Genomic DNA, 47,706 nt, shown 5'->3' with positions numbered 1-47,706 from the left:
ACCCTAGAAGAAGGCGGGGATTGTCATATTAGGCAGGCTCGAACGCCTGATATAAGGAAGAATCTTACTCCGCCTTCTTCCTTCTCAGCAACCCAAGGTAAAGGGCAATGCGAACATAGGATATAAGGAGTAACAAAGGTAGGTACCCAATGGCTTATCTGCTTGTACAGGTTTTGGCAATTCAGCAAAGCAAGTCTACCACGTACATGTGTACCACTTTGTGCGCTATATACTTTTTTGTGCTACGAGGCGAATCGTTCCACCTGCAGAACGCCGTTTACCTTCGATAGGCGCTGAATTAGTTTGTTCAGGTGGTCGGTGTCGTTGACGAACACCATGATCTGACCTTCGAACATACCGTCGTTTGAATCAATGGTGATAGAGCGCATGTTCACCTTGAGAGCGTTGGAAATGATGCGGGTCACGTCATTTACCAGCCCTACTCTATCCGAACCTTTAATGCGCAGGCCGGCCAGGAAAGCTAGCTCCAACTGATCCGTCCACTTGGCCCGCACAATGCGGTTGCCGTAGTTCGACATCAGATCTACGCCTTTCGGGCAGGAAGTGCGGTGAATGACAATGCCGTTTTCGGTTTCGAAACCGAATACATCGTCGCCGGGAATGGGGTTACAACACGGCGCAATGGTGTAGTCGAACTTCTCGGTCTGCTCCCCTATCACCAGCATGTTGGCATTCACCCCCCGGATTTTTTGCACTTCATGGTCGAAAGCTTTGGGCTCGAGCATGGAGGGCATTTTCGGCGGCTCGTTGGCCGGGTCGAAGATACTTTCCTTGATTTCGCGGCCGTCAATCTGCCCAATAGCTAGCCGGTAATAGAAATCCTGGGGGTTGTACACATTAAAGTGCGCCAGCAGCCGGTTTACATTGTCGGGCGAAAACTCTACTCCCAGGAGCTCAAGCCTTTTCTCCACCAGGTAGCGGCCATCTTCGGCTTTTGTGCGCTTGTCGTCGCGCAGATACTCGCGGATGCGGCCTCGGGCTTTGGACGTGATGACGTAGTTGAGCCATTCCTCGGTAGGCCGCTGCTTCTGCGAGGTCAGGATTTCCACCTGGTCGCCATTGCGGAGCTGGTAGCTGAGCGGCTCCAGCTTCTGGTTTACCTTGGCGCCGAGGCACTGTAGGCCAATCTGGGAGTGAATTTCGAAGGCGAAATCCAGGGCCGTCGACTTATCCGGTAGTATGACCAGCTTGCCTTTGGGGGTGAAGGCATATACTTCCTTCACGAATAAGTTCTGGCGGAACTCATCCATAAACTCCAGGGCACTGGAGTTATTGGTTTCGAGCATCTCGCGCACTTTATTGATCCAGGCTTCGAGGCTGGACTCCGCGGGGCTGGTTCCCGAGTCCTTGTATTTCCAGTGCGCCGCGTAGCCTTTCTCGGCAATGTCGTCCATGCGGCGGGACCGGATCTGCACTTCCACCCATTGTCCGGCCCGCGACATCACGGTGGTGTGCAAACTTTCGTAGCCATTGGCTTTAGGCGTGCTTACCCAGTCGCGCAGGCGGTCGGGATTGGGCTGGTAGAAGTCTGTAACGATAGAGTACACCTGCCAGCAGGCTGCCTTCTCCTGTTCGTAGGGCACATCCAGAATGATACGAATTGCAAACAGGTCGTACACCTCCTCAAAGGTGATATTCTGCTTGCGCATCTTCTTCAGGATTGAATAGATGCTTTTGGGGCGGCCCTTGATTTCGTAGTCAAAGCCCTGCACCTGCAGCTCTTCGTCGATAGGCGTGACGAACTCCTTGATAAAGCGGTTGCGGGCGCTACGGCTCTGGCGAACCTTGTTCACCAACTCCTTATATATCTCGGTGTCGGTATACTTCAGATAAAGATCTTCCAGCTCGCTCTTAATGGCGTAGAGGCCCAAGCGGTGCGCCAGCGGAGCGTAGAGGTAAATGGTTTCCGAGGCAATCTTGAGCTGCTTGTGGCGCGGCATCGAGTCGAGCGTGCGCATGTTGTGCAGGCGGTCGGCCAGCTTGATGAGAATCACGCGCACATCCTCGGAGAGCGTGAACAGCATTTTGCGGAAGTTCTCGGCCTGCTCGGAGGTGCCGTACTCAAAAACGCCCGAAATCTTGGTAAGCCCATCCACGATGCGGGCCACCTTCTGGCCGAACTCGCGCTCTACGTCGGCCACCTCCCAGGGCGTGTCCTCCACCACATCGTGCAGCAGTGCGGCCACAATGCCCGTGGTACCCAAGCCGATTTCCTCCACCACAATCTGAGCCACCGCTAGCGGGTGCAGAATGTACGGCTCGCCCGACTTACGGCGCATCTCCTTGTGGGCCTCCAACGACGTGTTGAAGGCTTTTTTGATGAGCTTGGCATCGTTGCCCTGCAGGAAGGGCTTAGCGGTGCGGAGCAGACGGCGGTAGTGGCGCAGGATTTCGTTGCGTTCTACCTCGGGGTCGATGTGAGTTGCCATGGGTGCGCCAGCCTACCAGAGGCTGGAAAAGTACGGATACTACGAAAGTACGAAGCCGGCGCTGGGTTTGCGGTGCCGCCCGACAGAAAGCCCCCGATTCGCCGCTAACCGCCGAATACGCCCGTTCAATGGCCCGAAACCTTCCTTACTCCACGCCGTCGACGACCAGCTAACATCTTTCAGGCGGTTTTTGCTCAGCAATTTGAAAATCTCATTGCCTTTTGTAGCTTTGCGCCCCCGAGGCAAACGGCCTTCAGGCGGATGTGGCGAAATTGGTAGACGTGCCAGACTTAGGATCTGGTGCCGCAAGGCGTGTGGGTTCGAGTCCCTCCATCCGCACATATTGGTTTAAGCTGTAGTACCCGAACCGTTCCCTTTCGCCCTCAACCCAACGGTTGGGGGTTTATTTTTCCCGGGCGTCCGCCACGTAAGTGTTCGGGCGCCTTTTGGCTGGCAGCCCCAACGCTACCTTTTCTTTACTTCCTAACCGACGACCCGTTTTGGATATTACCCTCGACAAAAACGACGACCAGCTGAGTGCCATCCTGACAGTAAAGCTGGCCGAAGCCGACTACAGCCCGGCCGTAGAAAGCAAGCTGAAGGAATATAGCAAGAAAGCGCAGATCAAAGGGTTCCGCCCGGGCAAAGTGCCCACCACCCTGGTGCGCAAGATGTACGGCAAAGGCATTCTGGTTGATGAAATCAACGCCCTGCTCAGCAAAGCCGTGGATGGCTACATCAAGGAAAACAACGTGAAGATCCTGGGCGAGCCGCTGCCCGTGCCTTCCGATGTAAACTTTGATACCCAGAAAGACTACGAATTCCAGTTTGAGCTGGGCCTGCTGCCCGACTTCGAACTGCCCGCCGACCAGGCTATTTCCGTGGACCGCCACCAGGTAGAGCTCGACGAAAACACGCTGAACGAAACCTACGAGCAGATTGGCCGCCAGTTTGGCGAAACCACCAACCCCGAAACCTCCGAAGCGGGCGACTACCTGTTTGGCAAGCTGAAGAAGGCCGACGAGGAAGGCGAAGGCCGCACCGTGCTGCTACCCACCAACAAAGTAAAGAATGGCGCCGAGCAGTTTGTGGGCGTGAAAGCCAACGACACGCTGACCTTCGACCTGAGCAAGGCGTTTGATGGCGACGCTTCGGCCATTGCCAACTTCTCGGGCCTGAGCAAGGACGAAGCCGCCAAAGTAAGCGGCGACTACACGCTGGCCGTGGAGAAAATTACCCGCACCGCCCACGCCGAGCACAACCAAGAACTGTTCGACAAGGTGTTTGGCAAAGATGCCGTATCGTCGAAGGAAGAGTTTGACGCTAAAATCCGCTCGACGGTACAGGACAACTACGACCGCGAGGCTGACAACCTGATTAATCGGCAGATCATTGACAAAGTGGTAGACGCCACCGAAATCAAAGTGCCGACGGAGTTCTTCAAGAAGTGGCTGGTGCGCGCCAACGAAGGCAAGCTGACCGCTGAGCAGGTAGAAGAGCACTACGACGACTATGTAAAGGAGCTGAAGTGGTCGATGATCCGCAATAAAGTAGTTGAGGAGCAAGGCTTAAAGGTGTCGAACGATGAAATCGTGGACCGCACCATTGAGAAGATCATGGGCCAGTTTAACCTGCCTGAGGTAAGCGAAGAGATGCGCGAATCGGTGCGCGGCTTTGCCGACAACTACCTCAAGCAGGAGAACGGCAAGAACTACATCCAGGAGTATGAAGCCATTCTGGCAGAGAAAGTACTCGAAAACCTGCGCGGCAAAATTGTTGTTAACGATACTCCGATTTCGGCCGAGGACTTCCGCAATCAGGCAGCCAGTTAACCGCTAGCTTGCCCGGTTTCCAAACCAACAAAAAAGCCCTTACTTGCCGTTGGGGCTTTTTTGTGTTTAGAACTGAGAAGATAGAGGTGAGAACCTAGCTTGTTCGGCATTTTGATTCTCAGTTCTGTATTCTTCTTTCTAAGTTCTCAGATCTAACTTCTAACATTTTTCTCCCTCCATGCTGAATAAACAAGAGTTCCGCAAGTTTGCCGTGAAAGGCCAGGGCCTGAGCGGCCTGGGCGTTGATCAATACCTGCAGCACGTGGAAGGCCAGGTGCGCTCCGGGATGATGCTGCCCACGGGCATGACGCGTTCCGTGATTGAGGAGCGCCCCACGCGCTTTGCCGAAATTGACGTGTTTTCGCGCCTGATTATGGACCGCATCGTGTTCCTGGGTACGGCCGTCGACGACTATATTGCCAACATCATTACGGCCCAGCTGCTGTTCCTGGAGTCGGCTGATGCCAAGAAGGACATTCTGCTCTACATCAACTCGCCCGGTGGTTCGGTATATGCCGGTCTCGGTATTTACGACACCATGCAGTACGTGAACCCCGATGTGGCGACTATCTGCACCGGCCTAGCTGCCTCCATGGGCGCAGTACTGCTGGCTGGCGGCGCCAAAGACAAGCGCTCTGCTCTGCCCCACGCCCGCGTCATGATTCACCAGCCTTCGGGCGGGGCTCAAGGCCAGTCGACAGACATTGAAATCACGGCCCGTGAGATTCTGAAGCTGAAAAAGGAGCTATATGACATTCTGGCCAAGCACAGCGGCAAGTCGTACCAGGAAATCCACGACAACTCGGAGCGTGACTACTGGATGCGCGCCGATGAGGCCAAAGAGTATGGCCTGATTGACGAAGTGCTCGAAAAGAAAACCGCCTAAGCTACTTTTCTTTTCCAGTAGAACGTCATTCCGAGCACAGTCGAGGAATCTTGCGTGCTGATGTTGTGTGGTAATTTAAGTTACCACTTCAGCGAGATTCCCCGCCTTCGCTCGGAATGACAAGAATATCATCTGGCACCTGCGAAAAAGCCCGCTATTGATCTGAAAATCAGTAGTGGGCTTTCCCGTGTTAAAGTAGGAACCTCCGCCATTGGCACTTTTTCCCGTGCGCGGGGCGTTGGCCTTTTCGTACCTTTGCGAGCTGCCGGGCTATTGCCTGGCAACCCCTCCCCTTTTTCGAGAGTCTTCTATCCATGGCAGATATTACGTGCTCCTTCTGCGGCAAGAGCAAAAAAGACGTTACCGTGATGATTTCGGGCATCAATGCCCACATCTGCGAGCGGTGCGTGGGCCAGGCCCAGCAAATCCTCAACGAGGAAAACAAGATTCGCTCGAGTTCGAAGACCCCCAAGTTCAACCTCGTGAAGCCTCGCGAGATGAAGGAGTACCTCGATCAGTACGTGGTGGGCCAGGACGAAGCCAAGAAGGTGATGTCGGTGGCCGTGTACAACCACTACAAGCGCCTGATGCAGAAACCGCAGAAGGACGATGTGGTGATTGAGAAGTCGAACATCATCATGGTGGGCGAAACCGGCACGGGCAAAACCTTCCTCACGCGCATGCTGGCCAACATCCTGCAAGTGCCTTTCTGCATTGCTGATGCCACCGTACTCACGGAGGCCGGCTACGTGGGCGAAGACGTGGAAAGCATCCTCACGCGCCTGCTACAAGCCGCCGACTATAACGTGGAAGCGGCTGAGCGTGGCATCGTCTACATCGACGAAATCGACAAGATTGCCCGCAAAAGCGACAACCCCAGCATCACGCGCGATGTGAGCGGCGAAGGCGTGCAGCAGGCCATGCTGAAGCTGCTGGAAGGCACTACTGTGAACGTGCCCCCGCACGGTGGCCGCAAGCACCCCGAGCAGAAGATGATTACGGTAAACACCGAAAACATCCTCTTTATCTGCGGTGGCGCGTTCGTAGGCATTGAGCGCATCATCAAGAGCCGGCTCAACACCAAGCCCATGGGTTTTGCCAAGACCCAGCTGGAAGAAAAGATTGACACGCAGAACTTCCTGCGCTACGTGACGGCCATGGACCTGAAGCAGTTCGGCCTTATCCCCGAGCTCATCGGCCGTCTGCCGGTACTCACCCACCTCAACCCGCTCGACCACGCTACCCTGCGCAAGATTCTCACCGAGCCCAAGAACTCGATTGTAAAGCAGTATCAGCGCCTGTTTGAGATGGAAGACATTCGGCTGTCCTTCTCGGAGGGTGCCTTGGAGTACATTGTGGTGAAAGCCGACGAGTACCGCCTGGGTGCCCGCGGCTTGCGCAGCATCTGCGAAAGCATCATGACGGACGCCATGTTTGACATGCCCTCCGAAGAAGGCGCACAGGAGCTCATCATCGACGAGGAATATGCCCGCAGCAAGTTCGAAAGCTCTCCGCTGAAGCAATTGCGGGCAGCGTAAGTCTTCTCCTACAACCTCTACAAGCAGGCCCTGGAATAGCTATTTCAGGGCCTGCTTGTTTGATAAGCCTAAGCATAGTACGTAGGCTTTCTTTTGCTTTCCCCTTTGTCAGTAGCAATAACCTTATGCTTCTTCTGGCAGTTTAGGACAGATTACGCAACCTATCTGCTGTAGAAACCATGCAACACCGCGAACTGGGCCGCTCGGGCCTGCATATTACCCCGCTCATGCTGGGCGGCAACGTCTTCGGCTGGACGGCCGATGAAGCCACCTCCTTCCGTATTCTTGACACTTTTGTAGCGGGGGGCGGCAACGCCATCGATACCGCCGATGGCTACTCGGTGTGGGTACCCGGCCACGTGGGCGGGGAATCCGAAACCATCATTGGCAAGTGGCTGAAACAGCGCGGCCGCCGCGACGACGTGGTCATTGCGACCAAAGTAGGCTGGGAAGTAAACCCCGAAAACAAGGGCCTAAAGAAGGACTACATCCTGCGTGCCGTGGAAGGCTCCCTCAAGCGCCTACAAACCGACTACATCGACCTGTACCAGTCGCACCGCGACGACCCGACCACGCCAGTGGAAGAAACCCTGGAAGCGTACGCCCAGTTGGTGAAAGAAGGTAAGGTGCGCGCTATTGGCGCTTCTAACTTCTCGGCCGCCCGTCTGCGCGAATCCCTCGAAGCCAGCAAGCAGCACGGTTTCCCGCACTACGAGAGCCTGCAGCCGCTTTACAACCTCTACGACCGCGCCGAGTTTGAGCGGGACCTGCTGCCTTTGCTGCAGGAGCAGCACATCGGCATCATTCCCTACTACGGGCTGGCGGCCGGCTTCCTTACCGGCAAGTACCGCTCCGAAGCCGATTTGCAGAAAAGTCCGCGCGGGGGCGGCGTTGGCCAGAAGTACCTGAACGAAAAAGGCCTGCGTATCCTCAAGGCTCTGGATGAGGTAGCAGACCGCCTGCAGGCCACTCCCGCCCAGGTAGCTTTGGCTTGGATTATGGCCCAGCCTGGCCTTACGGCTCCCATTGCCAGCGCCACCAGCCCTGAGCAGGTTACGGAGCTGCTCCGCGCCACCGATTTGACATTGACTGCCGAAGACGTACGGACCCTTAATCAAGCCGGCGAGTAAATAACGAAGGCGAAAAAAGCCCGTCATGCTTTGCTTTTTGCTTGGCATGACGGGCTTTTTCTGCTGCTAGCTAGGCTCATTATAGCTCATCGGCCAGCACATCCTGATAGCGGAAGGAATGCTGCACGCCCTCTAGCGGCTTGCCATCGGCTTCGGCGTAGGGATAGATGAAATAGTTAAGCGGCAGAGCCTGCTGAGCGGGTTCGAGGGTAAGGTCGCGGCCGCGGGTGAATTCCACGCGGTTTTCATCGTGCGCCCCGAAGTAGTACTCCCGGCGGTCCGGGTTCTTGGCGGCTTCGGAGGCATCGATAGGCACCCAGCCGGTTTGGGGAGTGTAGAACTCCGCCCAGCAGTGGTAGCCTTTTACCTCACCCGTGCCGCGCTCTGGCGGAAGCGGAAAGCCGATGCTGAAGCGGGCTGGAATACCCAGGGCACGGCAGTAGCCGATAAACAGGGCATGAAAATCGGTGCAGTTGCCGTGACGGGCGTCGCAGGCGTAGTAAATGTCGCCGCGGCCCCAGCCCTGGCCGGTTTTGTCGTACTTGACGGTGGCCACCACATGGTTGTAGACAGCCCGGGCCTGCTCGAGGGGCGTTTCGGCGCGGGCCTCGCTTACCACTTCCCGGGCCCAGCGGCGGATCTGGTCGTCGAGGGGCACGAGGCGGTCGGGGGCCAGCCAGCGGGCCGAGTCAGGGTCTTGCATGGGTATCCGGCCTTTGGCTGGCTGAGGTGCCCGGTGTTCCCGGCGTGTCACCTGGTAGCGCACCAGCACCGTGGTGGGCGCTTTGGGCTGGCGCAGACGCAAGTGTAAGAGCTGATTACCATGCTGACCTGCCGTCGCTTTATGCTTGCCGGGTGCGTCAATCTGCAGGATCTGCACATCTTGGGCGGCATCGGAGTGCGCTACGGGCAGCCATAGATCTACCTGCCGGGTTTTGGCTGGCGCAATGGGAACGGTAGCTTGGTACTCGAAAATAAAGGTGCGCGCACGCGCCGTCGACTGAGCGGTAGTAAGCTGCGGGAGGGTCATCAACCAAAGCAGCGCCGCGAGCAGGCCGCGCCACTGAAAGCAAAGTGAATGCATAAGAAAATGGAAACGGGGCCGGCCGCTGAAGTACAGTGGCATCGACCGCGCAAAGGTACGGCCATCCAAGCTTCACAGCCGCGGCAGCCTTCTGTAACTCAACAGTAACCCTACCTGCTACGTTAGCATAGTTTTACGCTATTCCCGCTTTCCGCCTTATTGCTGCTTATGGCCTCTCCTTCCGTTCACCCATTCGATTGGCAGCGCATCTTATTTTCCGAGGAAGCGCCTCCCCTGTTTCTGCTGGAAGTAGGGCTGCGCTGCCTGATTGTCTACCTACTCATACTGGCGGCCCTGCGTGTAACGGGGCGCCGGGGCGTGCGGCAGCTTTCCATTTTTGAGCTAAGCATTATCCTGGCGCTGGGCTCGGCCGCGGGGGACGCCATGCTTTACCACGACACGCCGCTGCTGCATACGGTCGTGGTCTTCGGCGTGGTTTCAGCCCTATACTTGCTGTTTAACCGGCTTACCGAGAAGTTCCCCGCTTTTTCTGACTGGCTGGAGGGCGCCCCGGTGCTGCTGGTAGAAAACGGCGAAATCAACCTTCCAAACTTCCAGAAGCAGAACCTGACGCAGAAAGAGCTTTTCGGGGAGCTACGCCAGCTCCAGGTAGAGCACCTGGGGCAAGTGCGCCGGGCTTATATTGAAGCCACCGGCAACGTCAGCGTTTTTTACTTTGCCGACGATGATGTGCGCCCCGGCTTGTCTATCTGGCCGGAGCGGCTGCAGCAGGTACGTCGCCGCGCCGAGGAAGCCGGCAAGCATGCCTGCTGCCAGTGCGGACACGTGCAGGAACTAGCCAAAGGCAGCCTTGCCCAGTGCGCCGTATGCCAGCACGAAACCTGGATTCCTGCCTGTGACGACCCGCGGATAGCGTAATTTCCCGCTTTCCTAGCCTGCACTTATTTGCTTATGGTGCCATTGCTCCACGTTCACCACATTGCCATTATCGGCTCTGATTATGGTCGGTCCAAACACTTCTACACCGAGGTGCTTGGCTTGCGCGTCTTGCGGGAAGTATACCGGGCTGAGCGGGAATCCTGGAAGCTGGATCTGGCTTTGGGCAGCCAGTACATCATCGAGCTGTTTTCCTTTCCTGAAACGCCGGCGCGCCTTTCCCACCCCGAAGCGGCCGGCTTACGGCATCTGGCCTTTGCCGTAGCGGATATAGAAGCTACCGTGCAGCACTTGGCGTCCCACGGCGTAGTAGCCGAGCCCGTGCGCATAGATGAGTTTACCGGCCGGCGCTTCACCTTTATTCAGGACCCCGACGGTCTGCCGCTGGAGTTTTATGAGACGTAACCGGGCGGCTCGCTTCTGTTGGCACGAAGGTTTCAGGAGCGGCCCCGGCAACGACGCAGGCTCGCCGCTTACTATCCACGCTGCAGCTGGCTACGTTACTGGTGAGGCGGCAAGCCTGAGGCTATTTTTCCGTTTGAAATCGTAGAACGCGCCGTGGCAGGCTTGCCCGCATTTGCTGGTTGCGTTCTACCTTGCCGGCATTATGCCCAGACCTGATTCGACGCTGCCCTACCTGATCATCGACTTTGATAGCACGTTTACCCAAGTAGAAGGCCTGGACGAGCTAGCCGACATAGCCCTTGCGGGCCAGCCTAACCGCCAGGAAGTAGTTGGTGCCATTCGTGCTCTTACCGACCGGGGCATGAGCGGGGAGCTGAACTTCTCGGAGTCCCTGAAGCAGCGGCTGGCTTTGCTGCCGGCCCGGCGCGAGCATATTGACCTGCTGGTCGAGCGGCTGAAAGGCAAAGTTTCGGAGAGCATCCGGCGCAACCGCGGCTTCTTCGAGCAGTTTCCGGGGCGGGTGTACATCGTAAGCAGTGGCTTCCGCGAGTTCATCGAGCCGGTTGTGGCCGAGTTTGGCATCGACGCCGACCACGTGCTGGCCAACACCTTCACCTTCGATGCCGACGGCCGCATCACGGGCTTCGACACGGAAAACGTGCTCAGCCGCGACGGAGGTAAAATCCTGCAGCTGCGTCAGCTCGACCTCGACGGTGACGTGTACGCCCTCGGCGACGGATACACCGACTACCAGATTCGGGAGGCCGGTCTGGCCAACCGCTTCTACGCCTTCACCGAAAACGTGCACCGCGAGGCCGTAGTAGCCCGCGCTGATGAGGTGCTTCCTTCCTTCGACGAATTTCTTTACCAGAACAAGCTTCCGATGACCCTCTCGTACCCCAAAAACCGCATCAGAGTCCTGCTCCTCGAAAACCCCGATCCGCGCGCTGCCGAGCTGTTCCGCCAGGAAGGCTACCAGGTAGACACCGTGCCCGGCGGCCTCGACGAGGAAGAGCTGATTCAGCAGATTGAGGGCGTAAGCATTCTGGGCATCCGCTCGAAAACTCAGGTAACCCAACGCGTGCTCGACGCCGCCAACCGCCTTATCAGCATTGGCGCGTTCTGCATCGGCACCAACCAGATTGACCTGGCGGGCTGCATGAAAAAAGGCGTGGCTGTGTTCAACGCCCCCTTCTCAAACACTCGCTCGGTGGTGGAACTGGCCCTGGGCGAAATCATTATGCTGGCCCGCCGCATTCCGGAGAAGAACCCCAAGATGCACCAGGGAACGTGGGACAAGTCGGCCGGGGGCTCATTTGAAATCCGGGGCAAGAAGCTGGGCATCATCGGCTACGGCAACATTGGCTCCCAGCTTTCGGTGGTAGCCGAGGCGGTGGGCATGCAGGTGCTCTACTACGACGTGGCCGAAAAGCTACAGCTCGGCAACGCCGTGAAGGTGCGCACCCTGCAGGAGCTGCTTCAGCAGGCCGATATTGTGACCCTGCACGTGGACGGCCGCCCCGCCAACACCAACCTCATCGGGGCCGCCGAACTGGCGTTGATGAAGCCCGGCGCCCTGCTGCTCAACAACAGCCGCGGCCACGTGGTAGATGTGCCGGCTTTGGCGGCCGTGCTGCGCTCGGGTCACCTGGGCGGGGCTGCCGTGGACGTATTCCCCTACGAGCCCAAAACCAACCAGGAAAGTTTCGAGAGCGAGCTGCGCGGCCTGCCCAACGTGCTGCTCACGCCCCACATCGGGGGCAGTACGGCCGAGGCTCAGCGCAACATTGCCGAGTTTGTGCCGGAGCGCATCATGCAGTACGTGAATACTGGCAACACCCAGCAGAGCGTCAACTTCCCCAACATCCAGCTGCCCGAGCAGCAGGCCCACCGCCTCATCCACATTCACCACAACGTGCCCGGCGTGCTGGCCCGCATCAACAATGTGCTGGCCCAGCACCACGTGAACATCCTCGGCCAGTACCTGAAAACCAACGAGCACATCGGCTACGTTATCACCGACATCGACAAAGAATACGAGCAGGAAGTAATCGGCGAGCTGCGCAAAGTGGAGCACACCATCAAGTTCCGGGTACTGTACTAATGGCGGTCTTGGGGTCTTGGGGTCTTGGGGTCTTGGGGTCTTAGAAAGAAGAACGTCATTCCGAGCGCAGCCGAGGAATCTTGCGTGCTGATGGTGTAATGCCATTAAGACAACATCAAGCAAGATTCCTCGGCTGCGCTCGGAATGACGCTTCTGATTTGATATACTACCTTCTATCTCGCCATTCCTTCCTGTGGCACCCGCCATCCTGCTTCTCAGCCTGCCTCTACTGATTGCTAAGCCGCCACACACGGCCTTACCCGCATGGGCGCAAGCTCAGTGGCAGCAGCAAAAGCTTGAGCAAACGTCCAGCCGCCGCAACTACCTGCACGGTGCGTTCCTACAGGCTGACTTCAACGGCGACGGAAAGGTGGATATAGCCATACCCGCGGCTCGGCGCACTACCGGCAGCCAAGGCGTTATTATCTTTCACCAGGGCCTGCCGACGCCGTTTATCATTGGCACCACCAGTAACCCGGCTGATGAACTTCCGAAAGGAAACTTAGCCTGGGCTAATCAGTGGCGGCTTTTCACCAAGCAGGAGACGTACGAGGTATACCTGGACAAGCAGGAAACGCTGCGGGAGCGTCCTATTACCTTACGCTACCCGGCCATTGAGTTTTCAGACGGAGAAAAAGGCGGCGTCCTCTATTGGACGGGCACCCGCTACCGCTGGCTGTACCAGAGTTGCTAGAGCCGGTCCCGCACCTGGGTCAGGATTCGCTCCATTTCGTTGCGCACGGCGGTATCGTCGCCGGGGATGTTGTTGTTCAGGAAGCTGAAGGCCAGCACGCGGCCCTTGCGGGTGCGCAGGTAGCCCGTCAGGTTATGGATGTTGGTGAGGGTGCCGGTTTTGCCCCAAAGCCAGAGGCCGCGCGGGTCGCGGTAGCGGCGGCGCAGGGTGCCTTGGCGCCCGCCCGCGGCTAGTAGGTCGAACAAGCGCTTTTCAGGTACTTCGCGGTGCAGCTTTAGGAGCAGGGCCGTGAGGGTGCGGGGCGTAGTCAGGTTCAGGCGCGACAACCCGGAGCCATCCACCCAGCGTAGCGTGTCGGGTAGATCCGTGAGGAGTTGGCGCTGCACTTGGCGGATAACCCGCTCCGTGCTCAGAGAATCAGCGCCCAGGCGCGTAGAGCACATCAGCAGCAGCTGCTCGGCCAGAAAGTTGTCGGATACCCGCAGCATGCGTCGGTACAGGGAGTCCACGCGCAGGCCATTTACGGTTTGCAGGTCAGCTCCAACCACGCTTGGCTGCCAGGGCAACTGACCCACGGCTTTGCGCAGGGTATCCTGCAGGAGCGAGGTCAGCAGGCCAGTGCTGGTACGGAAGGGCGTTTCGTCAATCCAGTTCTTCTGGCTGGGCAGCACAAAAAAGCGGTTTTCCAGCACGGCCCGCCGCACGTGGTCGGTGCTGTTGAGGTATTGGGCCGGGGCTGGCTCCACACTGGCCGTAAACACGGCCGGCAGCACGCGGGGGCGGCTCTGGCCGGCTCGGGCGTAGAAGCGCACGGTGTTGCCGTAGATGGGAAAAGGCCCACGCTCCGGCTGGTAGTAGTAGTTGTAGTCGTCCCAGCTCCAGCCCGGCCCAAAAGTATCCACGCAGGGAATGGGCATGTAGAACAGCTTTTCGGGGCGGCTTTTCAGGAACCGAAAAGCCCGGCTAGAGGGCACGTCGCCGTGGAGCAGGGTAGGGTCGCCGGTGCCCCAGAAGATAAGGGAGTCGTGGCGCACCACGTAGCGCAGGCTAGGCAAGGAATCGGGTAGTAGGTGCAAGCCCGCGTAGAAGCTGAACAGCTTCATGGTACTGGCCGGCACGAAGTAATCTTCCTCGTTGAATTGGTATACCCGCTCCCCTGTGGCTACATCCACCAGGCTCACGCCTACGTGGTGCTGCTGCAGTACCGGCGAGCGGCTGATGAGCTTGTGCAGCCAGTGCGGACCGCGCCGCAAGGCCACCTCGGCCTCGGCGTTTTCGTCACCAGAAGCCCTGGCTAGACTACAGGTAATGCCCAATAAGAACAGGATCAGTAGGGTCAGGCGGCTCATGGCAGAGTGCGCACGTTTATAAGCTTAGGCGCTGGCTGTTTGTGCATTCAGCACGCCTAATTAAAGCGTTACTTTAATATAATGTTAAGTATTCATTTGGCAATACTAGTTATTATAACTGTATATCAGCTAGTTAAGAAGCAAAATAATTTCAAAAGCACAGCATCACTTGCTGTAAAGACTATAACAGCATTGTCTGAAGCCTAGCGGTTGCTGCTGCAGTAGCTACTTCCCCTACTCCCCTACCCTGCTGCTACAGTAGCTATAGGGTACCCTGTTTGGGGATGCCAGTCCAACCTTTTCCAGACGGGCCGGGTAAACCGATGCGTAATGTTCAGCGGATAATCACCTGGCTAATCGGGTAAAAGATGTCGTACTCTGGACGACAAGCCTTCTTCCTGCTGCCTGCTTACCCTAGCCATATACAATACTTCACCCCAACGCCCTTCTGCCCCATGGCCCTCACCAACGAACTATTGAATACCGTCCTGCGCCACGCCAGCCAGGAAGTGTCGCGTAAGGAGTTTCTGAGTCTGGCCGGGCGGGGGCTAGCCGTGGGGGTAGCGGCCACCACGCTGGCCAGCTGCCAGTCGGGCACTCCGGATGCCAAGGCAGCCGACGCCACGCCCACCACGGGCACGCCAGCCTCAGAGGTGGACGTTGCCACCACCTACACCGCGCAGGGTGGGCAGAAAGTACCGTCATCAGAAGCCGTGTCGCCGCCGGCCAAGGTGCCTGCGGACGAGAGCAAGCCCATTGAGCTGGAAGCGTGGAAATCGGACGTGGACCCCAAATCGGGGGCGGTACCAACGCCGATGCCGCCGGATAAGCGAGTGGGCTACGCGCTGGTGGGCCTGGGGCACCTTACCCTGGAAGAGTTGCTGCCGGCCTTTGGGGAGTGCAAGAAGTCGAAGCCGGTGGCACTGGTGAGCGGCTCGCCCGAGAAGCTCAAGAAAGTGGCCGCGCAGTACGGCATCAAGCCCGAAAGCTGCTACAGCTACCAGGATTACGAAAAGCTGAAGGACAACCCCGAGGTGCAGGCCATCTACATCGTGCTGCCCAACTCCCTGCACGCCGAGTACGTGATTCGGGGCGCCAAAACCGGCAAGCACATTCTCTGCGAAAAGCCCATGGCCAACTCGGCCCGGGAGTGTGAGCTGATGATAGACGCCTGCAAAAAGGCCGGCGTGAAGCTGATGGTGGCCTACCGCATCCAGTACGAGCCCTACAACCGGCAGGTGCGCGACATGGTGCGCGACGAGAAGTTCGGCAAGCCCAAGTACATCGAGGCCCAGAACAGCCAAAGCTCGGCCAACCCCGACCACTGGCGCCACAAGAAAGCCCTAGCCGGCGGCGGCGCCCTACCTGATATTGGCCTCTACTGCCTGAACACTTCCCGCTTCCTGCTGGGCACCGAGCCCACCGAGGTATTTGCCTACATGCACAGCACGCCCGGCAACCCGCTGTTCAAGGAAGTGGAGGAAATGATGAGCTGGCAGATGCGCTTCCCCGACGGCGTCATCGTCAACTGCGTCACCCACTACAACACCCACGACTCGCGCTTCTACCGCGTGAGTGCCGAGCGCGGCTGGCTCCACCTCGACAACGCGTACGCCTACCAGGGCCAACGCCTGCAAACCTCCCACGCCGAGGGCAAGGCCAAACTGCAGAACCAGATTACCATCCCCACCAAAAACCAGTTTGCCGCCGAAATGGACCACTTTTCGGAGTGTATTCTGGAAAACAAGGAGCCCCACACGCCCGGCGAAGAGGGCCTGCAGGACCACCGCATCATGGAAGCCATTTACCAGTCGGCGCGGGAAGGGCGGCCGGTGAAGCTCACCGCCGTGAAAGGTATGGATGCTTTCCGCGGCCCCGAGCCTAAAGAGGCGTAGTAGGTGGGGAGTTTGGTAACATCAAACCCTCTACAACGTCATGCTGAGCGGAGCCGAAGCATCTCTACCGCTTCATTGAATTACTACCCAACGAAGCGGTAGAGATGCTTCGGCTCCGCTCAGCATGACGGTCTGTTTTAAGTTCAGCTCATTAAAAAAGCCCCCGACCAACGTGGACGGGGGCTTTTTCTATAGTGAAAAGAGCGGCTTAGTTAAGCGGGTAGCGCGTCGTGGCGGGCCTGTACAGCGGCAATGGCCTGGGTGAGCAGGGCTACCTGCGCGTCTACCTGGTCGGCATCTACCTGGGCCAGAAACTCGGCGGCGCCCCCGCTGTCGGCGGAGCGGTTTTGCAGGCGGGCCTTCTGGTAGTTGGCCGTCAGGAGCTGATCGTTGTAGCGGGTGCGGTCCTGCTCCGAAATATCGGTGCGGGCCAGCTGTCCGGTAAGGTAATTTACCCGGTCGATGGCTGTGGCCAGGCGCGAGCTGACCGATTCATCGGTGCGGTCTTCGCGGCGGTCCTGGAAAGCTTGGTTCTGGTCGCGGTTCTGGTAGCCATCCAGCTCAGCTTCCAGGCTTTTTTTGGCAGCCAGACATTGTGCCCGGTCTTTGAGGGTGTTGACGTCGTACGCCATGACAATAAAGGGGGATAAGAAGATGAATAAAAACACTATCTGCGCTAACTGGCGCATTGGCAACAATATAGAAGAATACCGCTATTAGTTTGTATCGAAGGCGCTTCTTTTTCGACGTGCTGCCCCTACTGCCGCTTAAAAGCCACCTGCGCTGTCCTCAATTTGCCCGTTTGTGCTGCCCGGGACTTCATTAGCCGCAGTGAAGTCCATGCGCAGGCTGCCGGGCTTTGCTCTCCTACCCTCCCCCCAGCAGCCCTTGCAGCGCGGCGGCTTCGGCTTCCAGGGCTTCGGCGCGGAGGCGCAGCAGGTGGTAGCGGGCACTCTGGTGGGGCGGCAGCGCGGTGGGGCGCTGGTCGAGCCAGCGGTGGCGGTGCCAGGTTTGCCAGGCCGGCCAGTCGCGGGCCGGGTCGGGCTCGGCGGCGGGGCCGGGGTCGGGCGGCAGCGCAGAGCGGAGGGCGGGTAGCGCGGCAGCCCAGCGGGCGGCCTGGGTGGCCTGCGTTTCCAGGGGCGCCAGCTGCCGGCGCAAGCGGCGGGCGTGGTGCTGGCACTCATCGAGGCGGGCCACCAGGGGCGCGGCCTCAGGCGGAGCCAGGGCTAGCGTGGGCGCCAGCGAGGCCGCCGAGGCCAGCCGCAGGGTGGCGGGGGCACTAGCCGCCGCGCTGGGCAGACTAGCTACTAAAGGCGCCAGCGCCTCAGCGGCAGCGGGGCTCAAGGTGCGTTGGCCCGTACCGATGCGGCTCAACTGCCCGGCATCCACGCCCAGGTACTGGGCCAGTTCGTAGCCTTTCAGACCAAAATAGGCGCACAGGTGTGCCAGCCAGGAATCAGTAAGTGCAGGGGGCATAGCTTGGCAATAAAAATCACACAGCGTCAGCTTTCCTTGCCAACCATTGGCAAGGAAAATTAATCAAGTGAAGAAATTATTGCCAACATAGCGCATTTCCAATGCTAATCTGGCTTGGCTGGCGCGAGTTTAGCGGAGCGTAACTCGTGCCACGCTATGCGGTGGAGGTTGCACCTCCACTGCCGCACCAGCGGCAAGTTGGGGCCGCTCCGTTTGGGCGGTTGGGTTTCGGCGAGGGAGGCTCAGCCTCCCTTCATGCTTAGGCACGAGTTACGCTCCGCTAAACTCGCGCCAGTTAGGAATCCGCTATAAGCTGCGCTAAAATCGCACTAGTTTGGACCTAAAATAATAAGAAGAGTAAAAACTATCATAATTGCCAGATAGCATAGGTGTCCAAGCATTATTATTAAACGTGGAAGCTCTTCTTTATTAAGCCAAGCTGTTATAAGTAAATAAGTAGCAATATTTACAAAAAAGCCAAATACGACGGCAAATACAAGCGACTCCCAATCCGTAATATTTTTATCAGATATATCTGAAAAATATGGAATCATAAACAATAATATCTCTCTTTCAAGCCCGGACTTATTAGTATAATCTTGCAATCTTATACTAATAAGACTGATTTCCCACGGCACATAGAAGCACAGTAAACTAATACAAGAGCTCATAAATATTGATAACAAATCATATATATCCCATTTACTTATAGCTTTCATGCGTCATACAAGGAGCCTTTTGCGACAGGCTATTGAATCGCCAGCACGGCTGCTCCCCATTGTAATACTACTAAAAGAACTTCAGCCTACACAACTGCCTTAGCCCCCCTTTCCCCACCAAACTCCGCCCCGCATAGCCCGCCGCCCAACTCTTTCCTGTACCTTTGGCTCCCGTTATGCCAGACCGTACCCCCACTCTGCCGGCTGCAACGGCCAAATTCATTTTCGTAACGGGCGGGGTGACCTCGTCGCTGGGCAAAGGCATCATCTCGGCCTCCCTGGCCAAGCTGCTGCAAGCCCGCGGCTTCCGCGTCACCATCCAGAAGTTCGACCCCTACATCAACATCGACCCCGGCACGCTCAACCCCTACGAACACGGGGAATGCTACGTGACCGACGACGGGGCCGAAACCGACCTCGACCTGGGCCACTACGAGCGGTTCCTGAACACGCCCACCTCCCAGGCCAACAACGTGACCACCGGCCGCATCTACGACACCGTGATTCGGCGGGAGCGGGAAGGCGCGTTTCTGGGGAAAACGGTGCAGGTAGTGCCCCACATCACCGACGAAATCAAGCGCCGGATGCTGCTGCTGGGCCAGGATAACCGCTTTGACGTGGTGATTACCGAAATCGGGGGCTGCATCGGCGACATTGAGAGTCTGCCCTTCGTGGAGGCCGTGCGCCAGTTGCGCTGGGAGCTGCCGCCCAACGACTCGCTGGTAATTCACCTCACCCTGCTGCCTTACCTGAAAGCGGCCGGGGAGTTGAAAACCAAGCCCACCCAGCACTCGGTGCGCGACCTGCGCGAGGCCGGCCTCCAGCCCGACATTCTGGTGTGCCGCTCCGAGCACCCCATTCCGCCCGACATGCGCCGCAAGATTGCGCTGTTCTGCAACGTCAAAATCAACTCCGTCATCGAAAGCCTCGATGCCGACTCCATCTACTCGGTGCCGCTGCTGATGCTGAAAGAGCAGCTGGATGAGCGGGTTATCAAGAAATTGAAGCTGACTGGTGGGGCCGTGCATCCCGATCTGGAGGCTTGGAAGGACTTCCTGGGCCGCCTCAAGAACCCCACTGAGGAAGTGACCATTGCCCTGGTGGGCAAATACGTGGAGCTGCCCGACGCCTACAAGAGCATCAACGAGGCCTTTGTGCACGCCGGCGCCCACAACGAGTGCAAGGTAACGGTGCGCAGCATCCAGAGCGACCATATCAACCCCGACAACATTGCCCAGCTCCTGCACGGCGTGGACGGGGTACTGGTGGCCCCCGGCTTTGGCGAGCGGGGCTTCGAGGGCAAGATTGAGGCCGTGCGCTACGTGCGCGAAAACCAGATTCCCTTCTTCGGCATTTGCCTGGGCATGCAGGTAGCGGTAGTGGAGTACGGCCGCCACGTGCTGAATTTGCCCGGGGCCAACTCCACCGAAATGGACGCGCAGACGCCCAACCCCGTCATTGCCATGATGGAGGAGCAGAAAAACGTGACGCAGAAAGGTGGCACCATGCGCCTGGGCGCCTACGACTGCGAGCTGCGCAAGGGCTCGAAGGCGGCCAAAGCCTACGCCCGCAACCACATCAGTGAGCGGCACCGCCACCGTTACGAGTTCAACAATGCCTACCTGGAGCAGTACGAAGCCGCCGGCATGGTGGCCTCGGGCCGCAACCCCGAAACCGGCCTGGTAGAGGTGATTGAGCTACCCAACCACCCTTGGTTTGTGGCCGGCCAGTTCCACCCCGAGCTGAAGAGCACCGTGCAGAACCCCCACCCGCTGTTTGTGCGCTTCGTGAAAGCCGCCATCCAGCACCGGAAGATCTGAGTTAATGTGCTAATGTGGGAAATGTGCTGAGGTGCTGATGCTGATGTGCAAATGCTCATAGGCTAGCAAGAACTGTCATCCTGAGCATTTCGCGCATCAAGCGAAGACGAAGGACCTTATCACGCTTGAGCGAAATCGGTAACAACGACTCGTCTAGCGGTGATAAGGTCCTTCGCGCTGCTTAGGATGACAGCCTTTTTTGTTAAATACCCAATTCCCCTGCCCGCCAGCATTGGCACCTCAGCACATTCTTCACATTACCCACATTAGCACATTAACTCACATTCCTTAAAATATTCGGCCGACAACTACGACCTTTGCGGAAGATTCGCCGGGCATTGTCCGGGCGGGCCTGACTACTTTTTTGCCTTACCCTCTTCCTGATGGATAGAAATTCAGCAACCGGCGCCTTTCTGATTGCGGCCGTGCTTCTCGTGTACCTGTTTTTCTTTAAGCCCACACCGCCCGCCGAAAAACCTGCCGCCACGCCCGCTACGGCCGCAAAAGCGGCGGCTTCCGCGCCAGCTCCTCTCGACTCAGCCGCGGCCGCCCGCAAGCTTGGCGCCTTTGCCGCAGCAGCGGCTACCGATACGGCCGTCAGCCAGGCGCAGCTGCAAAACGACAACCTTACCGTTACGTTCAGCTCGAAGGGCGGCCGCGTGCAGGCCGTGCGCCTCAACAAGTACAAGACCTTCTTCGGTCAGCCGCTCGATTTGCTGGATGCCCGCAGCTCCTCGCTCGACGTGAGCTTCCGCACCCTCGACGGCAAAACCGTCAAGCTTTCCGACCTGAGCTTCCAGCCTTCGGCTGCGCAGGCCTTCACCGAGGGCGAAAAGCAGGGGCAGCGCCTCACCTTCACGGCCCAGGTAGCCGGCGGCCAGATTGAGCAAGTGTATTCCCTGCCCCAGGACTCTTACGAGGTGGGCTACGATCTGCGCTTCGTGAACCTGCAGAACGCGGTAGCCCAGCAGCCGCTCACGTTCACCTTCCTGGACAAGGTACGCCAGACCGAGCAGGACGCCAAGCAGAACCGCAACCACACCACCATCAACCACTACCTGGCCACCGACGACCACGGCGCCCTGTCCGAAGCCTCCGAGAAGCCTGAGGAAGTGGTGATAAATGAGCCCGTGAAATGGGCTGCGCACAAGCACGACTTCTTCGTGGCCGGCCTCATTGCCGACGGCACCCCTTTCACCACCGGCAAGTTTGCCTCCACGGTAAACCTGGCCGACTCGACTTACCTTAAAACGCTGACGTCCACGCTTACCCTGCCCATTGCCGATGTGCAGAACGGCAAGGCGCACTTCCGCTACTTCTTCGGGCCCAACTCCTTTAGCCTGTTGAAGGAAGTAGCTCCCAGCTTCGACCGCAACGTGTACCTAGGCTGGGGACTTTTCCGCTGGGTAAACCGCTTCGTGGTGCTGCCGGTGTTTCACCTGCTGGAGCAGTTTATCAGCTCCTACGGTATCATCATTGCCATTCTGGTGGTGCTTATCAAGCTCGTTACCTGGCCCCTGACCTACAAAACCTACGAGTCGCAGGCGCGCATGAAGGTGCTGAAGCCGGAAATTGACGAAATCAAGGAGAAGTACCCCGAGGATCAGATGAAGCAGCAGTCGGAAACGATGAAGCTGTACCAGTCGGTGGGCGTCTCGCCGCTGAGTGGATGCGTGCCCATGCTGCTCACCATCCCGATTCTGTTTGCCATGTTCCAGTTTTTCCCCAACGCCATTGAGCTGCGCCAGCAGCCCTTCCTGTGGGCCCGAGACCTGAGCACCTACGACGACCTGATCAAGCTGCCGTTTGAAGTACCCTTCCTGGGCACGCACCTTAGCTTGTTCACCCTGCTGATGACGATTTCGACCCTGGCCATGACCTACCAGAGCAACCAGACGAACACGGCCATGCAGGGCCCCATGAAGTTCTACAGCTACCTGATGCCGGTCATCTTCCTGTTCGTGCTGAACAGCTTCTCGGCCGGCCTGACGTGGTATTACCTCGTCTCAAACGTGGTGACGCTGGCCCAGCAGGCCATTACCCGCCGCTTCGTGGACGACAAGAAAATCCGGGCGCAGCTCGAAGCCAACAAAACCAAGAACAAAGACAAGAAGCCCGGTGGCTTCCAGGCCCGCCTGGCCGAAGCCATGAAGTCGGCCCAGGAAAAGGAGTCGGAAGCAAAGAAACCGACGCGCCGCGGCAAGTAAATACCTGCTGCTTGGCCTATAAAAAGCCTTTCTGCCCCGGCAGAAAGGCTTTTTTATTTTACTTCCGTCCCAGACCGCTAGCTTGCCCTTCGTACAGTTCAGGTAAGTCGGTCTGGTTTTTGAAACCTGGGCGGCTATCCTCCTTTTCTTCTCTCCTATGCGCCTTCTTGCCTGCCTGCTTCTTATGAGCCTCTTGAATAGCTGCTCTACGGCCCGCCCCGATGCCACCACGGCCAATGCCACCAGCAACGCCACGCCGGCGGTAGTTACGGCTCAGCTAACGGCCGTCCAGCAGACCGCAGAACCTGTTCTGCTCTTCGAAAAAACGCCTTGCTTTGGCCCTTGCCCGGTATACAAGGCCACCATCTACGCCGATGGCCGTGTGCAGTACGAAGGCGAACAAAATGTGCCCCTGATTGGCAAGCACGCCCTGCGCCTACCCGCCGATACCGTTACCTACATCCGTCGCCAAGCCGAAAGCATGGGCTTTGGCAGCCTGCGGAGCGCGTACTCCCAGAACGTTACCGACTTGCCTTCCACCTACCTCACCCTGCGTCAGCCCGATGGCAGCCTGAAGGAAGTACGGGTAGAGGGCGGCGCCCCGGCCGAGCTGGAGAAGCTGCTGGCTTATATTCATCGGCACATCAAGCAAATAGCCGTTGCCAAAAACTAGCTTTCCCGTGCCACGCCCTTTAAGCTAGGACGTGGCACGGGAAAGCCGAACTCGCTGGGCTGCTTTTGAAGTAAGCTAGTCTTTGCGCACGCGCTCCAGCACCAGCTGGTTCATGGGGTTGGGCGTGAGGCCTTGCACATTGTTTTGGGTAAGCCGTACCACTTCGTCGTAGTACACGGCAATAACCGGGCTTTCCTCCACAATGATGCGGTCCATCTGACGGTACAGCTCGTAGCGTTTCGCTACATCCTGCTCCAGCTTGGCGCGCTCGTACAGCTGGTCGTAGGCGGCATTTTTGAAGTGGGTTTTGTTGGGCCCCGCCGGCGCGAAGTTCTTGCTGTAGAACAAGGCCAGGTAGTTTTCAGCGTCGGGGTAGTCGCCCAGCCAGCTGCGGGTGAAGAAGGCGGCCCGGCCATTGTCCACCATTTCGCCGTGAGCCGCGCCCTGGTTTACGTCTATCTGCACCTGCACCCCCACTTCGGCCCATTTCTTCTGGTAGTACTCGCAAAATTCCTTGGTCTCGGCCACCGTGTTTAGCCGCAGCTGCAGGGGTCGGCCCGGACCGTAACCCGCCGCCGCCAGCAGCTCCCGGGCTTTCCGGGGCTGGTAGGTGTAGCCGGGCACCAGCTGCTGGCTGAATGACGGGAGAGAAGCTGGTACAAAACCTGAGGTACCGGGCTTGCCCACGTTGTTGAGGAAATACGCCAGAAACTCCGGCTTGTTCAGAGCATAGTTGAGGGCCTGGCGTACCCGTTTATCCCGCAAAGCTGGGTTGGCGCCTTCCCCGCGCAGGTTGGTAGGGTCCTGCTGAATGCCCAAGTACTCCGTGTTCAGGTAAGGCACCTTCTGCAGGCGGAATTTGCCCTTAAAGTCTTCCCGAACGGTTCCATCGGGGTACATGATCAAGTCACGGGAGCCGGAGCGGATGCCGCTCAGAAAGTCCAGCTTTCCCTGCATAAACGTCAGGAACTCGGTTTTGCGGTCCTGGATAAAGCTGATCTGCACCGCATCAAGGTAAGGCAGGCGGCGGCCCTGGCGGTCCTTTTTCCAGTACGTGGGGTTGCGGTGGTAGATGATGGCGTTGCCCTCGTCCCACTCCTGAAACCGGAAAGGCCCCGTGCCCACCGGGTGTTCCCGGAAGTCCTTGCCGTAGCGCTGCACCGCCTCGCGCGGCACTACATAGGCGTAGGGCATGGTAAGAATACCCAGAAAGGGAATAAACGGCTCCTTGAGGTGAATGCGCAGCACCGAGTCGTTTACGGCCACAAAAGCCGTATCCCGCGGTTCGCCCTGGGCGTCTTCAATCACCTTGCCCCGGAAGATCCAGCCCCCGGAGCTAGCCGTGGCTTTGTCCAGCAGCCGCTTAAAGCTGTAGACAAAGTCGGCGGCCACCACGCGGCGGCCTTTGCCCCCGGCAAATACGTCCGAATCATGGAAATACACATCGGGCCGCAGCCAGAAGGTGTAGGTTTTGCCGTCGGGGGAAATGGCGTAGCGCCGGGCCACGCTGGGACCGGGCTTCAGGCTGTCGTCGAGCTCCACTAAGCCGTTGTAGAGCTGGGTGGTGGCCCAGGTATTGGCTTGGTTGCGGGCAAACGCCGGGTCCAGCGAGGTCAGGCTTTCGGGCTGGTTGTAGCGAAAAACGCGGCGGCCGTCGGTGGGCTGCCCGGGGCCGGAGCAGCTGCCCAGGGCAGTAACTAGCACGAATACAGAACCGGAGGCCAGGCGCGAAATCGAAAGCATGAGAAAGGCGGAATCACGTATATTTGTAGCAAAGGTACCCGGTCTGGCTTATGCACTCGGCACCCGGGTCAGCTCTTTCCCTCCTCTATGCAGCTTACTTATTTCGGCCACTCGTGCTTTTTACTGGAAACCGGTGGTAGCCGCGTCCTCTTCGACCCGTTTATTCGCCCGAATCCATTGGCCAAGGCCGTAAACGTAGAGGCTATTGCGGCCGACTACATCCTGCTCAGCCACGGCCACGCCGACCACGTAGCCGATGTGGAGGAAATCGGCAAGCGCACCGGGGCGGCGCTGGTGGGCATGTTTGAAGTGCTCAGCTGGTTTGAAGCCAAGGGCCTGAACGCCGACCTGAAAATGAACATCGGTGGCGCCGTGCAGCTCCCGTTTGGCTCGGTGAAAATGGTGCCTGCCCTGCACTCCAGCTCCATGCCCGATGGCTCCTACGGAGGGCTGGCCGCAGGCTTCATCCTCGAGTCGGAAGGCAAGACCCTGTACTTCGCCGGCGACACCGCCCTGAGCTACGAAATGAAGCTGCTGGCCGAGCAGCACGCCATCGACGTGGCACTGCTGCCCATCGGCGACCATTTCACCATGGGCGTTGCAGATGCGCTGACGGCGGCCGCCTGGGTACAGGCCCCCAAAGTGGTGGGCATGCACTACGACACGTTCCCGCCCATTGCCATCAACCACGCCGACGCCCAGCAGCAAGCCCAGCGCGCCGGTCGGCAACTGGTGCTAATGCAGGTGGGGGAAACCATTACCTTGTAGCAACCCGCCAACTACGATTTACTGGCTAATTGCTACAAGCCACATTTACTTTGATGAGTTGCCAGCCAAGCGCTGACAGCTAACAGTTTTAACCTCATGGGAAAAATCATTGCGGTAGCCAATCAGAAGGGCGGGGTGGGCAAAACCACCTCCTCGATTAACCTCGCGGCCTCCCTGGCAGCGCTGGAGTATCGGACCCTGCTCGTGGATGCCGACCCGCAAGCCAATGCCACCTCCGGCGTGGGCTTCGACCCGAAGGATATTCAGAACAGCATCTACGAGTGCATGGTGGATGGCATCAACGCCCAGGATATCATCCTGCAAACCAATGTGCTGCCCCACCTCGACCTGATGCCCTCCCACATCGACCTGGTAGGCGCAGAGGTGGAAATGATCAACCTGCCGAACCGGGAAGAGAAGATGAAGGACGCCCTGCGGCCCCTGGCCGATCAGTACGACTTCATCATTATCGACTGCTCGCCTTCCCTGGGTTTGATTACGGTAAATGCCCTCACGGCCGCGCACTCCGTCATCATTCCGGTGCAGTGCGAGTATTTCGCCCTCGAAGGCTTGGGCAAGCTGCTCAATACCGTTAAGATCATCCAGAGCCGCCTGAACGAGGAGCTGGAAATTGAAGGCATTCTGCTGACGATGTACGACGTGCGGCTGCGCCTGAGCAACCAGGTGGTAGAGGAAGTAAAGCTCCACTTTCAGCAGCTGGTGTTCGACACCATTATTCCGCGCAACGTCAAGCTTTCCGAGTCGCCGAGCTTCGGCATTCCCGTCATTCTGCACGACGCCGAAAGCAAGGGCTCGATCAGCTACCTGAACCTGGCCCGCGAAATCGTCGAGAAGAACTCGGTGGACGCTACGCCGGAAGCGGCGGAAGACAACGCGGCTTAGCTTTCAACGAAAAGCCCCGGCACACGTCGGGGCTTTTTTATGGTTGAGCTTGCGCACTAAAATCTCCGGTCCCAACTGCCGGCAAAAAACAGAATAGCAATCTGTTTTGCCCGGTTTATACGCCATTCACTGGCTATTTCCCCAACTTCCTGTTCCAGAAAGTTGGCCTGACTGCTTGATAAGCAGTAAATTCAAGTCTTCATCAGGCCATTTTTGGCTTTATCACCCTTCCAAACGTTTCCCTGCTGTGCGTTATTTATTACTCTTTTCGTTGGCTACCGGGCTGTGCGTTGCCGATGCTGCGGCCGCGGGCGGCGCACCCGGGGCTTCGGCTGCCGCCCCGGCTCAGGGCGCGGGCACGGGGCTCACGGCCAGCTACTACAACAATGGCACCCTGGCCGGCTCTCCGGCAATGCGCCGCATCGATAAGTCCATTGATTTCCGCTGGGGGCTTAATCCACCGGCATTTGGCATTCCGGCCGATTATTTCTCCATTCGCTGGGAAGGCCTGCTGGCTGCGCCTTCCACCGGCACCTACCGTTTTGTGGCCAATACCACTGATGAAGTGCGCCTGTGGGTGAACGGCCGGAAAGTACTCGATACCTGGGGTGGGCGCAAAGCCGATGGCAGCGAAGGGTTCATTCAGCTAGCTGCTAACGAAAAAACCAGCTTCAAGCTCGAATACGCCGCCGGCGAAGGCGAGGCCAGGCTGCAGCTGCAGTGGATTCCCCCGGGCCGTGCCCCCCAAACGATACCGACGGCCAATCTGTACCCGGCTGGCTCCACGCTGATGCCTGATCCGGAAACCGGGGCGCCGGCCGCAGTAGCAGCGGCTCCGGCCCCTGCCCCCGCCGCGCCGGCTCCCGCCAAGAAAAAGGAAAAAGTAGAGCGCAAGCCCCCGGCGCCCAAGCAGCCAGCGGTGGCCGCCACCAAGCCGGCCCCTGCCCCGGAGAAACCAGTAGCCGCGGCCAAGCCCGCTGAGAAGCCGGCTAAGCCTGCAAAACCAGCAAAGCCGGTGGAACCAGTAGTAGCGCCGGCCCCACCCGTGGCCCTCGAGCCCGCCGTGTACATCCTCACTTCTCGCACCACCGGCCGGCCCCTGCAGGTAGATGACCCGGCCCGGCCCAATATGCAGGCCTACCAGCCTTTGCCCGTGGGTACCAGCGTGCCGCCCAGTGCTACGCCCCAGTGGCGTATAGAGAGCCTGAACAACGGGTACTACCGCCTCGTGGTGCCCGGCAACAACCGCGTGCTGGAAGTATTGGGCAGCGCCACGTCCAACGGCACTCCCATGAACCTCTGGCCTTACTACAGCGGCAACAACCAGATCTGGCGCATCGAGCCCGTAGAAGGTGGGTTCTATAAGATTATTGCCAAGCACAGCAACAAGGCCCTCACCGCCCGCGACTCTACCGACAGCGGCGTGCAGCAGTGGCGCTACCGGGACAATGAAAACCAGCACTGGAAGCTGGAGAAAGTAGCCCCGCCCAAAGCCGAGCTGGCCCGTACGGCCGTGGCCCGCCCGGGCATCGGAGCCAACAACATGAGCATCTACCCCAACCCCAGCAACGGCGTAGCACAGCTGACTTACACGCTGAAGGAAGAAACGCCCGTGGGCTGGGTACTCTACAGCCAGCGCGGCGCCGTGGTGCGTGTATCGGACTACCGCCGCCGTCCCCTGGGTAGCCAGCTTCAGACCCTGGAGTTCACCGATCTGCCGCCGGGAGATTATTCCCTCCACCTCACGGTAGGAACTTCCACCACGCGCCACCAGCTTTCCATTCGCCAGCCTAGTGCCACCGCTACCGGGGCCAGCGCCGAAGAATAGTTGAAGTACCCTTTTCCCACCGGGCCCGGTCGTCAGCAGATGACCGGGCCCGGTTTTTGTTGAGCAAGCGCCTAGCAAGCCAAGCTACGGCAGACTTCTGGCATTCCCCAACAAAATTTCCCGCGCTTCCCCGGCGTTTATGTATTTTTGAATCCTGCTTTTGCCCGAAGTTGGGCGAAAGCGCATTGCAGGTATGTCAGAGAAACCCGAAGAGAAGTCGACGCCGGCGGCGGCCCCGAAGCGTAAAATTGGTGGCCTGGGCCGGGGCCTGAATGCCCTTATTGAAGGCAGCTACGAGAAGAAGAGCGAACGGCTCGTCTCGCACCCGGTGAACTCCGTGGGGCTGATTGCGGTGGGACAGATTCAGGCCAACCCCTACCAGCCCCGCACCCACTTCGACCAGGAAGCATTGCAGGAGCTGGCCGAGAGCATTAAAGTGCAGGGCATTATCCAGCCCGTGACGGTGCGCCAGACGGGCACCAACACCTACCAGCTCATCAGTGGGGAACGGCGTTTGCAGGCTTCGAAGCTGGCCGGCCTGGAGGCTATTCCAGCCTACATCCGCAAGGCCGACGACCAGCAGATGCTGGAAATGGCACTGATTGAGAACATCCAGCGCGAAAACCTTAATGCTATTGAAATTGCCCTCAGCTACCAGCGGCTGGTAAGTGAGTGTAATCTGAAGCAGGAAGAGCTGGGCGACCGGGTAGGCAAAAACCGCTCGACGGTGACCAACTACCTGCGCCTGCTTAAGCTTCCGCCGGATATCCAGATTGGCTTGCGCGACGCCGTCATTTCCATGGGGCACGCCCGCGCCTTGATCAATATTGAAGACACAGAGCAGCAGCTGGCTTTGTTTCGCCGCATTGTAGCCGAAGAGTTATCGGTACGGCGCGTGGAGCAGCTGGTGCGCAACGGGGGCAGCTCGGCCTCCCGCCCCGATGCTCCGGAAGCGCAACCGGTGCACGACGAAAGCCTGCACGTGCCCGTAGCCGAACTGCGCCGCACCGAGCGGCATTTGTCGGAACGGTTTGGCTCCCGCGTACTCGTAAAGCCCGGACCACAGGGCCGGGGGGAAATCAAAATTGCCTTTGACTCCGTGGAAGACATGCAGCGAATCCTGCATATTCTACAACCTGCCTAACGCTACCGTACCCCCTATGCCTTCGCACCTGCGTATTGCGCTGATTGGGCTTCTAGGCATGTGGCTGACGATTTTTTCGGCCCAAGCCCAGACGGTAACGGCCGGCCCCGACAGTACGCAGGTAAACACGCAAAAGTCGGTAACAGACTCCAGCCGGCGTACCGAGAAGTTTCTGGGCTGGCGCGTTACGCGCCCGAAGAAGGCGGCGCTGCTTTCGGCTGTTCTGCCGGGCGCGGGTCAGATCTATAACCGCCGGTACTGGAAGCTCCCGCTCGTGTACGGGGCCATTGGGGCTGCCGTGGGCACGGAGGTATTTTACCAGATGCGCTACAAAGAATACTCCCTGGGCTATAAAAACCGCACCGACGGGGTTGCGGCCACAGTAGATACCGGCCCCCGCTCTAGTCGCGAGGCTTCGGCCGCTAATGTACGCGTGGGGTTGGAGTTCTACCGTCGCAACCGCGACAAGTGGATAGCCTTTACCGCCGTAGCTTACACGCTCAACATCGTAGATGCCCTGGTAGATGCCCACCTGCGCGACTTCGACATCAGCGACGACCTGAGCATGCAGTGGCAACCTGACGTCTTGCGCGTCCCTACGGCCCGCCTAACGCCCGGCGTAGCAATTTCTCTCACGTTGAAATCCCACAAGTAGTACATGAAAATTCTGCTGATTGGCTACGGCAAAATGGGCAAGGCGCTGGAAGCGCAGGCCCAGGCCCGCGGCCACCAGATTGTCGGCATCGTGGACCCTTCCCGCCCGGAAGTGCGCCTCACCGATTTCACGCCCGCTCAGGCCGACGTAGCCATTGAGTTTACCCATCCCGACGCGGCTTTTCAGAACGTGGTGACAACCCTGCGGCAGGGTATTCCGGTGGTGTGCGGCTCTACGGGCTGGCTGCATCATTTCGACGAAGCCCGGGCCGTAGCCCAGGAAACGGGCGTAGGCTTATTCTACGCGTCCAACTACAGCGTGGGGGTAAACCTGTTCTTTCACTTCAATGAGTACCTGGCGGCCAAAATGCACCAGTTTGGGGGCTACAATGTGCAGGTGCGGGAAATTCACCACGTGCACAAGGTTGATCAGCCGAGCGGTACGGCCCTGACAACGGCCCAGGGCATCATGCGCCATTTTCCCACCAAAACTACTTGGCGCAACGAGCCAACCACGGACGCGCACGAGCTGGCCGTGGTATCGGAGCGGGAAGGCGAGGTAGTGGGCACGCACGTCGTCACCTATTCCTCCACCCTCGACACGATTGAGCTACGCCACGAAGCCCATAGCCGCGACGCCTTCGCGCAGGGGGCCTTGCTGGCCGCCGAGTGGCTGCCGGGCAAAGCGGGCATTTTTGGCATGAATGATTTGTTGGGGCTGTAAACCAGTAGCAAGCTGGTCATTGGCCGCTTACCTTGGCGGCCTCTCGGGGCGGGCAGCCGTTAAACTTGCAGTGCTCCTAAAGGCCACAGTTCGGTACCTTTTTCGGATATTCCGGCGTTTATTGGCGGCCACGCTGGCTGCCTGCTTTGCTTTCTGACCTGATTTATGGCCGTAAAATTCTGGGAGAAACGTCCTGAGACGGAAACCCCCAAAAAACCCAAGAGTGCAGCCCGCGAGTGGGGCGACGCCATTCTGTTTGCTGTGGTAGCCGCTACGCTTATTCGTTGGGCCACCTTCGAGGCGTACACCATTCCGACGCCTTCCATGGAAAACTCCTTACTCGTAGGCGACTACCTGTTTGTGAGCAAGCTGCACTACGGCCCCCGCACGCCCCAAACCCCGCTGCAGGTGCCGCTCACGCATCAAACCATCTGGGGCACCAACATCCCCAGCTACTCCGAAGCTATTCAGCTGACGGCGCGCCGTCTCCCCGGTTTTTCGGAGGTGAAGCGCAATGACGTAGTAGTGTTTAACGTGCCGTTTGAAAAGCAGCATCCCGCCGACCTGCGCACCAACTACATCAAACGGTGCATAGGCGTAGCCGGCGACCAGATTGAGGTGCGCCAGTCGCAGGTGTACATCAATGGTAAGCCGGCCACCAACCCGCCGCACCTGCAAACCAGCTACTCGCTTTACACCGACGCGCCCATCCGGCCGGAGATATTTCAGGAGCAAGGCATCGTGGAGTACGACTCGCCCAACGGCGCCCCCATGCTGGGCTACGCCGGTGATACGGTGCTGTACAGCCCGGTGCACATGACCAAGGAAGCGGCCGACTTTATGCGCCAACAACCTTACGTGAAGCGTTTGGTCGAGCAACGCTTGCCGGCCGGGGTGCCCGACCCCAGCGTGTTCCCGAACTCGGTAGACTTTCCGGCTCCCACCCCGCTCAGCGCCACTACCCGCCCCTGGAATGCCGACAACTACGGCCCGCTCCAGATTCCGAAGGAAGGCCAGACCGTGCAGATCAACCGGGAAAACGCCGGCATCTATTTCAAGATTGTGGGGCAGTACGAGCACACGCCCGGCATCACCTGGAAAGATGGCCTCATTTACCAGAATGGGCAACCCCTCACGAGCTACACCTTTAAGCAGGACTACTACTTCATGATGGGCGACAACCGCCACAACTCCCAGGACTCACGCTACTGGGGCTTCGTACCGGCCGACCACATTGTGGGCAAGGCCGTGCTCATCTGGCTTTCCGTAGACCCCAACGCGCCCAGCTTCTTCAGCAAGATTCGCTGGAACCGCCTGTTTCACCTCATCGACTAACGACAGAACCACGGATTTGCGCGGATTCTACGGATTTCGTGGACGGCTCATTCCGCTCCTAAACACAAAAAAAGCCTCGCACACTGCGAGGCTTTTTTTATTACGTATCATCCTGAGCGCAGCGAAGGACCTTTTTACGTGGTAACAAGTCGTGCGGGCGTGAGAAGGTCCTTCGCTGTGCTCAGGATGACAAACTGAGTAGAGCAAATCGTCCCCAAAATCCGTGGAATCCGAAAAATCCGCGCGAATCCGTGGTTCCTCCTACCACACAATGGGCTCTTTGCCATGCTGGGCGAGGTAGGCATTGGTTTGGCTGAAGGGGCGGGAACCGAAAAAGCCCCGGTCGGCAGCATAGGGCGACGGATGAGCCGCTTTCAATACCAGGTGCTTCTTGGCATCAATGATTTCGCCTTTCTTCTGGGCATAAGCGCCCCAGAGAATAAACACGACATGCTCCTTTTGCTCCGACACCTGCTGGATGGCGGCATCGGTAAACTGCTCCCAGCCTTTCTTCTGGTGGGAGCCTGGTTCCCCGGCCCGCACGGTAAGTGTGGCATTCAGCAGTAGTACGCCTTGGCGGGCCCAGCGGTCCAGGTTGCCGTTGGGAGCCGGCGGGGTAGCCGGAATATCGTCCTGAAGTTCCTTAAAGATGTTTTGCAATGAGGGCGGGGTCCGCACGCCCTCGGCTACGGAGAACGACAAGCCATGCGCCTGGCCCCGGCCGTGGTAAGGGTCCTGGCCCAGAATCACCACCTTCACGGCGTTGAAGGGACAGGCCTCAAAAGCATGAAAAATCTGGGGGCCGGGCGGATACACGGTGGCCGTGGCGTACTCGCCCCGCAGGAAAGTGGTGAGGTGCTGAAAATATGGTTTTTCGAACTCCGGCTGCAAGGCCTTGCGCCAGCTTTCTTCTATCTTTACAGTCATTGGAAAAATCTTTCTGGGCGGATACGGTGGGCCGATGCGTTCGGACTTGCGTAAATAAACCAAATCCCGCATTCCAGTGTTATTTTCATTCCACCGAACCGCCTTGCCGTCATGAATACGATCAGTACGCAGGGAGTAACCGTGAGTGTTACGACCAACTACCTACCCGACTACTCCAGCCCCGGCCAGGAGCACTATGTGTTTGCGTACAAGATTGATATTCGCAACGATAGTGAGTACACCGTCAAGCTGCTGCGCCGCCATTGGTACATTTACGATGCCAACGGGGTAGTGCGCGAAGTGGAAGGCGAAGGCGTAGTAGGCCAGCAGCCGGTGCTGGAGCCCGGCGAGTCGCACCAGTACGTATCGGGGTGTAACCTCAAAACCGGCGTGGGCAAAATGCGGGGCACTTACCAGATGGAGCGCCTTGTGGATGGCAGCCACTTCGATGTGGATATTCCGGAGTTCACGCTCATCGTCCCGTTCCGGTTGAATTAGTTTAGTGGGGAATTAGGAACTTGGCTGATGTTTCCGGCAACGCGTCGTTGCCCGCCAGCCAACTACCGACGTTCTCAAGTCCCCGATTTCCTTGCTTTACCAGGTTCTCAGTTATTTCCGGTTCTACCTCCGCTCGGGGAATGCACATGGCCTGCATTCCCCGTTCGTTTTTGACCTCTACGCGCACGTCATGAACCACGATGGAGCGTTTGCAGCGTTTCCTGCCATCGAGCAGCGCCGCCGGGAGCTAAGCCAGAGTACGGAGGTACTTACCGTCCGGGATTTTGGAGCCGGGTCCCGCCTGGGCGCGGGCCGGCAGCGGCGCGTGCGCGATATTGCCCGCACCGCCGCCAAGCCCCGCCCATTAGCTCAGCTCCTATTTCGGTTGGTGAACTGGCGGCAGCCGCACACGGTGCTGGAGCTAGGCACTTCCTTAGGCCTTACCACCGCTTACCTGGCCGCCGCTTGTTCGCGGGCCCAGGTGCTGACCTTCGAAGGCTGCCCCGCCACGGCGTCGGTGGCCCGGCAAACGTTCCAGGAGCTCAAACTGAGCAATATTCAGCTTATCGAAGGCAACCTCGACGAAACCCTGGCCCCAGCCTTGGCCAAGCTAAGTGAGCCGCTGGATTTCGCTTTCTTCGACGGCAACCACCGCTTCGAGCCAACCATGCGCTACTTCGAGCAATGCCTTCAGCACCGCACCGATGAGAGCCTGTTTGTGCTGGACGATATTCATTGGTCCCAGGAAATGGAGCAGGCCTGGGCTGCTATCAAGCAGCATCCTGAGGTAACGCTCACCATCGACCTATTTTACGTAGGCTTGGTTTTCTTTCGGAAGAAGCAGCCGAAACAGCATTTCACGTTGCGCTTCAACCATGTAGTAGACAAGCTTCTGGAGCGCACGCGGCGGTTGTCGGCCTGAGAAACGTGTTATGGCGAGCTACGCGAAATCATCCGGCCAGAATCTACTTATCAAGCCTCCGAAATGAGAAAAGCCCCTACCGTCAGCATAGACGGTAGGGGCTTTCTGATTGTAGTAGCAGACTGAATTTGTTGAAAGCCGCTGGCTTTGCGTGGCTCACAACGAAGCGTACAACTTACCGTACAGCCTCCCGCACCCGCGTGAGCTTCACCAGCAAGTCTTCCAGCTGCTGCAGCGGGAGCATGTTGGCGCCGTCGGATTTGGCGGTGGCCGGCGTGGGGTGCGTTTCGATGAACAGCCCGTCAGCCCCTACGGCAATGGCGGCTTTGGCAATGGTTTCGATGAGCTGGGGCATGCCACCCGTCACGCCGCTGCTCTGGTTAGGCTTTTGCAGAGAGTGCGTCACATCCATTACTACGGGTACCCCGAAACTGCGCATGGCGGGCAGGTTGCGGAAGTCCACCACTAGATCGGAGTAGCCGAAGGAGTTGCCGCGGTCCGTCAGAATCACGTGCTCATTGCCCGACTGGCGCACTTTGTCCACCGCAAACTGCATGGCTTCCCCATTCAGGAACTGGCCTTTCTTGATGTTGACCACCTTTCCTGTCTGAGCGGCGGCAATCAGCAGGTCCGTCTGCCGGCACAGAAAGGCGGGAATCTGCAGTACGTCCACGTACTCGGCAGCCAAGGCAGCCTCATCCGACTCGTGAATATCGGTGACAGTGGGCACGCCGATTTCGCGGCCTACTTTCTGCAGAATCTTCAGCGCTTTTTCGTCGCCGATGCCCGTGAAGGAATCCAGGCGGGAACGGTTGGCCTTGCGGTAGGAGCCTTTGAAGATGTAGGGAATCTGCAGCTTATCGCAGAGCGTACGCACCTGCTCGGCAATCCGTAGGGCCATGTCTTCGCCCTCAATCACGCAGGGCCCGGCCATCAGAAAAAACTGACCGGAGTTGGTATTGCGAAAGTGCGGCAGGGCGTTGGCGAGAGTTTCAATCATGGTTGCAGAAGCAAATGGGTAGTTTTCCAGCTATTATCTCTTCGTCAAACAAATAAACAGCTCCCGCCCTTGACGGGGTTTGAGCGAGTTAGTGGCCGTTTCGAAATGCTTGAACTCGAAGTAGGGCGCAAAATACGACCGATACTCTTCCCGCGTGCCGCCGAAGGGTGGCCCGGGCTGACTGAACTCAGTATCGAAGAGCAAGCCCATGAGCGTGCCCCCGGGCCGGAGTAGGTGGGCGCACTGGCGGGCATAAGCAGGACGCAGGGCCGGATCCAGAGCGCAGAAGAACGTTTGCTCCACGATAAGATCGTAGGGCGGCGAGGGCTCCAGCGTGAAAAAGTCCTGCAGCAAAAGGTGCCCAGCCGGAAAGTCGGGGACGCGCTCCTGCAAGGCCTGCAGGGGCTCGGGCGCCACGTCGGCCACCACTACGTTGGGCCAGCCGTGCCGGTGCAGGTACTCGGCTTCGTAGGCCCGCCCTGCCCCGGGAATGAGGATACGACGCGCATCGGGTGGGCCCAGCTGGCTGAAATATTCCCGCAAAGGCGGCGTTATGGCTCCCGCATCCCAGCCGGTCTGGCCGAGGGCGTAACGCTGCTGCCAGTAAGCGGCATCAAGGACAGATTCAGTCGACATATTAGGGCAGGATTGTACCTTCGGACTTGCCCAGGTACAGAACTCCGTTATTTTTGCCTGAAGGTACTGCCCATCCCGGATTGTCCGGCCTCTCACCTAACTTCTTTCTAATGGAACAAAATCAAACCCCGGAGCCCAAGAACAACAGCCGCGTGCTGCTGATTGTCGCCCTTATTCTCGTGCTGCTGGGCATCAATGGCGTCCTTTTCTACATGAACCAGCAGAAAGGAAAACAGAATGAGCAACTCACGGCCGATGTGAAAGCCAAAGATGTAAAGCTGGAGGAGCAGATCAAGCAGTTTGAAGCCCTGAAAGCTGATTTTGAGCGCCAGAGCCAGGAAATGCAGGGCATGGGCTTAGCCAACGACTCCCTCAAGAACCGCATTGCCTCTATTAATGCCGACTTACTGAAGCTGCGCTCCTTCCGGGCCGGTTCTTTCTCCATCACGGATCAGAAGCGCTTCCGTGACCGGGCCGCCAATTTCGAGCGTCAGCTGCGGGTAAAGGATGAGGAAATTGCCAAGCTGAAGGCTGACAACGAAGCCCTCTACACCGAAACAACGACGCTGAAAGAGCGTCAGAACAAGCTCACGGATACCATCAGCACTATTGCGCGCACCAACCAGGAGCTCAGCGAGAAAGTAAGCATTGCCTCGCGCCTGCAGGCTGAGAACATTCGGGTCAACGTCATCAACAGCCGCGGCAAGGAGAAAGACGATGAAAAGGATGAGTTTAAAGCCAAGCGCGTGGAGAAGGTGAAAATCAACTTCAACCTGGCCCGCAACGACGTCGCCCCCAAAGAAACCAAGCAGATTATGCTGCGCCTGATTGAGCCCGATGGCTCGGCGCTCTACAACCTGAGCACCGGCGGCGGCACTTTCATGGTAGATGGCGCCGAAGCCTTCTACACGTCCAAGCAGGAGCTGGTATTCGACAACACCAAGCAGAACATTCAGTTCGTGTACGCCAAAGGTGCAGAATACAAGCCCGGCCCCCACACCATCGAACTGTACGCCGACGGCTACCTGATTGGCACCACCAAATTCACGCTGAAGTAGGAGCCCTGGATTCGCGCGGATTTTGTAGCCGGCGCAATCTGCCAATAAAACAAAAAGCCTCGCAGTGTGCGAGGCTTTTTGTTTTGTAGCCCTGTCATCCTGAGCAAAGCCAAGGGCCTTCTTCCGTTGCATCAAGTCGTGCGGGCGTGAGAAGGTCCTTCGCTTGTTCAGGATGACAGATGATCAACAGGGCAGATGACCTACGCGAGCCTAACATTTGCGCCGGCTACAAAATCCGGGCAATCCGAAAAATCCGCCTGAATTCGTGGTTCCGTCGTTTAGCGAAACTGCTGTTCAAACTCATCCAGCTTCTTGAGCGTGCCGCTGATATTTTCGGTGAACATCACCACGACCGAGCCATCGGGAGCCGTCTGCAAAGCGTGGTCAATGGCATCCATCTCATGTTCGATGTAGTTGATGGCCACCCCTGGGTTATCGAGCTGCAGGCCGCGCGTCATCAACTCGCGCAATTCCTCTGCGGTTTTGCCGCGCAGGTCCCGGTCCTGGCGCAGAATGATTTCATCGAACATGCGGCCGGCTACGCGGGCAAAGCTGAGCGTGTCTTCTTCGCGCCGGTCGCCCAGCCCTGATACCATCCCGATTTTACGCGTGGCGGGCGTTTCGCGCAGGAACTCCTCGAATTTCTCGATACCGTGCGCGTTGTGGGCGTAATCCACGATGACCTCAAACTTCGGGAACTTGTAGACGTTCATCCGGCCCGGGGTCTTCGTGCTGGAGGGCACAAACGTCCGCAGGGCAGTTTTGATTTCGTCCCGCTCGAAGCCGCACAAGTAGCCGGTAAGTGCCGTAGCCAGGGAGTTTTCGATGTTGAAGCGGGCCCGGCCACCAAAGGTCACGGGGAACTCCGCCGCGTGGTCGATGCGCAGCTTATACGAGTTCTTATAAATGGTTACGTAGCCTTCCTCGTACACGGCGGCCACTCCCCCATTCTCCACGTGGTCAAGAATTCGCGGGTTGTTTTCGTCCATGCTGAACAAGGCGACGCGGCACTCCAGCTTTTCGCGCATGGCATACACCAGGTCGTCATCGGCATTGAGCACGGCCCAGCCGTTTTTGCGCACCGTGCGCGGCAGCACCCCCTTCACAGCCGCCATTTCCTCCACGGTGTGAATGTCGCGCATGCCCAGGTGGTCGGCGGCAACGTTGGTTACCACGGCAATGTCGCAGGTGTGGAAGCCTAGGCCGGAGCGTAGCATGCCGCCCCGAGCCGTTTCCAGCACGGCAAAGTTCACCGTGGGGTCTTTCAGCACAAACTCTGCGCTCTGCCCGCCGGTACAGTCGCCTTTCTGCAGCTGCTTGCCCTGAATGTAAATGCCGTCGGTGGTGGTAAAACCTACCTTATAGCCTTTAGACGTTACCATATGCGCAATGAGGCGCGTGGTCGTGGTTTTGCCGTTGGTGCCCGTGATGGCAATAATAGGAATACGGGCCGTGCTACCCCGCGGGAACAGCATGTCCACTACGGGAGCAGCTACGTTGCGCGGCAATCCGTCGGTGGGTGCAATGTGCATGCGGAATCCCGGCGCAGCATTGACCTCGATAACGGCCCCACGGGTTTCGTTTAGCGGAATGGCTATGTCGTTGGTCAGTAAATCAATACCGCAGATATCTAGGCCCACAATACCAGCCACGCGCTCAGCCAGCAGCACGTTGTAGGGGTCCACGATATCCGTCACGTCGGTAGCAGTGCCGCCCGTGCTGATGTTGGCCGTGCTTTTCAGGTACAGCACCTGCCCAGTCGGCAGCACCGATTTTAAGGTTAGCCCCTGCCCTTTCAGGATGCCCAGCGTGTGCTTATCAGCCTTGATGCTCGTCAGCACCTTTTCGTGGCCTACTCCCCGACGCGGGTCCTTGTTTACTTCTTCAATCAGTTGCTGAATGGTGCTGGTACCGTCGCCCTTCACGGCGGCGGGGGTGCGCTTGGCGGCGGCCACCAACTTGCCGTTCACCACCAGTAACCGGTAGTCGTCGCCCACGATGAACTGCTCTACTATCACAGCTCGGGAATATTCCTGCGCGGCTTTCAGGCCGGCCACGGCGTCTTTCCAGTTGGTGATGTTGATAGTGGCACCCTTGCCGTGGTTGCCATCCAGGGGCTTAGTCACGATGGGAAAGCCCAAGTCGTCGATGGCGTCGCGCAGGCCGGCTTCGGAGTACACGGTAGTGCCGTTGGGCACGGGTACGCCGGCGTTGCGGAGCAGGGCCTTGGTGCGGTTTTTATTGCCGGCTACTTCCACCCCGGCGTGGGAGGTGTAGCTGGTGGTCGTAGCCCAGATGCGCTTCTGGTTACAACCGTAGCCCAGTTGAATAATGCTGCTGTCCTGCAACTGGATGTACGGAATGTTGCGCGAGGCAGCCTCGGCGACAATGCTGTAGGTGCTGGGGCCGAAAAACTCTTCTTCCCGGATATCGTGCAGCTCGGCAATAATAGGCTTGATATCGACCTTCTGCTTACGGCACAGGGCCTCTACAATCTCTACGGCGGCCTTGCCCGCTACGCGCCCGGCGCGCTCCTCCTGGTAGGCAAACACCACGTAGTCCACGCCGGCCTCGTGTGCGGGGTAAGATTTTCCCCAGTGCACCGTCATGCCCGCCAAGCGCTGCAGTTCCAGGGCTACGTGCTGGATGACGTGACCCAGAGGTTCCCCATCGGCGAGTTGCTCTTGCGTGAGTGGAGGGTGCTTCAGTACCTGCTGAGAGGTGTAAGCCGTGAAGGTTTGGGGCTTGCCCAGGTCGGGCAGCAATTTGGTGAGGCGCTTATCGAGGCCCGGAAACGCATTCGACCACTGATCGGCCAAATCTTCCAGGTCCACTTTCATCACAATAATCTTGTGGTGCTTCACCGACCAATAGCTCGGCCCGCGCATAGTGCGGAGGTCAACAATCTTCATATAAGCGAAAGAGGAAGAGAACAGGGTTTTGAGTGCCGTTGTACGGCCTACCGAAATGTAGGGATTCCCGTCCGAGAATCCTTCCCTCCTATTTTTTTCGCTTATTTTCTAATTGCTTGAGAGCAAGCAGCCTTTATCAGATAAATAATTGACCGTGAGCCTGCTAGCTTACTAGCAAAAAAAAGCCCCAACCGGGGCTAATCGGTTGGGGCACTCATCATAACTGCTGAAAACAGGAACAAGCAGGTAAGAAGAGGTGACGAGCGGATTCGAACCGCTGTAGGAGGTTTTGCAGACCTCTACCTAGCCACTCGGTCACGTCACCGGGCTTTGAGGTTGCAAACTTACAACCTTAATATGGCTTCTACCAAACTGCTTGGCTGTTTTTCCGAGAGCGGGCGGTAAGTCGTTGGCCGTGTGCCATAAAAAAAGCCCCGACCTGCGCCGGGGCTTTTCTTAAGCTGAGAGCTAAGGCCGTTTAGGCGTTCTTCTTCTCGTCAGCGGTTTCGTCGGTTTTGTCGTCGCTCGACAGGGCGTTTTTCACCGTGTCTACTACGTCGCCGGCTACTTCCTTGGCTTTCTCCACGATACCGGAGTGCGAAGCGGCGTCTACAACGTCGCCAGCAACTTCCGTTACCTTGTCGAAGGCGGCCGAAGCGGCGCCAGCTACAGCAGCAAAGATGCCACCTTCTTCGGCAGCGGGAGCTTCGTCAGCTTTGGCAGGGGCCTTTTTGTCGGCCTGCGTCTTCAGCTTCTGCTCACCAGCCTCACGCTCGTTGCCCATCATCTTGTCGCGCAGGGCGCTCAAAGCATCCAGGTCGCCGAGAGTTGACTTCTCAGCAGCAGCGGGCTTCTTCAGGTCGCTCAGCTTGCCTTCGCCTTGGGCGGCAGTGGCAGCGCCAGCAGCGGGCTTCTTCTTCGCGAACTTGGCGTTGCGGCTATCTTCTTCAGCCTGCTGGTTGTAAGCAGCCGAGTGCGACAGCACGATACGACGGTCGTCCTTGGAGAATTCCACCACGCGGAAGTCCAGCGTTTCGCCGTTCTCAGCCTGCGAGCCATCTTCTTTGGCCAACGACTTGGGATAAGCGAAGCCTTCGATGCCGTAGGGCAGCTCCAGCACGGCACCGCGGTCGGTTTTCTCTGTGATGGTAGCCTTGTGAACCGAGCCAGGAGTGAACACCGTCTGGAACGTATCCCAGGGGTTTTCTTCCAGCTGCTTGTGGCCCAGGGCCAGACGACGGTTCTGCACGTCCAGCTCGAGCACCAGCACGTCCAGACGGTCACCCACCTTCACTACTTCCGAAGGATGTTTCACCTTCTTGGTCCACGATAGGTCGGAAACGTGCACGAGGCCGTCAACACCTTCTTCCAGTTCTACGAACAGGCCGAAGTTGGTGAGGTTACGCACGAGGCCGTTGTGCTTGGTACCCACGGCGTACTTGGTGCCGAAGTCGGCACGCGTCCATGGGTCTTCGCTCAGCTGCTTGATGCCAAGGCTCATCTTGCGGTCTTCGCGGTCGAGGGTCAGGATCTGCGCCTCTACTACGTCGCCCTGCTTGATGAAGTCCTGCGGGTTGCGCAGGTGCTGGCTCCAAGACATTTCCGAAACGTGAATCAGACCTTCTACGCCGGGCACGATTTCCATGAACGCACCGTAGTCGGCCACGTTCACAATGCGACCCTGCACTTTCGAGCCGGGCTGCAGGTCCTGGGGCAACGAATCCCATGGGTGAGGAGTCAGCTGCTTCAGGCCCAGTGAAATACGCTTTTTGGCTTCGTCGAAGTCCAGCACAACGATGTTGAGCTTCTGGTCGAGCTGCAGAACCTCCGAAGGGTGCGCAATGCGACCCCACGAAATGTCGGTGATGTGCAGCAGGCCGTCTACGCCGCCGAGGTCGATGAACACACCGAAGTTGGTCATGTTCTTGATAACGCCCTCGAGGATCTGGCCTTTCTCCAGGTTGTTGAGGATGGCTTCGCGCTGCTTCTCGAGGTCTTTCTCGATCAGGACTTTGTGCGAAACAACCACGTTGTCGAAAGCGGCGTTGATTTTTACCACTTTCACTTCCATGCGGCGACCCACGTAGATGTCGAAGTCCCGGATAGGCTTCACATCAATCTGCGAGCCGGGCAGGAAGGCTTCTACGCCGTCCAGGTCCATGATCAGACCACCTTTGGTACGACGCTTCACCACGCCTTCCAGCACGGTGTCGTTTTCCAGGGCGTCATAAATGGCTTTCCAGGCCTGCTTGATCTTCGCTTTCTTGCGCGACAGGATCAGCTGACCGTTCTGGTCTTCCTGGTCTTCGATGAACACCTCAACCTCGTCACCAACTTTGAGGTCGGTCAGGTCGCGGAATTCGGAGAGGGGCACCAGGCCATCGGATTTGAAGCCGATGTTGAGGATAACGTCGCGGTCGGTGATGCCCACCACGATGCCTTTTACTACTTCTTCTTCCTGTACCGTCGTGAGGGTCTCACCGTACATCTGCTCCATTTCGGCGCGCTGCTCGGCGGTATAGTTACCTCCGAAGCTATTCGCTCCGACGTTGTCCCAGTCGAAGTTGTCAACTACTTCTGCCATGATAGTATGCAGTGGCCCTCGTATACACGTCCGGCGCAGGGCCCGCCTCCGGAACGCGTTTTTGTTTGATACACAGCGCACTTACGCCGGCCCGCCACCCTGGCGGGGGCGCAAAGATACGGAGTTTAGGGGAGAGTTACGACGCTGTTTACAAGACCAGACGTAGCGGCTGAGAACAAAAAGACCTCACTTTCCAGTGAGGCTTTACGGTGCCGAATTTTCCAGTCTTTCCCATGGTGTGAGTTTAACCCGCTGCTTGCGCAAACAAATGACTGGGGATGTGACTTTTATGCTGCCGATACTCCCGGGGCGACAGGTGCGAGAAGGTGCGAAAGGTCCTGCTAAAGTGAGCCTGATCGGTGAACTGGCAGGCATGCGCAATGGCGGTGAGTGAAAGCTCTGTGGTGTGCATCAGTTCCACGGAATACCGATATTTCTGGTACAGTAGGGTCTGCTCGGCGTTCATCCCCGTGAGGGTCTGCAGCTTGCGCGTGAGGTGCCGGGGCGAAAAGCACAGCTGGTCGGCTAGGGCGGGCACCGTGAGGCCGGAAGTAGCGGGGGTATTGAGGTACTGGTTCAAAAACTGTTCCTGCGGCGTGACCTGGGGCAGGCGCGAGAGGAGCCACTGCTGCCCGAGCGCCACCCGCCCGGCAAAGGAAGGCTGCACCATCAGCTGCTCCCACAAGTTGCGCACGTGCGGATGCACTAGCGTCAGGTCCAGGCACTGGTTCACAAAATCGGACGCTTCAACTCGGAACAGACTCATCGCCACTGTGGGGCTGAGCACCATTCCGAACATGGTGTGCCGTTGCGGAAGCTGCATCTGAATCGGCAGGGAGTTGAAGCCGCTCAGCATGCAGCTTGGTATTGGAAAGCGCTGGGCGTTAATCTGAGCGGTTAGCGGCGCCCAATCGTTTAGATTGAAGATGAGCTCTACCGTTCCTTTTGGGATAATAGTTTCGTGGCCTTCGGTCAACTCCTGCCGTTCTACCTGCCAGCAATTTTGCAGGGTACCATGCAGGGGCGAATGGGACGGAATCTGGTAGTAATACTCCATGACTAAGGGGAACCGCGCTGCCGCTGGCGGCTGAACTACATCTACAAAATACACCGTTTTCTTTCAGAATACTCTAGAGCCGGAGAATACCTCTCTATTGCTGCAAACAGCCAGCCCTACACACGCGAAGCTGGCGGTTGGCGGGCTGGCCTTAGCCAAGCAGTCGGTCGACCAGTATCGAACTGAGCGCGCCCGCAGTCACTAGCCAAAAGAGTTGGTTAAACCGGGCCTGCTGGCGCAGTAGCTGGTCCGCCCGTGGAGAACAGCCCTGCACGCCAACGGGCGCCTCACACGCAAGCAGCCGGGCTAGTACCAGCAGCAGACGCCGCAGGTTAGCGGGGCGAGTGAGCGTAGTAAAAACAGCAAAAGGACGCATGATGTACCGGTGCAAGTCCAAGGAAAAACAGTTCAAGCTGGCCCACCACAGGGCCCGATTTTTACTTCCCCATTGGTGCGGGGGCATTGGCAAACTTGCGGTACTTGCCCATGAGTCTGCCCACGCGGTACGTGGTAGGAATGATGACCTTGCGCACGAAGGCGGGAATACTAGGTAGGCTGTACTCGCTGGCATAACGCGTGATCAGGAAAGCCGCATCAAACCGCTCGGGCTCTAGCTTTCCTACTTTGCGCTGAGCTGCATAAATGGCGGACAGAAAGAAGACGATGGTGTTGGCTGGCTTGACCCACCCCTGGCAGTTGAGAATGTCGTCGCCGGCGTTCCAGAAGCGGTGAGCTACGCCGCGCTTAAATATCACCGTTTCCCCGGCCTCGGCAAACTGCTCGGGCTCACCCAGGATCTGGTAGCCGATGCGGCCTTTAACTACGGTCAGGCCTTCGTCCTGCAGGTGGTGAACGTGCATCAGCGGCCCCATGCCGGGGGCCACAAAGTTTTCGACCAGGAGCCGGTCGCCATCGGGCTCGGGCACTAATTTTTGGAAGATTAGGGTTTCACCAAGGCCATTGTCGATGGTGAGGGGCAAGGAGGTTTTCATAGCACAGTAGGGTTGTAGAGTGGATGTGCTACAAAGGTCATCGACCAAGCTCCGGATTACTTGTATTTAACGGACATTCATTCTGTGTCATCCCGGAGAGTATCCCTACTAACCGATCTATACCGTTAGAACAGAAATAAAAAAGAGCGACAACCTGGGTTGTCGCTCTTTTTTGTTTCTGGGTTTCCAGAGGCGTTTACCGCCGCCCCAACTCCCGCAAATGGGCTACGTGCGAGGCTACGGCGTAGCGCATTTTGGGGTACTCGTGGTACTCGATGTTGAACTCCTCGCACATCTGGCGGATGATTTTATTCAGCGCCGGGTAATGCACGTGGGAGATGGTGGGGAACAAATGGTGCTCCACCTGGAAGTTGAGGCCGCCTACGAGCCAGCTGATAAGCTTGCTGTCGGTGGCGAAGTTGGCGGTGGTTTTGATCTGGTGGATGGCCCACTCGTCCTCGATCTTGCGGGTGGTTTCGTGGGGCACGACAAAGTCGGTGTGCTCAACGGTGTGGGCCAGCTGAAACACAATGCTGAGCGTGAAGCCCGCCACGCAGGCAAAGGCCACAAAGCCAATCAGCCAGCTCCAGAAACCTACGGTATAGATGGGCAGCGCCACAAACAAACCCAGGTGCAGCACCTTAAAACCCCAGAATACGCCCTGGTCGGTAGCGGACATTTTCTTGATGGGCATTTCGCCGATTTTGCCCTTGAAATACTTCTGGTAATCCATGTAGAAAATCCAGGCAATGAAGAGCAGGGCGTAGAAGAACCAGAAGTACAGGTGCTGGAAGCGGTGCAGCTTGCGGCGGGGCTGCTCGGGGCTGAGGCGCAGCCAGGGCTGGGCATCGAGGTCATCATCCACGCCTTCCACGTTGGTGTACATGTGGTGGATGAGGTTGTGCTTTATGTTCCACATGAAAGAATTCCCCCCCATCACGTTCAGCGTGAAGGCCGCAAACTGATTGATGAACTTCGACTTGCTGAAGGACCCGTGGGCCCCGTCGTGCATGACGTTGAAGCCAATAGCAGCTCCAATAAGACCCAGCAGAATGCACTCGCCAACAGCCAAAAGGGCGGGTGGTGTCCAGAATACCAAGTGCAGATACACAGCCACAAAAGCGGTGGTCAGCAGCAGGGCTTTGAAGAACAGGGTTTTACCGCCGGTAGTCGATTTACCGGCTTCCTGGAAATAGGCGTTGGTGCGGCGCTTCAGCTCCTGATGAAAGGAGCGGGACGCAGAGAATTTGGGTGGCTGCATGAAAACAAAGGGAAAAGAAACGGCGGCAAAGGTACCATCATCTACGGCGCCGACCTCGCCAAAGGATTGAAAGTGCCGGATTTTATAAAGGCTACTAGCTAAGCGCTGGAGTCTCTTGGTAGCCTACCGACAGGAATGGTGCCAGAATGGTTCAGCGGGGGCTTTAGGCCTGGTGCTCCTGATCAGGATAAGAGCCGCTTCAGCTAGCGCTGGTTACTTTGCGGCTACTTCGCCCCCATTTGGTAGTGGCAGGCCCGGCCGTAGCAAACCCCGCAGTTCCCGGAGGGGCACAAACAGCCGGACTTCGCCAAATGCATACGCCGCTACTTCGTAGGGCACGTAGATAAACTCCGCGCCCCCGCTCGTGAGGTACACGTTGTGCGTGACGGGCAGAGTTTCGTCAAAAAGGACTTCAGAAAGCGAAGCGTCGGGGGCCAGATGGTAAGCCCGCCGCAACGCGGCCGCCAACAAAGGCTGCAGCTTGACCTCGGCGTCGGGCCGGAAAATGGCCTCGTAGGTAAGGCGGCGGCCCGTGCGTGTATCGAAACTGGCCGCGGTGGTACCGTAGTTGCCATGGGCGCCGCCCGTGAAGCTGTAGGTGTAGAAACCCAGGCTTAGGAGCGGGGCTTGGTTCCAGAGCACGTGGGTGAGATGTTGCTCCTCGTAGTTGAGCCCAATACCCAACGCCGGATAATCGGCAGAGTCACCGGGGATGGGCTGCAAGGCGGCCATGTCCTGGCGGTAGTCTTGGGCGTGGGTATGTCGTAATTCTTTCCAGTAGACAGCCAGCGCGGGCACGGGGGTATCAGGCAGCGTGTCTCCGCGCAGACCACGGACCACCTGCGCTGCTACAGCCGATGCTGCTGTTCCGGCTACGACAGGCTCCAAGGCCAGTACGCTCAGGCGGGCCTGCGGGGAGTTCTCCAGCTTTGGGAAGGCTACCACGGAATCCTGCAGGAAGATGCTGCGAAAGGCGAGGCTGCCAGCCGGGCGCGCCAGCCGCAGCCGCATGGGTTTTCCATTCCACGTCCCGGTTAGTTCGTGGCCTTGCCGCCGCAGCCGCCATACAGGTCCATCGGCACCCAGCGTAGGCGCATGCTCAGGGCTGAAATCAACCAATACCACGCTATCTGGCGAAGCACTGCTCCGCCCACCCAGCTGAAAGGGCTGGCCATTAGAGCCGGCGTAGCAGCCTAGCATCCCTTCCGTTTCGGTGTCGCCAGGAAGGCTTGGCCAGGTGTGCAGGTGCAGGGTAATGGAATCGGGTGAGCCGGGAAGCACGCCCCGATACTGGGCGTAGGTGGCTCCCGGGGTGTCGGCGGCGCTAGCAGCGCCAGGGGCAGTGGCCGCTGGGCGGGTAGTAGTGGCTTGGTCGGTGTCGGCGGAGCGGGACCTGCAGGACAGTACAGCCAGACTCAGCGCCCCAAGCAGGAAAAAACGGGTAATTGCCATAGTCCTGCAAACGTACGCAACCCGTCTGACCTCCTCCCAGCAAACTGGACCGCTGTAAAGTAGAGGAATCAGGCACTTGTCGTACCTTAAAACCAAGAGACACGTGCCATGAAAAAGACGAAGTTTACCGAGGCGCAGATCGTGTTTGC

The 47,706-nt window shown here is 58.2% G+C and carries 38 protein-coding genes and 2 tRNA genes; 23 read left to right on the top strand and 17 right to left on the bottom strand.

Annotation, left to right across the window (positions count from 1 at the left end):
- Window positions 1–242: 242 nt before the first annotated feature.
- Window positions 243–2,450 (bottom strand): RelA/SpoT family protein, encoded by a 2,208-nt coding sequence (locus tag FY528_RS19920; RefSeq protein ID WP_149072775.1) that lies wholly within the window; start codon window positions 2,448–2,450, stop codon window positions 243–245.
- A gap of 257 nt (window positions 2,451–2,707) precedes the next feature.
- On the opposite strand from FY528_RS19920, the gene FY528_RS19915 reads away from it, so the two are divergent.
- The 5 genes from FY528_RS19915 to FY528_RS19895 all read left to right on the top strand — a co-directional run bounded on the left by FY528_RS19915 (window position 2,708) and on the right by FY528_RS19895 (window position 7,836).
- A tRNA-Leu gene (locus tag FY528_RS19915) sits at window positions 2,708–2,789 on the top strand.
- 161 nt (window positions 2,790–2,950) lie between these two features.
- Window positions 2,951–4,282, top strand: a complete 1,332-nt coding sequence (gene tig, locus FY528_RS19910; RefSeq protein ID WP_149072774.1) for a trigger factor — start codon at window positions 2,951–2,953, stop codon at window positions 4,280–4,282.
- Between the two features lie 178 nt (window positions 4,283–4,460).
- Window positions 4,461–5,168 (top strand): ClpP family protease, encoded by a 708-nt coding sequence (locus FY528_RS19905; RefSeq protein ID WP_149072773.1) that lies wholly within the window; start codon window positions 4,461–4,463, stop codon window positions 5,166–5,168.
- Between the two features lie 314 nt (window positions 5,169–5,482).
- A complete protein-coding gene (clpX, locus tag FY528_RS19900) occupies window positions 5,483–6,706 on the top strand; it encodes an ATP-dependent Clp protease ATP-binding subunit ClpX (protein WP_149072772.1) in 1,224 nt (407 codons plus the stop codon).
- A 179-nt stretch (window positions 6,707–6,885) separates the two neighbouring features.
- The gene (locus FY528_RS19895; protein ID WP_149072771.1) at window positions 6,886–7,836 is read left to right on the top strand and encodes an aldo/keto reductase; all 951 of its coding nucleotides are present in this window, start codon (window positions 6,886–6,888) and stop codon (window positions 7,834–7,836) included.
- A gap of 79 nt (window positions 7,837–7,915) precedes the next feature.
- Here FY528_RS19895 and FY528_RS19890 read toward each other — a convergent pair whose 3' ends face one another.
- On the bottom strand, window positions 7,916–8,920 hold the full coding sequence (locus FY528_RS19890) for a transglutaminase-like domain-containing protein (RefSeq protein ID WP_262384068.1): 1,005 nt from the start codon (window positions 8,918–8,920) through the stop codon (window positions 7,916–7,918).
- Between the two features lie 168 nt (window positions 8,921–9,088).
- On the opposite strand from FY528_RS19890, the gene FY528_RS19885 reads away from it, so the two are divergent.
- From FY528_RS19885 to FY528_RS19870, 4 genes are all read left to right on the top strand, one after another.
- A complete protein-coding gene (locus tag FY528_RS19885) occupies window positions 9,089–9,799 on the top strand; it encodes a DUF421 domain-containing protein (protein ID WP_149072770.1) in 711 nt (236 codons plus the stop codon).
- A 33-nt stretch (window positions 9,800–9,832) separates the two neighbouring features.
- A complete protein-coding gene (gene gloA2 / locus FY528_RS19880) occupies window positions 9,833–10,222 on the top strand; it encodes an SMU1112c/YaeR family gloxylase I-like metalloprotein (RefSeq protein WP_149072769.1) in 390 nt (129 codons plus the stop codon).
- 202 nt (window positions 10,223–10,424) lie between these two features.
- Complete coding sequence (gene serA, locus FY528_RS19875) at window positions 10,425–12,326, top strand: phosphoglycerate dehydrogenase (protein WP_187632217.1); 1,902 nt, start codon at window positions 10,425–10,427, stop codon at window positions 12,324–12,326.
- Window positions 12,327–12,519: 193 nt separating this feature from the next.
- Window positions 12,520–13,020, top strand: a complete 501-nt coding sequence (locus FY528_RS19870) for an FG-GAP repeat protein (RefSeq protein ID WP_149072768.1) — start codon at window positions 12,520–12,522, stop codon at window positions 13,018–13,020.
- Here the strand turns inward: FY528_RS19870 and FY528_RS19865 are convergent.
- Window positions 13,017–14,369 carry a D-alanyl-D-alanine carboxypeptidase/D-alanyl-D-alanine-endopeptidase gene (locus FY528_RS19865; RefSeq protein ID WP_149072767.1) on the bottom strand — a complete coding sequence of 451 codons (1,353 nt, stop codon included), beginning with the start codon at window positions 14,367–14,369 and terminating at the stop codon, window positions 13,017–13,019. The genes FY528_RS19870 and FY528_RS19865 overlap by 4 nt on opposite strands.
- Before the next feature lie 455 nt (window positions 14,370–14,824).
- Here FY528_RS19865 and FY528_RS19860 point away from each other — a divergent pair, with 455 nt between their 5' ends.
- Window positions 14,825–16,264 carry a Gfo/Idh/MocA family protein gene (locus FY528_RS19860; protein WP_149072766.1) on the top strand — a complete coding sequence of 480 codons (1,440 nt, stop codon included), beginning with the start codon at window positions 14,825–14,827 and terminating at the stop codon, window positions 16,262–16,264.
- A gap of 212 nt (window positions 16,265–16,476) precedes the next feature.
- On the opposite strand, the gene FY528_RS19855 is transcribed toward FY528_RS19860, so the two are convergent.
- From FY528_RS19855 to FY528_RS19845, 3 genes are all read right to left on the bottom strand, one after another.
- Window positions 16,477–16,896 (bottom strand): hypothetical protein, encoded by a 420-nt coding sequence (locus FY528_RS19855; RefSeq protein WP_149072765.1) that lies wholly within the window; start codon window positions 16,894–16,896, stop codon window positions 16,477–16,479.
- Between the two features lie 235 nt (window positions 16,897–17,131).
- Entirely contained in the window at window positions 17,132–17,740 is a 609-nt protein-coding gene (locus tag FY528_RS21385; protein WP_187632216.1) for a hypothetical protein, read from the bottom strand.
- Between the two features lie 329 nt (window positions 17,741–18,069).
- The gene (locus FY528_RS19845) at window positions 18,070–18,345 is read right to left on the bottom strand and encodes a hypothetical protein (protein WP_222931846.1); all 276 of its coding nucleotides are present in this window, start codon (window positions 18,343–18,345) and stop codon (window positions 18,070–18,072) included.
- Between the two features lie 290 nt (window positions 18,346–18,635).
- On the opposite strand from FY528_RS19845, the gene pyrG reads away from it, so the two are divergent.
- From pyrG to FY528_RS19830, 3 genes are all read left to right on the top strand, one after another.
- Window positions 18,636–20,279 carry a CTP synthase gene (gene pyrG, locus FY528_RS19840; RefSeq protein ID WP_149072763.1) on the top strand — a complete coding sequence of 548 codons (1,644 nt, stop codon included), beginning with the start codon at window positions 18,636–18,638 and terminating at the stop codon, window positions 20,277–20,279.
- 383 nt (window positions 20,280–20,662) lie between these two features.
- Window positions 20,663–22,486, top strand: coding sequence for a membrane protein insertase YidC (yidC, locus tag FY528_RS19835; protein ID WP_149072762.1), 1,824 nt, complete (start codon window positions 20,663–20,665; stop codon window positions 22,484–22,486).
- A 184-nt stretch (window positions 22,487–22,670) separates the two neighbouring features.
- Window positions 22,671–23,159 carry a DUF6438 domain-containing protein gene (locus FY528_RS19830; protein ID WP_149072761.1) on the top strand — a complete coding sequence of 163 codons (489 nt, stop codon included), beginning with the start codon at window positions 22,671–22,673 and terminating at the stop codon, window positions 23,157–23,159.
- Between the two features lie 75 nt (window positions 23,160–23,234).
- On the opposite strand, the gene FY528_RS19825 is transcribed toward FY528_RS19830, so the two are convergent.
- A complete protein-coding gene (locus FY528_RS19825) occupies window positions 23,235–24,902 on the bottom strand; it encodes an ABC transporter substrate-binding protein (protein WP_149072760.1) in 1,668 nt (555 codons plus the stop codon).
- Between the two features lie 87 nt (window positions 24,903–24,989).
- On the opposite strand from FY528_RS19825, the gene FY528_RS19820 reads away from it, so the two are divergent.
- The 7 genes from FY528_RS19820 to lepB all read left to right on the top strand — a co-directional run bounded on the left by FY528_RS19820 (window position 24,990) and on the right by lepB (window position 32,258).
- Window positions 24,990–25,670, top strand: a complete 681-nt coding sequence (locus FY528_RS19820; RefSeq protein ID WP_149072759.1) for a metal-dependent hydrolase — start codon at window positions 24,990–24,992, stop codon at window positions 25,668–25,670.
- Between the two features lie 96 nt (window positions 25,671–25,766).
- Complete coding sequence (locus tag FY528_RS19815; RefSeq protein WP_149072758.1) at window positions 25,767–26,573, top strand: ParA family protein; 807 nt, start codon at window positions 25,767–25,769, stop codon at window positions 26,571–26,573.
- A gap of 247 nt (window positions 26,574–26,820) precedes the next feature.
- The gene (locus FY528_RS19810; RefSeq protein WP_168681050.1) at window positions 26,821–28,401 is read left to right on the top strand and encodes a PA14 domain-containing protein; all 1,581 of its coding nucleotides are present in this window, start codon (window positions 26,821–26,823) and stop codon (window positions 28,399–28,401) included.
- Window positions 28,402–28,594: 193 nt separating this feature from the next.
- On the top strand, window positions 28,595–29,545 hold the full coding sequence (locus FY528_RS19805; RefSeq protein WP_149072756.1) for a ParB/RepB/Spo0J family partition protein: 951 nt from the start codon (window positions 28,595–28,597) through the stop codon (window positions 29,543–29,545).
- Between the two features lie 16 nt (window positions 29,546–29,561).
- On the top strand, window positions 29,562–30,200 hold the full coding sequence (locus FY528_RS19800; protein ID WP_149072755.1) for a DUF5683 domain-containing protein: 639 nt from the start codon (window positions 29,562–29,564) through the stop codon (window positions 30,198–30,200).
- 3 nt (window positions 30,201–30,203) lie between these two features.
- Entirely contained in the window at window positions 30,204–30,923 is a 720-nt protein-coding gene (gene dapB, locus FY528_RS19795; RefSeq protein WP_149072754.1) for a 4-hydroxy-tetrahydrodipicolinate reductase, read from the top strand.
- A 165-nt stretch (window positions 30,924–31,088) separates the two neighbouring features.
- Window positions 31,089–32,258: a signal peptidase I gene (gene lepB / locus FY528_RS19790; RefSeq protein WP_149072753.1), complete on the top strand. Its 1,170-nt coding sequence runs from the start codon at window positions 31,089–31,091 to the stop codon at window positions 32,256–32,258.
- 261 nt (window positions 32,259–32,519) lie between these two features.
- Here the strand turns inward: lepB and FY528_RS19785 are convergent, their stop codons facing one another.
- A complete protein-coding gene (locus FY528_RS19785; protein ID WP_149072752.1) occupies window positions 32,520–33,185 on the bottom strand; it encodes a uracil-DNA glycosylase in 666 nt (221 codons plus the stop codon).
- A gap of 111 nt (window positions 33,186–33,296) precedes the next feature.
- Here FY528_RS19785 and apaG point away from each other — a divergent pair, with 111 nt between their 5' ends.
- Together apaG and FY528_RS19775 are read left to right on the top strand one after the other, a co-directional pair.
- On the top strand, window positions 33,297–33,683 hold the full coding sequence (gene apaG, locus FY528_RS19780; RefSeq protein WP_149072751.1) for a Co2+/Mg2+ efflux facilitator ApaG/CorD: 387 nt from the start codon (window positions 33,297–33,299) through the stop codon (window positions 33,681–33,683).
- Window positions 33,684–33,873: 190 nt separating this feature from the next.
- Complete coding sequence (locus FY528_RS19775; protein ID WP_262384067.1) at window positions 33,874–34,605, top strand: O-methyltransferase; 732 nt, start codon at window positions 33,874–33,876, stop codon at window positions 34,603–34,605.
- A 175-nt stretch (window positions 34,606–34,780) separates the two neighbouring features.
- Here FY528_RS19775 and kdsA read toward each other — a convergent pair whose 3' ends face one another.
- Window positions 34,781–35,605, bottom strand: a complete 825-nt coding sequence (gene kdsA, locus FY528_RS19770) for a 3-deoxy-8-phosphooctulonate synthase (protein ID WP_149072749.1) — start codon at window positions 35,603–35,605, stop codon at window positions 34,781–34,783.
- Between the two features lie 33 nt (window positions 35,606–35,638).
- On the bottom strand, window positions 35,639–36,241 hold the full coding sequence (locus tag FY528_RS19765) for a methyltransferase domain-containing protein (RefSeq protein ID WP_149072748.1): 603 nt from the start codon (window positions 36,239–36,241) through the stop codon (window positions 35,639–35,641).
- A 110-nt stretch (window positions 36,242–36,351) separates the two neighbouring features.
- On the opposite strand from FY528_RS19765, the gene FY528_RS19760 reads away from it, so the two are divergent.
- The gene (locus tag FY528_RS19760) at window positions 36,352–37,299 is read left to right on the top strand and encodes a DUF8428 domain-containing protein (RefSeq protein WP_149072747.1); all 948 of its coding nucleotides are present in this window, start codon (window positions 36,352–36,354) and stop codon (window positions 37,297–37,299) included.
- Window positions 37,300–37,577: 278 nt separating this feature from the next.
- Here the strand turns inward: FY528_RS19760 and cphA are convergent, their stop codons facing one another.
- The 7 genes from cphA to FY528_RS19725 form a co-directional block, all read right to left on the bottom strand.
- Window positions 37,578–40,211: a cyanophycin synthetase gene (cphA, locus tag FY528_RS19755; RefSeq protein WP_149072746.1), complete on the bottom strand. Its 2,634-nt coding sequence runs from the start codon at window positions 40,209–40,211 to the stop codon at window positions 37,578–37,580.
- Between the two features lie 254 nt (window positions 40,212–40,465).
- Window positions 40,466–40,536, bottom strand: a tRNA-Cys gene (locus FY528_RS19750).
- A 153-nt stretch (window positions 40,537–40,689) separates the two neighbouring features.
- Complete coding sequence (rpsA, locus tag FY528_RS19745) at window positions 40,690–42,795, bottom strand: 30S ribosomal protein S1 (RefSeq protein ID WP_262384066.1); 2,106 nt, start codon at window positions 42,793–42,795, stop codon at window positions 40,690–40,692.
- 244 nt (window positions 42,796–43,039) lie between these two features.
- Window positions 43,040–43,852 carry a helix-turn-helix transcriptional regulator gene (locus FY528_RS19740; protein WP_149072745.1) on the bottom strand — a complete coding sequence of 271 codons (813 nt, stop codon included), beginning with the start codon at window positions 43,850–43,852 and terminating at the stop codon, window positions 43,040–43,042.
- 437 nt (window positions 43,853–44,289) lie between these two features.
- Window positions 44,290–44,844, bottom strand: a complete 555-nt coding sequence (locus FY528_RS19735; protein WP_149072744.1) for a cupin domain-containing protein — start codon at window positions 44,842–44,844, stop codon at window positions 44,290–44,292.
- 196 nt (window positions 44,845–45,040) lie between these two features.
- Window positions 45,041–46,105 carry a fatty acid desaturase family protein gene (locus FY528_RS19730; protein WP_149072743.1) on the bottom strand — a complete coding sequence of 355 codons (1,065 nt, stop codon included), beginning with the start codon at window positions 46,103–46,105 and terminating at the stop codon, window positions 45,041–45,043.
- 213 nt (window positions 46,106–46,318) lie between these two features.
- The gene (locus FY528_RS19725) at window positions 46,319–47,557 is read right to left on the bottom strand and encodes a DUF3298 and DUF4163 domain-containing protein (RefSeq protein WP_149072742.1); all 1,239 of its coding nucleotides are present in this window, start codon (window positions 47,555–47,557) and stop codon (window positions 46,319–46,321) included.
- Window positions 47,558–47,706: the final 149 nt, after the last annotated feature.

Source organism: Hymenobacter lutimineralis (assembly GCF_008271285.1).
Classification (GTDB): domain Bacteria; phylum Bacteroidota; class Bacteroidia; order Cytophagales; family Hymenobacteraceae; genus Hymenobacter; species Hymenobacter lutimineralis.
Note: the sequence above shows the minus strand (reverse complement) of the source record. Positions and strands in the feature narration are given on the sequence as shown.

Coding starts and splice junctions, on each gene's coding strand:
- FY528_RS19775 (WP_262384067.1), top strand. CDS start 33,874: ATGAACCACGATGGAGCGTTTGCAGCGTTTCCTGCCATCGAGCAGCGC.
- FY528_RS19890 (WP_262384068.1), bottom strand. CDS start 8,920: ATGCATTCACTTTGCTTTCAGTGGCGCGGCCTGCTCGCGGCGCTGCTT.
- FY528_RS19885 (WP_149072770.1), top strand. CDS start 9,089: ATGGCCTCTCCTTCCGTTCACCCATTCGATTGGCAGCGCATCTTATTT.
- dapB (WP_149072754.1), top strand. CDS start 30,204: ATGAAAATTCTGCTGATTGGCTACGGCAAAATGGGCAAGGCGCTGGAA.
- FY528_RS19800 (WP_149072755.1), top strand. CDS start 29,562: ATGCCTTCGCACCTGCGTATTGCGCTGATTGGGCTTCTAGGCATGTGG.
- FY528_RS19920 (WP_149072775.1), bottom strand. CDS start 2,450: ATGGCAACTCACATCGACCCCGAGGTAGAACGCAACGAAATCCTGCGC.
- clpX (WP_149072772.1), top strand. CDS start 5,483: ATGGCAGATATTACGTGCTCCTTCTGCGGCAAGAGCAAAAAAGACGTT.
- FY528_RS19735 (WP_149072744.1), bottom strand. CDS start 44,844: ATGAAAACCTCCTTGCCCCTCACCATCGACAATGGCCTTGGTGAAACC.
- yidC (WP_149072762.1), top strand. CDS start 20,663: ATGGATAGAAATTCAGCAACCGGCGCCTTTCTGATTGCGGCCGTGCTT.
- rpsA (WP_262384066.1), bottom strand. CDS start 42,795: ATGGCAGAAGTAGTTGACAACTTCGACTGGGACAACGTCGGAGCGAAT.
- pyrG (WP_149072763.1), top strand. CDS start 18,636: ATGCCAGACCGTACCCCCACTCTGCCGGCTGCAACGGCCAAATTCATT.
- FY528_RS19860 (WP_149072766.1), top strand. CDS start 14,825: ATGGCCCTCACCAACGAACTATTGAATACCGTCCTGCGCCACGCCAGC.
- FY528_RS19865 (WP_149072767.1), bottom strand. CDS start 14,369: ATGAGCCGCCTGACCCTACTGATCCTGTTCTTATTGGGCATTACCTGT.
- FY528_RS19905 (WP_149072773.1), top strand. CDS start 4,461: ATGCTGAATAAACAAGAGTTCCGCAAGTTTGCCGTGAAAGGCCAGGGC.
- FY528_RS19830 (WP_149072761.1), top strand. CDS start 22,671: ATGAGCCTCTTGAATAGCTGCTCTACGGCCCGCCCCGATGCCACCACG.
- FY528_RS19805 (WP_149072756.1), top strand. CDS start 28,595: ATGTCAGAGAAACCCGAAGAGAAGTCGACGCCGGCGGCGGCCCCGAAG.
- FY528_RS19825 (WP_149072760.1), bottom strand. CDS start 24,902: ATGCTTTCGATTTCGCGCCTGGCCTCCGGTTCTGTATTCGTGCTAGTT.
- FY528_RS19815 (WP_149072758.1), top strand. CDS start 25,767: ATGGGAAAAATCATTGCGGTAGCCAATCAGAAGGGCGGGGTGGGCAAA.
- FY528_RS21385 (WP_187632216.1), bottom strand. CDS start 17,740: ATGCCCCCTGCACTTACTGATTCCTGGCTGGCACACCTGTGCGCCTAT.
- FY528_RS19785 (WP_149072752.1), bottom strand. CDS start 33,185: ATGACTGTAAAGATAGAAGAAAGCTGGCGCAAGGCCTTGCAGCCGGAG.
- FY528_RS19730 (WP_149072743.1), bottom strand. CDS start 46,105: ATGCAGCCACCCAAATTCTCTGCGTCCCGCTCCTTTCATCAGGAGCTG.
- FY528_RS19725 (WP_149072742.1), bottom strand. CDS start 47,557: ATGGCAATTACCCGTTTTTTCCTGCTTGGGGCGCTGAGTCTGGCTGTA.
- FY528_RS19855 (WP_149072765.1), bottom strand. CDS start 16,896: ATGGCGTACGACGTCAACACCCTCAAAGACCGGGCACAATGTCTGGCT.
- kdsA (WP_149072749.1), bottom strand. CDS start 35,605: ATGATTGAAACTCTCGCCAACGCCCTGCCGCACTTTCGCAATACCAAC.
- serA (WP_187632217.1), top strand. CDS start 10,425: ATGCCCAGACCTGATTCGACGCTGCCCTACCTGATCATCGACTTTGAT.
- FY528_RS19820 (WP_149072759.1), top strand. CDS start 24,990: ATGCAGCTTACTTATTTCGGCCACTCGTGCTTTTTACTGGAAACCGGT.
- gloA2 (WP_149072769.1), top strand. CDS start 9,833: ATGGTGCCATTGCTCCACGTTCACCACATTGCCATTATCGGCTCTGAT.
- FY528_RS19895 (WP_149072771.1), top strand. CDS start 6,886: ATGCAACACCGCGAACTGGGCCGCTCGGGCCTGCATATTACCCCGCTC.
- FY528_RS19765 (WP_149072748.1), bottom strand. CDS start 36,241: ATGTCGACTGAATCTGTCCTTGATGCCGCTTACTGGCAGCAGCGTTAC.
- apaG (WP_149072751.1), top strand. CDS start 33,297: ATGAATACGATCAGTACGCAGGGAGTAACCGTGAGTGTTACGACCAAC.
- FY528_RS19760 (WP_149072747.1), top strand. CDS start 36,352: ATGGAACAAAATCAAACCCCGGAGCCCAAGAACAACAGCCGCGTGCTG.
- cphA (WP_149072746.1), bottom strand. CDS start 40,211: ATGAAGATTGTTGACCTCCGCACTATGCGCGGGCCGAGCTATTGGTCG.
- lepB (WP_149072753.1), top strand. CDS start 31,089: ATGGCCGTAAAATTCTGGGAGAAACGTCCTGAGACGGAAACCCCCAAA.
- FY528_RS19740 (WP_149072745.1), bottom strand. CDS start 43,852: ATGGAGTATTACTACCAGATTCCGTCCCATTCGCCCCTGCATGGTACC.